Source organism: Cohnella algarum, assembly GCF_016937515.1.
In the GTDB taxonomy this organism is placed as follows: Bacteria; Bacillota; Bacilli; order Paenibacillales; family Paenibacillaceae; genus Cohnella; species Cohnella algarum.
Map to the genome: position 1 here is coordinate 4208218 of NZ_JAFHKM010000002.1, position 57671 is coordinate 4265888.

Here is a 57671-nt window from a genome sequence, read left to right on the forward strand (position 1 = left end):
TCTGGTTGCCTGGATTAACTTGCCGGAAGTTTATTCTGTTCCGGTTCCCATCTAAGCAGGGATTTTTATGTGGCAGTTTTCTCACGATTCAAGCTACTGTAATTGCTTTATTTCCGGGGGGATTCGTTCCTCGGGGATTCGATATCGGAGAGCTAGCGCAAACCGCAGAAGCATCGAAGGGTTTTCTCACCGCTTCGCTTTGTAAAACTCACGGTAAAGCTTCATCAGCGCCCGCTTCTCGATCCGGGACACGTAGCTGCGGCTAATGCCGAACTCGCGGGAGATTTCCCGCTGGGGCCGTTCATCGCCGCCGAGTCCGAACTTCCGCGGATGACCTCCTGCTCGCGCTCGTCAAGAATGTCGAGATTGCGGTAGATTTTGCTTTTTTCTATTATAAGCTGAACTTTTTCGACCACTTCGTCAGGTTCCGTTCCCAGTATATATCACGGGGTATTCGTTAGAGGCGGGCCCGCTAGGAAAAACTAAGGGGTCCGACATGCGAAAAGCAAGACAGCACATGTGTTATAATGACTATAGATTAGGTCGCTGAAGGTTCATATGATGGAAGGTGATATCCATGAAACGGACGGAAGAACTTCATAAGCTTATCAAGCTTACAGGCGATCGGGCGAAGCTTGATGCAAAAGCAAATGAGACATACATCGTTTACAAAGCAGCGAACGGTCAGATCGTAAAAGAATACAGTAACGGCGAGATCGTTTTGGTTCCAGAGCAGGAAATTCCTCATGTTTGAACCATCAGGGATCATGTATGTATTTGCAGGGAATAACGGCAGCGGTAAGAGCACGATTTGGAATCTAATTGTTGATCGGCTTGGCATCAGCGTAAATATTGATGCGGATGCCTTAGCAAGGGGAATAGATGCTGTTCATCCGGATCGTCATAGGATGTCTGCAGGGAAAGAAGCCATAAAATTGGCTAGAGACTGTATTCGAAACCATCGTGATTTTTCGGTTGAAACGACATTAGCTGGCGGCAATACCATTCGTCTTATACAGGATGCAAAGACTAACAAATTTGAAATTACGATGTTTTATATCGGTCTTGGGGATTATCGCCTGAACATCGAAAGGGTTGCGGTTCGTGTGAAGAATGGCGGTCATCATATCCCATCTGAGGATATCATACGCCGCCATAAGACCTCCATTCGTAATTTACTTTCAAACCTTCACTTAATCGACCATTTAATGGTTATTGATAACAGTCGTGCCGAAGGGGAGATCGTGTTAGAGATGAATCATAACAAAATTACATATCGTACTAAGTCAATGCCGACTTGGACCGAATCGATCGAACAAAGAATAACAATGGTCCAATAATGAGATGATGCTTATATGTAAATCGAAGTTAGTATTTCTAAATAATGAACACTCCCTTAACTGAGGCTGTGTCGCAAGCCTTTGATATGGAATGCAAAGCGATGGGGGGATTGCCGGATCACATCGTTAAGTTGCAGCGGAAATGTGCTTTTTCCGATGTTGCAGCGCAATTCAAAGTGATCCCGGAGGAGCATGTGACGGTTGTAGCGGATGCTGAGCTTGCAAGCAAGCTGAGCAAGGGACTTGCTATATCGGCAAAGGAACTGCAGAAAGGCAGTGTTAGGATAAGGCGTTCCGTTTTAAGCAGGCTTGGGTGCGGTCAAGGGGAATTGCCTGTGCTTGCAGAGAGCCAGTATGACAGATTCCTGGGTTATATAAAAAGCTTAGTTTGAATTTCACGTTAGGGTTGGCCATGAGGCCAACCCTGTTATGGTTATTTCCGGGGGATTCGTTCCTCGGGGATTCGATATCGGAGAGCTAGCGCGAACCGGCAGATGCATCAAAGGGTTTTCTCACCGCTTCGCTTTGTAAAACTCATGGTAAAGCTTCATCAGCGCCCGCTTCTCGATCCGCGACACGTAGCTGCGGCTGATGCCGAGCTCGCGGGCGATTTCCCGCTGGGTCCGTTCGTCGCCGCCGCCGTCGAGTCCGAACCTTCCGCGGATGACCTCCTGCTCGCGCTCGTCGAGAATGTCGAGATTGCGGTAGATTTTGCTTTTTTCTATTTTAAGCTGAACTTTCTCGACCACTTCGTCAGGCTCCGTTCCCAATATATCTTGCAAGGTGATTTCGTTTCCTTCTTTGTCGGTTCCGATCGGATCGTGGAGCGATACGTCTTTTCGCGTTTTTTTCAGCGAGCGCAAGTGCATCAGAATTTCGTTTTCGATGCAGCGCGCCGCGAACGTAGCGAGCTTCGTCCCTTTGTTGGGCGAAAAGGACTCGATCGCCTTGATCAATCCGATCGTGCCGATGGAAATGAGGTCTTCCAGGTCTTCTCCGGTGTTGTCGAACTTTTTGACAATGTGCGCAACGAGCCTGAGGTTGTGCTCGATGAGCAAATTCCGCGAATGGGGATCGCCTTCCGCCATGCGGCGCAGGTGCAGCGCTTCTTCTTCATCGGTCAAAGGCTGGGGAAACGCGTTGTTTTTGACGTACGAGACGAGAAGGGACAGTTGCTTCAGGAACAAGGCGATTGCCGTAAATAATCCGGGCACGGGAAAGGCCACCTCCGGCTGTCAGTCGATTTCACGCAAAGAAGCACTACTTATTGTATGTGGGTAAGTGCCCAACCGTGCCTGTACCGCCAAAATGGGATGGCTGCGGGATGCCGATCCGCCGGCCGGGTTCATCAAATTGTCACGCCGTTCATGAAATGTTCGGTTGTTCCGGACGCGCAATTCCGTTAGGGTTAGGGTAACGGGAAATTTATTTCGTCACGATGAACGGGCGGGAGGTGACCGCAAATGACAGCGGCTTCGATGATCATCGTTGCCGGCGCGGCAGTCGCCATGCTTGTGGTGCTGATCGTCGGTTACAAAGCGATTTTAAAAGCGGGAGAATAAAGCGTTATCGTGTTTCGAAAAAGCCGGTTGCTTGCGGCCCGACGCCGCTTGCGAACCGGTTTTTTTTGTCGAATTTCATAGGATTGTGAAACTTGCCTGCCATTTTTTGCGTTTCATAGAGTGATAGATTCCTTCAGGCGCGACGAGAGAGGAGCGATCGAATGAACAAAAGCGGAAAAAGCTTCCCGAACTCATTCCTGTTTTCCGTTATGCTGCTGGCCGCGGCGATCGGATCCTTCGCGGCTTTTGCCGAACCGGCCGAAGCGGGTTTCTTCGATCGGATCCAGGACATTTACGAGGCTCCGGACAAGCTGGAGGCGCTCGAATCGAAATACGAGGAAGCGACCGACGAACTTCAGCGGCAAACGGAAACCTTTCTTCAGGAAAAGACGGAGCTGCTGGAGAAAAACGACGCCATGATGATGCAGAACGAGCAATTGGCGGGCCGAAACGAAGCCCTCGCCGAACAAAACCGCGCGCTTCTTGAACGGATGCAGATTTTGGAGGAACGGCAGGAAAGGCGGGCGGAATTGACCCGAAAGCTCGCATACGGCGCGGGGGCCGTGCTCGGATTGTTTTTGCTTTACGTGCTTTCGGTCCGTTTTTGGCGGTTTCTCGCCTGGCGCCGGCAGCGGCAGATGGGAGGGGGAGCGTAACCGATGGATATTCGCGCTCCCGCCCCGCTCGGCCAAGTGAGGGTCGTCCTTGAGCCGGGAGAAGCGCTGCATGTGCTCCACCCGAAAACGATCGTGGCGTTTCAAGGCGCGCCCTTGCAGCGGGAAGATCGGGTTATGGACCTCGCGAACGCCTACCGGAAAAAGAAATGGATCCGCAGCAAGCTTCAAGGCCCTGCCGACGTGCTGCTCGGCCTCCCGCCCGGGTGCGCCTTGACGGTCGTCGATATCGAACCGGACAGCGATCTTCTGTTCGATTTCAAGCATGTCCTTTTTTATACGGACGGTCTCACGATGCGCAGCCGGATTCAAAAAATCCGAACGGCCTGGATCACGAGACAATGGGTACGGATGAAATTTTCCGGTCCGGGGAAAGTCGGCGTCGTCACGACCGGCGACCTCGCCTCGATTCCGCTGCATGCCGGCGTGCCGCTGTTCGCCGAATCCGGTTCGCTCGTCGCGTTTCCGGAGCGGGCGGACGTCCGTTTGTCCGTATACGGCAATACGCTGGCGAGCCAGCACATGAATGTGCAGTGGGAGTTGACCGGCAGCGGTCCGGCGCTCGTGCAAAGCGGAACGAAGGAGACGGGGCTTGCCGATCAATTGTCCGGCGACGGCGTCGTCAAGCGGCTGCTGCGGGAACTGCTGCCTTTCGGAAGCGTGTATATAAAATAGGAAAGCTGCGGCGATTGTTTCTTGCCGCGGCTTTTTTGATGAGAGAGAATCCAGTTGAGTCATGACTACTCATCTTAACCCGCCATGCACAACCAGCGTCACTCAGTTGAGAAAAAATTACACATCTTGCCGCCTCCGCGCGAACGTCCCCGGCCCAGTTGAGTCGTGACTGCTCATCTTAACCCGCCATGCACAACCAGCGTCACTCGGTTGAGTAAAAATTACACATCTTGCCGCTTACGCGCAAGCTCCGCCGGCCCAGTTCAGTCATGACTGCTCAACTCAACCCGCCTCACGCATGCTTGTGCTGCGAACATTTCGGTCCGCCAGGAAAAAAACGGCCCCTAACATAATTGTCGCTTTGCAGGTAAAACCTAAAACCGATCATTCCGCATGAAAGGAGAATGGCGATGGCCGGAAGCGAAGCAACGAAAGGCGGCTCGAAGTATAAGCCGCTCTCCATGACGGCGAAGGAGTATCAGGCGTTCGCCAAAAAGCGCGAGCCCGCCCGGTCCGTGTTCGGCAACTGCCTGAAGGCGTTTTTGATCGGCGGAGCGATCTGCGTGCTCGGGCAGGCGATCCAATACTTTTTCATGGCGGCCTTCGGCATGGATTCCCGGCAGGCGGCCAATCCAACAGTCGCGGTCCTTATCCTCATCTCCGTCGTGCTCACGTGTCTCGGCGTATACGACAAAATCGCCCAATGGGCAGGAGCGGGAACGGCCGTTCCCGTCACCGGCTTCGCCAACTCGATGTGCTCGGCCGCGATCGAGCACCGCAGCGAAGGGCTCGTGCTCGGCGTGGGCGCGAATATGTTCAAGCTTGCCGGATCGGTCATCGTATTCGGCGTCGTGGCCGCCTTTGTCATCGGGATCATTCACTGGCTGATCGGAACGGGGGGTAAGCATGCTCCAGGGGCAACGAACGTGGGTGTTCCCCGCGCCTCCCGTCATCGTCTCCACGGGTACCGTGGTCGGGCCCGACGAAGGGGCGGGACCGCTTGCCGCGGACTTCGACCTGGTGCACCCCGATCTCGAAATGCAGCAGCCAAGCTGGGAAAAGTCGGAACGGCTGCTGATGGAGCAAGCGGCGGATATCGCCATCCACAAGGCCAAGCTGAAAAAAGAAGACGTGCAGTTTTACGTTGGCGGCGATCTGCTGAACCAGATCATCAGCAGCTCGTTCGCGGCCCGTACGCTCGGCACCCCTTATCTCGGCGTCTTCGGTGCCTGTTCGACATCGATGGAATCGCTGGCGCTCGCCTCGCTGATCGTCTCGTCGGGCGCCGGCGACCGCGTTCTGGCCGGGACGAGCAGCCACAACTGCACCGCGGAAAAGCAATTCCGCTATCCGACGGAATACGGCTCCCAGAAGCCGCCTACGGCGCAGTACACGATTACGGGAGGAGCGGCGGCTATCGTGGCCAAGTCCGGCTCGGGACCTAGAGTCACGGCCGCGACCGTCGGCCGCATCGTCGATTTGGGCATTAAGGACCCGTTCAATATGGGAGCGGCGATGGCGCCGGCAGCCGTCGACACGATTCAGGGCCATCTGCAGGATACCGGCCGGGAACCGGGCTACTATGACCTGATCGTGACGGGAGACTTGGCCAGCGTCGGCCATCCGCTCGCGACCGAAATGCTGAAGGACAACGGGGTGCCGATGGAGCAAACCCGGTTCGCAGACTGCGGGCTGATGATTTACGATATCGCGAAGCAAAAGGTGCAAGCCGGAGGAAGCGGATGCGCTTGCTCGGGCGTCGTGACCTACGGCCACCTGCTCAAAAAAATCGGCAACGGCGAAATCAAGCGGCTGCTCGTCGTCGCGACCGGCGCGCTGCTGAGCCCGCTTTCGTTTCAACAAGGCGAATCGATTCCGTGCATCGCGCACGCCGTTTCGATCGAAGCTTGATGTGAAAATACGTGCGAAATGAAGGAGATTGTGACCGCATGCAATATGTATGGGCATTTCTGATCGGGGGCGGCATCTGCGTCATCGGGCAATTGATGTTTGACGTCCTGAAGCTGACGCCCGCCCACACGATGGCAACGCTTGTCGTGGCCGGCGCCGTCATCGACGGACTCGGCTGGTACGAGCCGCTGATCGAGTTCGCTGGCGCGGGGGCGACCGTTCCGATCACCAGCTTCGGCAATTCGCTCGTGCACGGCGCGCTTACCGAGCTTCAGCGCGACGGGTGGATCGGCGTCATTACCGGCATCTTCGAGGTGACGAGCGCGGGCATATCGGCGGCGATCATTTTTTCGTTCCTTGCGGCGCTCGTCGTCAGGCCGAAAGGGTAAGCGACGGACGATATCGACCTTGCCAGGTACCGGGGCCGGCCGCGCGAGAGCGCGGTTTGGCTTTTTTTCTATGTATCTTTGTAAGATATCAAAATTTACGACCGTCTCCATATTCCGGTATAATGAAGGGGGAATGATTACTTACGGGATTCCATAGGAGGACACGGACATGGAACAACAGACCGCGATGCAATTGTTGGATCAAATTCGGCACAACGTGGAATCTTGTATTTTCGGCAAAAAAGATGAAATCACATGGATGCTGACGGCTATCGTGGCGGGAGGCCACGTGCTGATCGAAGACGTGCCCGGCACCGGCAAGACGCAGCTGGTCAAGGCGCTGTCGCAATCGATCGGCGGATCGTTTCATCGCATCCAATGCAACCCGGATTTGCTCCCGACCGACATTACCGGCGTTTCCATATATCATCCCAAAGAGGAACAGTTCGTGTTTCGCCCGGGACCGATTATGGCCAACATGCTCCTCGCCGACGAAATCAACCGCGCGACGACGAAGACGCAATCCGCGCTGCTCGAAGCGATGGAGGAGCGGTCCGTCTCGGTGGACGGGGTCACCTACGAGCTTCCGAAGCCTTTCGTCCTGTTCGCGACGCAAAATCCGATCGAATTCGAAGGCACGTACAGCTTGCCCGAAGCCCAGCTCGACCGCTTCCTGATGAAAATTTCGCTGGGCTACCCCGACGAAGCTTCCGAACGCCGGCTCATCACGGAGCCCGGCGCCGGCCGGTCGGCCGACCGGCTCGGAGCGGTCGCCTCCGTCGACGAAATCGTCGAGATTCAGCGGCTGGCGGACCAGGTTCATCTCGACCACAGCGTCGCCGATTACTTGATCGCGCTTATCCGCACGACCCGCAGCCATCCGGCCGTGCTGCTCGGCGCGAGTCCGCGGGCCGGCGTCGCGCTGGCTTCCGCGGCGAAGGCGTACGCGTTTTTGCAGCGGCGTTCGTTCGTGCTCCCGGACGACGTCAAGGCGATGTCGCCGCTCGTGCTCGCCCACCGGCTTCATCTGCGGGCCGAAGCGCGCATGCAGGGGACGACGGAAGCCGGCGTTCTGCAGGAAGTGCTGCGGCTGCTGCCTGTGCCGGTCGGCTTGGAGCGGTGACGATGAAGCGGCTGCCGATAACCCGGTTCGGGTGGCTGAGCATAGGCCTTTATGTTTCTTCTTTTCTTTTTCTCATGTTTCAAGGCGGCAAAACGTCGCTCATGCTGTTCGTCATGTTGAACGGACTCGCCGCTTATTTGCTGCTCGGACGGTTCAGCGGCATCGGCAACGTCAAGGGAACGAGAAGGCTCGACGATCGGCACGCGGGGGCGACGCTGTTCGCGGCGGGCAACCGCATGCGCGTCAAGCTGGATATCGAAATTCCCGGCTTTTGGCCGCTTCCGTACGTGATCGTCAAGGAACGGCTCACGAGGGTGAACGGCAGCGAGAGCCAGGAGTACGAGCTCTCTTTCGTTCCGGACTACAAGCGCAAAGGGACGATTTTGTACGAAACGGCTCCGCTGCGCAGAGGCCGTTACCGCTATCAATCCACCTTGTGCTCGACGAAAGACATTTTCGGGCTGTTCGAGCATAAGGGCTCGTTCGATAACCCGCTCGAAATCAAGGTCGCGCCGCGAACGATCGCGCTGCGGGAATGGCGCATGATGCGCCGCTCCAAATCGGGCGTTTCCCAGCAGCGGGTAGCTTCGCTGTGGGCGCGCGAAACGACGCAAATCGACGGCGTCCGGGAATATATCCACGGGGACCGGATGTCCCGCGTCCACTGGAACGCCACGGCCCGGACGGGCCAATGGAAATCCAAGGAATTCGAGCGCGAAGCGCTGCCGCGTTTCGTTATCGTCCTCGATGCTCTCTCCGCCTCTTATCGGACCGCCGACAGCTTCGAGCTGGCCGTTTCCTCCGCCGCTTCGCTGCTCGATTTCGCGCTGCGCAAAGGAATGCCGGTCGGCTTTGCCACCGTCGGCGAATCGAGAAGGTGGTTCGGCGTCGAGCGCCATCCGGTCAACCGCGAAACGATCATGGAGCATCTGATCGATTTGGAGCCGGAAGGCAGCGGATCGCTCGGCGATGCGGTGTTCGAAGCGCTGGACCGGTTCGAAGCCGGCGCTCATTTCGTCGTCATCAGTTCCGGCACGGACGAGCCGCTCGCTCGCGCCCTGGAGGCGTTGAGCGCGAGGCGGCAGTCTCCGAGCCACGTGCTCGTCGGCGAGCGGAACCCGAGCGCGGACGAGCAGAAGCGATTGCAGCGCTGGCAGCAATTGTTCCGCACGAACGGGTGGGAACTGATTCCCCTTTCCCGACTGGAGGATTTGCCTAACGCATTGGAGGTGGGAACCGCGTGAGTACCGTTTTGGCAAGCGCCAACCGGCGCACGGAACCGCTCTTCTGGCACCGCCTGCTGCTGGATCGGCTGCACCGCTTGTTCGCGATCGTGATCGTGCTGCAGCTCGTCCAATGTTTCGGCGAATATTGGTGGGACGAAACGTTCGGCGTCGTGTATGCCGCCTGCGCGGCATACGCCGTTACCGAACTGCTGATTCCGCGAGCGTTCGCGGCGCGGCTCGCCATCCAGATCGTCGCGTCCTGCGCGGCCGTCGTCTGGCTTACCGATTTCGTCTGGTACGGCTGGCCCGATTCCTGGCGAAGCTGGGACGCCATCCGGATGTTTCTGGAGTGGCACGGCAAGCAATTTCATCCGTATGTCGAGCTTGCCGCCGGTTCCCTGCTCGTCGCCCATTTCATGGCTTACGTCGGCTCGAACAAGACGAGGGCGATCGTGTTCATTCTGACTTCCGTCGCCGCGCTGTCCGTCGTCGATTCCTTCATGCCGCTCGAGCTGTGGCGGAACATCGCGTGGACGGTGCTTGCCGGGCTCGGCTGGCTGTTCGTTCTGCACCTTCGCACGCTGCGCGAGCGGCATTCCGACAGCTGGAACGCGCTTGCCGAGAGACCGCTGACGCTGCTCGTTCCCGCGATCGTCGTCATCGGCATGCTGGTCGCCATCGGCATGGCGATGCCGCGGGCGCCGGCGCTGCTTGAGGACCCGTATACGATCTGGCTGCAAGCCCAGAACAAGGAAGTGCCGAGCTTTTCCGGCGAAGGCGGACTGCTGAGCCGCTCGTCCTCCTCGTCCCAAAGCGCGCTCTCCTCCACGTCCGGCTACGGCCGCGACGATACCGAGATCGGCGGCGGCTTCCGGTTCGATTATTCGCCGGTCATGGAAGTGGCGACCAGCCGGCGGTCCTACTGGCGCGGAGAAACGAAGGCCGTCTATTCGGGCAAAGGCTGGAGCGACCGCAACGGTCTCGAAACGGTTCCTGCCGCGGCGGGAATGAGCGACTTGCCCATGGATCCGGAAATTCCGGAAGGGGTCGAAACGCGTCAGGTGACGCAAACCGTGACGATGCTCCGGGAGGAGCGGACGCCGGTGCTGTTTGCGGCCGGCCCCGCCAGCTCGGTCGGCGCGGTCGATGCTTCCGGCAACGCCAGATTGAACTGGGATCCGGAGGAGTGGGAGCTCAAGTTTCAACGCCCCGCAAGAGTGGAGTCGTACACGGTCGTTTCCGAGGTGCCCGTTTTGGACGTTGCGGTCTTGAGCGCGCTGCCGACCATTCCCGAAGACGGCCGGACGTCCATCGATGTCGATCCTTACTTGCAGCTGCCCGAATCGCTGCCTTCGCGGGTGCGCGACCTCGCGGCGGAAGCGACGAGCGGCGCGACCGGCGATTACGACCGGTTGAAGAAGCTGGAGCAATATTTGCGCACGGCTTATCCGTATACGAACGAACCGGACATAAGCAAGCAGCGGAGCGAAGACATCGTCGACGCGTTCCTGTTCGAAATCCAGGAAGGGTATTGCGATTATTTCTCGACGGCGTTCGTCGTCATGGCGCGGTCGCTCGGACTGCCGGCCCGCTGGGTGAAAGGCTACACGTCCGGGTTCGATCCGAGCATGGAGGAGCAGATGCGGCTGGGCGGCTATCAGCCGGATCCGGACGGAGCGGGAACGTACACGGTTCGCAACGCGGACGCGCATTCCTGGGCCGAAGTGTACTTCGAAGGCTACGGATGGGTTTCGTTCGAGCCGACGGCGGGCTTCAGCATGCCGGTCGCGGAAGTCGAACCGACGGCGGAACTGCCCGAAGCGACGACGGAACCGGTAACGGAAACGGCAACCGAACAACCGGCCGAGCAAGCTAGCGGCCGTTCGCCGGCGCTTCCGATCGCGGCTTCGGCCGTTGCCGTCGTCCTTCTGCTCGCGGCCGCGTGGGCCTGGTTCCGCCGCCGGGCGCTCATGGATGCCTGGAGGCAGTTCCGCAACCGCGGCACGACGCCGAACCAGCGGATCGTACGCGAAACGGAGAGACTGATTCGCTTCCTTAAAAGAAAAGGCTTCAAGCACGATCCGCACGAAACGCTGCGCGAGACCGTCTCCGGTTGGAGCGGGCGGCTGCAGACGCTTGGGCCGGATTTCGAGCATGTGCTCCAGCAATTCGAGCATGCCCGCTACGCGGGAGGAACCGGGGACGAGGAGACGTACCGCCGGTTCATCGCCGCCGCGGACAAAATCCGCAAATCGTTATAAGGAGGGAGAGTTCCGGCCCGGGATTTGCGCTTTCGACGAATCGTCGCCATTCATCGGATCGCTTCCCGCGCGGGCGCTCTTCCTTTTTTGCAAGGCGGGGCGGCGTGTGGTATATTTTGTTCATCATTGTTTAGGAGACAGGGGATTAGGGTGAATGTTTCAACGCTTGCTGCCCGATCAGATCGTGGGCACCGTTTACGATATCGATTTGACCGCTCTGCATGCCCGGGGAATCCGGGGCATCATTACCGATCTGGACAATACGCTCGTCAGCGCCAAGACGCCGCTCGCGACGCCGGAATTGGCCGAATGGCTGGAGAAGGTGAAGCTTGCGGGTTTTCGCGTTGTCGTGCTTTCGAACAATAATCTGACCCGGGTGTCCGCTTTCGCCCAGCCTCTCGGCATTCCGTACGTGCCGGCGGCCCGCAAGCCCGCCCAGGCCGCATTCCGCAAAGCGCTGGACATGCTGGGACTTGCCCCCGAACAAGCGGTCGTCGTCGGAGATCAGATGATGACAGACGTGCTCGGAGGCCGCCGGATGGGGCTCCATACGATACTCGTGACCCCGATCGCGCCGGGAGAAGAAGGGTTCGGCACGCGGATCAACCGGCTGATCGAGAAAATTGCCCTGTCCCGTTTGACGAAGCAAGGACTATGGCCGAAAAAGGAGGAACGCTAAGCTTGACGGAAACGGTACGAGAACGACTCAACTGCGCCGGCTGCGGCATCGCGCTGCAATTCGACCGGCCGGACGCGCCCGGATACGTGCCGGAAGCCGCGAGAGACCGCGAGCCGGTCATCTGCCAGCGCTGCTTCCGCATCAAAAACTATAACGACGCCTCGAGCGTGGCGATCGATCAGGACGATTTTTTGCGGTTTTTGGGCGGCATCGCCGCGACGAGCAGCCTGGTCGTCCATATCGTCGACCTGTTCGACTTCGAGGGCAGCGTCATTTCCGGGCTGCAGCGGTTCGTGGGCAACAACCCGGTGCTGCTCGTCGTCAACAAAATCGACCTGCTGCCGCGGGTGACGAACTTGAACCGGCTTCGCAACTGGGTGCAAAAGCAGGCGAGCGCCAACGGCCTGAAGGTGGCGGACGTCGTGCTGTGCAGCGCTCGCCGCAATACCGGATTCGACCGCGTTGTCGATCGGATCGCGGAGCTGAGGGGCGATCGGGACGTCTATGTCGTCGGAGCGACGAACGTCGGGAAAAGCACGCTGATTAACCGCTTGATCTCGGACTACAGCGATTTGAAGCGGGAAGTGACCGTTTCCAGGTATCCCGGCACGACGCTCGACGCGATCCGGATTCCGCTCGACGACGGAAAGTCGATTATCGATACGCCGGGAATCGTATACCGGTCGCGGCTTTCGGAGCTGGTCCCCCGTGAAACGCTGCCGGCGGTCATGCCGGACAAACCGCTGAAGCCGCTGACTTACCAGCTGAACAGCCGGCAGACGATTTTTTTCGGCGGGCTTGCGCGCTTCGATTTCGTGGAAGGGGAAAGGCAGTCGTTCACTTTGTATGTTTCTTCCGCTTTGCCCGTTCACCGGACGAAAATGGAGAAGGCAGACGAATTGTACGAGGTTCATCGCGGCGACATGCTGTCGCCGCCCTCGCGCGAGCAGCTCGACAGCCTGCCGGCCTGGACGAGACACTCGCTGCGAATTCCGAAAAACGCGTCGCTCGATATTTTCGTTTCGGGATTGGGCTGGATTCAGGCCAACGGGAAAAGCGGCGCGCAAGTGGATATCTACGCGCCCAAAGGGGTCAAGGTGCTGCTTCGGGATTCGATGCTGTAACCGGCGGTGTAAAGAGAGATAGAGGAGATACGAAAGGCTATGGACAGTCATACGGTTTTGTACGGCGTGATCGGGGACCCGATCCGCCATTCGCGTTCCCCGGTCATGCTGAATCGCGCTTTCGAAGAAGCGGGAATTAACGGCGCGTACGGCGCGTTCCACGTCGAGCCGCAGCGGCTGGGCGAAGCGATCGCGGGCATTCGCGCCCTCGGCTTCCGGGGACTGAACGTGACCATTCCCCACAAGGTCGAAGTGATGGCGCACCTGGACGCCATCGACGAGAGCGCCCGGGCGATCGGGGCGGTCAATACGATCGTCAACGACAACGGCAAGCTGACCGGCTACAATACGGACGGGGTCGGCTATGTCCGCTCGTTGAAGGAGGAAGTCGAGCCGGAGCTGGCCGGCAAGCGGATCGTCGTCGTCGGCTGCGGCGGCGCGGCGCGCGGCATCGTCTGGGCGCTGACGCGGGAAATGCCGTCCGGAATCGTGCTGGCGAACCGGACGGAAGCCCGCGCACGGGAGCTGGCCGCCTCGTTCGGACCGGAGGCGGGCGTGACGACCGTGCCGTGGGAGGCGCTGCGCGAGGCGTGCGCGGAAGCGGACGTCGTCGTCAACACGACGTCCGTCGGCATGGCGCCGCATACGGAAGCGACGCCGATCGACCCGGGCTGGCTCGCGCCCGGCGCCGTCGCGAGCGATCTGATTTACAATCCGCTCACGACCTCCTTTTTGCGGGGAGCCGCCGAACGGGGCTGCCGCATTCACGGCGGGCTGGGCATGTTCGTCTACCAGGGCGCATACGCTTACGAATATTGGACGGGCCGACCGGCGCCGGTTGCGGCCATGCGGGAAGCCGTGCTGGCCTCCTTCGCGGACGAAGCGGCCCGAAGCGCCAAGTAACGCGTAACGGCGCGCATACGAGTACGATAAGACCGAACCGACCAAACGAACGAAAGCGGGTTTGAATTTATGCTTACTGGCAAGCAGAAACGTTATTTGCGCTCCGAGGCGCATCATCTCCAGCCGATTTTTCAGGTCGGCAAAGGCGGCGTCAACGATCATTTGATCCGCCATATCGAAGAAGCGCTCGAAGCGAGGGAATTGATCAAAGTCAACATTTTGAACAATAACGACGACGACCGCCACGAGGTGGCCGACGAGCTCGCGGAGCGCTCCGGCGCGGAGCTCGTGCAGGTGATCGGGAAGACGATCGTCCTGTACAAAGAATCGAAAGACAACAAGCAAATCGAACTTCCTTAAGCAGAAAAGAGTCGATCGGCGATGAAGCGAACGGGGTTGATGGGAGGTACCTTCGATCCGATTCATATCGGCCATTTGCTGGCCGCCGAGGCCGCCCGGGAGGCGGCGAGCCTCGACGAGGTGTGGTTCGTGCCCTCCTCCGTGCCTCCGCACAAGCCGCAGCCGGGAGCAAGCGGCGAGCACCGCAGGGCGATGGTGGAGCGCGCGATCGGGGGCCACCCGGCCTTTCGGATCGAGGATATGGAGCTTGCGCGCGGGGGCGTGTCCTATACGTTCGATACGGTCGCCGCGCTGCAGAAGGAACATCCGGACCGAAGCTTCTGCTGGATCGTCGGGACGGATATGATGAACGACTTGCCGAACTGGCACCGGATCGAGGAGCTGGCGGAGAGGATCTCGTTCGTTTGCCTCGGACGGCAAGGCGAGGAAAGCGAGGAGCGCAATCTGCCGGAGTACTTGCGCAAGCGGCTCATTCCGGCGTCCATGCCTCCGATCGGCATATCCTCGACGGAAATCCGCCGCCGCGTCAAAGCCGGGCGGACGATCCGCTACCAGGTGCCGGAGGCGGTGCGGGAATATTTGGAAAGGTGGCGCTTATATGAATCGTGAAGCGTTGATGGAAGCGACCCGGAGCCAAATGCCGGAACGCAGATGGCGGCACGTGCTGGGAGTCGTGTCCGCGGCGGAGGAGCTCGCCGCCAGATTCGGCGGGAACCCCGAGCAGGTATGGCTGGCCGCGCTGCTGCACGATTATTGCAAAGCTTGGCCCGCCGACCGCATGGAAAGCATCATTCGCGGGCAAAACCTTCCTCCGGAGCTGCTCGATTTCGACAAGGAGCTATGGCACGCGCATGTCGGCGCCTGGGCCGTCCGCGAGGAGCTCGGCATCGAGGACGAGGAAGTGCTGGACGCGATCCGCTACCATACGTCCGGCCGCGAGGGCATGACGCTCCTCGACAAGCTGGTGTGCCTGGCCGATTATATGGAGCCGGGAAGGGATTTTCCAGGGGTGAATAAGATTCGCGAACTCGCTCAACATAGCTTGGAAGAAGCGCTCGTGGCGGGCTTCGATTCCACGATCTCGTTCCTCCTCGAAAAGGGCAAAACCGTTTTTCCCTTGACGGTGCTCGCGCGCAACGATTTAATACGAACGATACGGAATCAAACGAAAATTTCTTAAAATCGGAGGGTGATCGATTGGTTACGGCGGATCAATTGCTTCAAACGGTAGTGGCGGCGGCCGAAGAGAAAAAAGCTCACGAGGTGCTGGCGCTCAATTTGCGCGGCATATCCCTCGTGTCGGACTTTTTCGTCATTTGCCACGGCAACTCGGATACGCAGGTTCAGGCGATTTCGACCGAAATTCGCAAGCAGGCCGAACAATTGGGCTGTACGGTGCGAATGGAAGGCTTGGATACGGCGCGGTGGGTTTTGATCGACATGGGCGACGTCGTCGCCCACGTGTTCCATCGCGACGAACGGGAGTACTATCAGCTGGAGCGGCTTTGGTCGGATGCGAAAGCCGTGACGTTCGCATGACGCTCGCCGCGGGAACGATCGCTAGACTGCGCGTGCATCGCGAAGTGTCCCCGTACGGCTGGTACGTCGGCGAGGCCGACCCGGCAAGCCCGCAAGTGCTGCTGCCGTACGGCGAAGCGGCGGGTTCGCGTCCTGCGACGGGCGACGAAGTCGAGGCGTTTCTGTTTCACGACGACAAGGGGCGGATGACGGCCACGCTGCGGAAGCCGCTGCTTACGCTCGGGGCGATGGGCCGGCTTGCGGTAGCCGACTTCCACCCGCGGCTCGGCTGGTTTTTGGAAATCGGCATCGGCCGGCAATTGCTGCTCCCGCTTAAAGAGCTTCCTCCGACGAAAGAATGGTGGCCTAAAGAAGGGGACGAGCTTCATGTCGTCATGAAGCACGACAAGGAAGGCCGGATGCTGGCGCGGCTCGCCAAAATCGAAGACTACGAGGCGAAAGCGTTCCGGGCTCCGAATTCGTGGCATCACGAGCAGAAAACCGCCTGGGTAACGGACGTGTTCCGCGACGGCGTGTTCGTTCTGGTGGACGGCGGCTTGATCGGTTTCGGCGCGCTGGGGTACATCCCTAACGGTTCGGCGCCGAGGCAGCTGCGCATCGGAGAAAAGGTGGAGGCGCGCGTCGCGAAAGTCCGGGACGACGGAAGGGTGACGTTGTCGCTCAGACCCTCCAAGGAGAAGGGGAGGGTCGAGGATGCGGACCGCATCCTCGCTTTTTTGAAGGAACGGCCGGGCGGAGCGATGCCTTATTCGGACGCGACGGAAGCGGATATTATCCAGCGCAAATTCGGCCTCAGCAAAAGCGCGTTCAAACGGGCGCTCGGCAAGCTCATGAAAGACGGGCTGATTAAGCAGGAGGGCAATTGGACGAAGCTGGCCGCGGAACAAAACGAAACCGGCAGCGGCAAAACGCCGGCAAACGACTGAAACGGGGAAACACGATATGCGTTCATACCGTCAATTCGCTTCGGTTTACGACCGATTGATGGAAGAAATGCCGTACGCCGAATGGATGAATTTTGCCAGGCGCTGCTGGGAGAAGTACGGAATGCCCGCCACGGTCGCCGATCTCGGCTGCGGGACCGGCAACATCGCGATACCGCTCGCCAAAGCGGGCTTTACCGTTTTCGGCATCGATCTTTCGGCGGATATGCTGGCGGTCGGCCGCAGCAAATGGGATTCGGCGTCCGGCGGGGATCTGATTCGCTCGCGCGAACCGGGATCGATCCGCTGGCTGCAGCAGGACATGTGCGACTGGGAGCTGCCGGAGCCGGTGGACGCGGTCATCTCCTTTTGCGACAGCCTGAATTATTTGACGGAAAAACCGGATATCGTCTCGGTTTTTCGCCGAACGTTCGCAGGCCTGGCGCCGGGCGGACTGTTTCTGTTCGACGTTCACGCTCCCCGGCAGCTTGCCCGATATGCCGAAGAGCAGCCGTTCGTGCTGGACGAGCGGGATGTCGCCTACATCTGGACGTGCGAATACGATCCGGCGCGGCAGGAAATCGAGCACGACCTGACGTTTTTCGTGCGCGAGGACGAGCAAAGCGGAGGTCAGGCGGCATACCGGCGTTTTGAGGAGTCTCACGTGCAGCGCGCGTACGAGCCGGAGTGGCTCAAGGACGAGCTCGCCGCGGCCGGGTTCGAGCTGCTTCATCTGGTCGCCGACTTTCAGTGGAGCGAGCCGAACGCGGAGTCGGAAAGGCTGTTTTTCGTCGCCCGCAAACCGAAATAAAAAGAAAATCCCCCGGCGGATTCGGAAGGGCGAGAGGCCTTATTCCGTTCCCCGGGGGATTTTTACGTGCGGCTTTCTGCCAGGCTTTCCGTTACTTGATCGGCGATGCTGTTTTTGCGAATTTCCACGCTGCGGACGCGATGGCTTTCTCTTTCGCGCACGATGAAAATGATTTCGTTCCAGATCACCTGGCCCTCGGAATCGTCTTCCGGAAGCTGGTTGTACAGCCAGCCGCCGATCGAATCGACCTCGTCGTTCTGAATGTCGGTGCCGAGCAGCTCGTTAATGTCCGACAGCAGCACTTTTCCGTCCACGATATAATGGTCTTCTCCGATTTTTTCGATCGGCTTCTTTTCGTCCGCGTCGAATTCGTCCCGGATTTCGCCGACGATTTCTTCCAATATATCCTCGATCGTGATCAGTCCCGACGTTCCGCCGTATTCGTCCAGCAAAATCGCCATATGCACTTGCTCTTGCTGCATTCTTTTGAGCAGGCTGTTGACGGGCATCACTTCGGGAACGGCCAGGATCGGCCGAATCAGGGACCGGATGTCGGTCGACGAAGGATCGGTCACATATTCGATGAACAGCTTTTTCGTATTGATGAACCCGATGACGTTGTCTTTGCTTTCGCTGACGACCGGATAACGGGTGTATTGTTCGGTGCGGATGATGCTCATGTTTTCTTCCAGCGATTTGTTCGTGTACAAGCAGACCATATCGGTGCGGGGCACCATGATTTCGCGGGCGAGCAGCTCGTCGAAGGCGAAAATGTTTTCGACGTAGCCGTACTCCGTCTTGTTGATATTGCCGCTTTCGTAGCTGTCGGACAAAATGATGCGGATTTCTTCTTCCGTGTGCGCTTCTTCATGCTCGCTTGCCGGTCTCATGCCCATCAGGCGAACGAGGAAGTTGGCCGATCCGTTCAGGACCCAAATAAACGGGTAGGCGGCTTTATGGAACCAGATGATGGGTCTTGCGACCAAAAACGAGATTTTCTCCGCGATGTTGATCGCTACCGATTTCGGAGCGAGCTCGCCAAGCACGACGTGAAGGTAGGTCATGGCGGCAAAAGCGATCAGATACGAAAACAGGCTGCTGATTTCGGGGGTCAAGCCCCACTCGTCGAACCACGGGTGCAATATCTTTTCCACGGTCGGTTCGCCCAAGGCGCCGATGCCGAGCGCGGTAATCGTAATGCCCAACTGACACGCGGACAAGTAGCCGTCCAGATTGGTCGTGACTTTTTTAACCGCAAGCGCGCCCTTGCGTCCTTCTTGAACGAGTTGGTCGACCCGGCTGGGACGAATCTTGATGATGGCAAACTCGGTAGCGACGAAAAAGGCGGTAAGGAAAATCAATACGGCAACCAAAACTAGATTGACGACCAATTCACTGCTCAGCTCCTGTTCGAATTTTTAGGAAAAGTTCTTATGAACTTATGATAAGATTTCGTGCTTTGATTCTCAAATGGCGTTTTGGGCGGTATCGGACGGTATTCGCCGATTTTGGTTCATAATGGACCATGAATTGGATGGGGGACGATCTTTTTTTGCTTTGACATTCAAATGCCGTCATTTTAAGATGAGTTCATAAGAACTTGTGAAAAGAAGGTGGCCGAAAGATGGAAACCTTTACGCTGACCCGCCGGGAAATGGCGTTGTTTCTTATGGCGCTATCGGGCACTTGCCCCAAATCCCCGCTCGTCGTGCTGCAGGATGCCTGGATACGCGCGCACCGGGAGGACATGGAACAGGGAAAATCGTTTTCCGTCCTGCTGTCCACGCTGCTGCCCCAAGCGTTCGAAAAGCTCGTCAAGGGCCAGAAGCTGACGGGGTTTTCCCTTCACGATATTGTTTCCTTGGGCAATTTGATCGAATACACGAACTTTTCCATTACCTCGATGCAAAATTGGGTGAAACGGGATTTCAAGGCTTATTTGGGAACGCCGAAGGCCGGCAAGAAATACTCTCTCAACCAAATGGTCATGCTGTTCATTATCGAGGATCTCAAATCGTCGCTCGATTTCGAATCGATCCGCAAGCTGTTCGAAATTTTGTTCGGCCGGTCGGAAACCCCCGCGCGGCCGATGATCGACCCGCTCAAGCTGTATCAGTCGTATTCCGCGTTGTTCGAGGAACTGGACGAAAACAACGACCAGCTGCTGGATGTGCCGATTCATGACGGCAGCCTGCGCAATCACGACGCGTTCATCGAACAGCGGATCATGCAGAAGACGGAGAACTTCGTGAAGTCGCTGGAGCAATTGAAGACCGAGGAACGCGAAACGGTCCGCAACGTGCTGATCATCGCGCTGATCTCCGTGCAGACCGCTTTTTTCCATTCGTTGTCCCGCCGGTATTGGAACGCCACGCTGTTTTTGCGGCATTTGCAGACGATGTAGGGCGAAGGCGCTTGACAGGATTCGCCTCAGTTGGCTATAATCATGGCATACTTTTGTGGCTGCGAAGAGGAACAGTAGCTTTATTCGCGTTATCCAGAGAGCCGGCGGCAGGTGCAAGCCGGTTGACGCAAACGGCGAACTCGCCTCGGAGCCTTCGCGCGTAATCCGATCGGAACAATCGTTGCGGCCGGCAAGCGCGGCGTTTCCTCCCCGTTACCGGAGGCAAAGTGGACGGATGCCCAAGCAGGGCGACGTCAACTAGGGTGGTACCACGGGAATCCGACTCTCGTCCCTAGCGTTTTTCGCTGGGGCGGGAGTTTTTTGCTTTGTACGGGACGGCGTTCGGGCCGCGGCGCGGGCAGCCTTCGGCGACCGCGATTCCGCGCGATCGGACGGCTCCCGGGAACATTTTTTCCACAGGACAGAGAGGGGCTATAGCGCCATGACGCAGGACCAGCAGCACACCGGCTATCGGCCGCAGCACATCGAACCCAAATGGCAGCGCTATTGGGACGAAAACAAGACGTTCCGCACGACCGAGGACAAGGACAAACCGAAATTTTACGCCCTCGACATGTTCCCGTATCCGTCCGGAGCGGGGCTTCACGTCGGTCATCCGGAAGGCTACACGGCAACCGATATCGTCAGCCGCTACAAGCGGATGAGAGGCTACAACGTCCTTCATCCGATGGGCTGGGACGCTTTCGGCCTGCCCGCCGAGCAGTACGCGTTGCAGACGGGACGCCATCCGCGCGACATTACGGTGGAGAACATCGACAACTTCCGCCGGCAAATCAAGTCCCTCGGCTTCTCGTACGATTGGGACCGCGAGTTCAGCACGACCGATCCCGATTATTACAAATGGACGCAGTGGATCTTCATCCAGCTTTACAAGAAGGGGCTTGCCTACGTCGCCGAAGTTCCGGTCAACTGGTGCCCGGCGCTCGGCACGGTCCTTGCGAACGAGGAGGTCATCAACGGCCTCAGCGAACGCGGGAATCACCCGGTCATCCGCAAGCCGATGCGCCAATGGATGCTGAAAATTACCGAATACGCCGAACGTTTGCTGGAAGATCTCGAGGAGCTGGACTGGTCCGAGAGCATCAAGGACATGCAGCGCAACTGGATCGGCAAGTCGACCGGCGCGGAAGTGACGTTCGCGGTCGAAGGCTTTGCGGACTTGGCGCTGACCGTGTTTACGACGCGTCCGGATACGCTGTTCGGGGCGACGTATTGCGTGCTTGCCCCGGAGCACGAGTTTGTCGGGACAATCACGACCGAGGCGCAGCGAGGCGCGGTCGAAGCTTATATCGAGCAGGCTTCGCGGAAGAGCGATTTGGAGCGTACCGACCTGGCGAAGGACAAGACGGGCGTGTTCACGGGCGCATACGCGGTCAACCCCGTGAACGGGGCGAAGCTTCCGGTCTGGATCGCCGATTACGTCCTGGGAGGGTACGGCACCGGAGCGATCATGGCGGTGCCGGGCCACGACGAGCGGGACTGGGAGTTCGCGAAGAAGTTCGGCCTCGACATCGTCGAAGTCGTCAGCGGCGGCAATGTGGCGGAAGCCGCGTACAGCGGGGACGGCGAGCATGTCAACTCCGGCTTTTTGAACGGATTGTCCACCCCGGACGCGATCGCCAAGATGATTTCCTGGCTGGAAGAAAACGGGCGCGGCCGGGGCAAGGTCACGTACCGGCTGCGCGATTGGCTGTTCAGCCGCCAGCGCTACTGGGGCGAGCCGATTCCGATTTTGCACTTCGAGGACGGGACGATGGAACCGGTGCCGGAAGAGGAGCTGCCTTTGCTGCTTCCGGACGTGGAGTCGATCACGCCGTCGGGAACGGGCGAGTCGCCGCTCGCCAACGTGACGGAGTGGGTCGAGGTGACCGACGCGAAAGGCCGCAAGGCCCGGCGCGAGACGAACACGATGCCGCAATGGGCGGGCAGCTGCTGGTACTACCTGCGGTTCATCGATCCGCATAACGACAAGGAAATTTGCGCTCCCGACAAGCAGAAGGAGTGGCTGCCGGTCGATCTGTACATCGGCGGGGCCGAGCATGCGGTGCTTCATTTGCTGTACGCCCGCTTCTGGCACAAGGTGCTGTACGACCTCGGCGTCGTGTCGACGAAGGAGCCGTTCCACAAGCTGGTGAACCAGGGAATGATTCTCGGCACGAACAACGAGAAGATGTCCAAATCCCGCGGCAACGTCATCAATCCCGACGACATCGTCAAGGAATACGGAGCCGACACGCTTCGCATGTACGAAATGTTCATGGGACCGCTCGAAGCGACGAAGCCTTGGAACACGAACGGCGTCGAAGGCATGTTCCGGTTCCTTGGCCGCGTTTGGCGTTTGTTCGTCGAGGACAGCGGCCAACTGAGCGCGAAAATTCAGGACGCGCCGGGAGACGAGGCTTTCCGCCGCATCTGGCACAAGACGGTCAAGAAGCTGACCGAGGATTTCGAAGCTTTGCGTTTCAACACGGGGATCAGCCAATTGATGATCTTCGTCAACGAAGCGTACAAAACCGAAACGCTGCCGAAGCAGGCGATGGAGCATTTCGTCCAATTGCTGTCGCCGCTCGCGCCGCACATCGCCGAAGAGCTGTGGCAGAAGCTCGGTCACGACGAATCGATTGCGTACGCGCCGTGGCCGGAATACGATCCGGCGCTTACGGTCGACGCGGAAATCGAAATCGTGGTGCAGGTGAACGGGAAGATCGCCGATCGCGTCTCCATTCCGTCCGATCTGGACGAAGCGGGCATGCGGGAGCTGGCGTTCGGCCTCGATAAGGTGAAAGAGCTGACAGACGGCAAAACGGTTCGCAAAGTGATCGCGGTCAAAGGCAAGCTTGTCAATATCGTAGCGAATTGACGAAGAAGGGGCGGCACCTCTCGATTGAAGAGGGCCGCCCCGTTTTATTTTCGGGAGAGACGATGCAAGCTTTGTTCGGTTCAAGTTCGGCGACTGCCGCCGCTAGGGATTGCCATGCCGCTCCTGAAGCTTGCGAAGCCGAAGCAGCGATTCCGCTTTTTCCACGTCCTCCGCGAACTTCTCGTGGGTCGTCCGCAGCACGCGCGGAAAGGCGCCCTTGGTCGCGTCGCGCAACTCGGCGAGCGCCGCCGCCGTTATGCCTCCGGGCACGGATACCCTTCGCTGCAGCTCGGCGGGCGAGCATCCGGACTTTTGCAGCATCCGGGAGGTGCCGAGCAGCATTTCGCAGGCGAGCGTGCTGGCGGTTTGCCGGTTCATCCCGGTTTCGGTCGCGGCCGCTTCGATAAATTGCTCGAGCAAAAACGCAAAAAACGCCGGCCCGCAGCTGGACAGGTCGGAAGCGACCCGGACCTCATCCTCGCGGATCTCCACCGGACGGCTGATCGCGGAGAACAAGCCGAGCAGCGAGTCGCGGTCGTCTCCGTTCAATCTTTCGCCGAACATAAAAAGAGAAGCCCCGTTTCCGACGGAATTGATCACGCTCGGAATGATTTTCGCGACCTTGGACGGAACGATTTCTTCCAAAGACGCGATCCGGATCGGACTCGTAATCGAGACGACGATCTGATCCCGCGAAAGCGCGGGAACGATGTCATCCAGCACCGTCCGGAAATCGGACGGTTTGACGCACAGAAAGACGAGCTTTGCGTCCTTCGCGCCCGAACGGTTGTCTGCGGCGACAGCGAGGCCGGGATAACGGGCAGCCAGCGCTTCCGCCTTGGAGCGCGTCCGGGTGGCTATCGTCACTTGCTCCGGCATCAAGGCCCCGGCTTCGATCAGCGCTTCCGTCAACAGACTTCCCATGCTGCCTGCCCCAATGAAGCACACGTTCATGCTTCCTTCCCTCCTCACCGACGCTGACTTCACCCCATTGTATGAGGGACGGTTTGGCCGACATGACGCAAAACGTTAAAAAAATTACAAGGAGTGAGCTTTATGCGCAATGATTTCGGCCGCGGTTCTTCCGCCGCGAGGAAAACGGCGGTTGTCGCCGCGGCGGCAGCCGTGCTGCTGCTCGGATTCGCTTTGTCGCAACCGACGAAAAACGGGGAGCTTCCGGAATGGCAGCCGGTGAACGGGGCAGTAGCGAAATCGTTGGACGTTTTGCGGAATGGCGAAGCATCGGAGCAGGGGAATCCGCCGGCCTCCCCGCTCGTTGCCGCCGCCGCGACGGAGAAGGAGCCCGGGGCGCCGGCCTCTCCGGACAATTCGTCAAGCGGGACCGATCCCGAAGCTGCCGGGTCTCAAGCGCTGTCGGAGGGGGCGGCGAGCCAGCCGGCGGATTCGGCGGAAGCGGGCGCCAGGCCGGCAGCCGCGGCGAACTCGCCGACGTCCGCAGGCGGGACGGATGTTAAGCCGTCGGAGGATTCCGCAGCCGCAGGCGAGCAAGCCGCTCCGGCGGTCGTCTCCGGACGGATGAACATTAACGCGGCGACGGCGGAGCAACTGGACGAGCTGCCGGGCATCGGCCCTTCGAAAGCGAACGCCATCGTCGAATACCGCGAGGCCAACGGCAGGTTCAAGACGGTCGAAGAACTGAAAAACGTCAAGGGAATCGGCGACAAGCTGTTCGCCGACATCCGCGATTGGGTGGCGATCGGTGCCCCCTGACCTCCGTTTGCGGGTGTCCGAATGAAAAGCACGATGGAAAATTTTCAGCGAAAGTTCCCAAACGACGGGGAATTCCTTCCCAATTGGTCGGAAATATGCGACAATAAGGGGGAAATGATCGAATGAACAATCGTTGGGAGGATTATCCATGAGCGAAGAACGGAAATTGTCGTTGGAAACGCTTGCTATTCATGCCGGACAGCAGTTGGACCCGACTACTTTATCGAGAGCGGTCCCCATTTACCAAACGTCTTCATACGGTTTTCGAGATACCGATCATGCGGCGGACCTGTTCGCGCTGAAACAGTTCGGCAACATCTACACCCGAATCATGAATCCGACCTCCGACGTGTTCGAACAGCGCATGGCCGCGCTGGAAGGCGGAGCGTGAGCGCTGGCCGTCGGTTCCGGACAAGCCGCCATCACCTACTCGATCTTCAACCTTGCGGGCGCGGGCGACGAGATCGTTTCGGCCTCGAGCCTTTACGGCGGTACATACAACCTGTTTTCGACGACGCTGCCGAAGCTGGGCATCAACGTCAAGTTCGTCGACCCTTCCGACCCGGAAAATTTCCGGTCCGCGATCACACCGAACACGAAGGCGCTGTACGCGGAAACGATCGGCAATCCGAGAGGCGACGTGCTGGACATCGCCGCCGTCGCGAAAATCGCGCACGACAACGGCATTCCGCTCATTATCGATAATACGTTCGCCACTCCGTACCTGTGCCGGCCGATCGATTTCGGAGCGGATATCGTCGTCCACTCGGCAACGAAGTTTATCGGGGGCCATGGGACGTCGATCGGGGGCGTCGTCGTCGACGGGGGCAAGTTCGACTGGAAAGCTTCGGGCAAATTCCCCGGCCTGACGCAGCCGGACCCGAGCTATCACGGAGTCGTCTATACGGATGCGGTCGGCCCGATCGCGTATATTATTAAAATGCGCGTGCAGCTTTTGCGGGACATGGGAGCCGCGCTCGCGCCGTTCAACTCGTTCCTGTTTTTGCAAGGGCTGGAGACGCTGCATCTTCGCATGGAGCGCCACAGCAGCAACGCGCTGGCCGTCGCCCGGTTTTTGGAGAAGCATCCGGCGGTCAAGTCGGTGAATTACGCCGGACTGCCGGAGCATCCGTCGCACGGGCTGGCGCAAACCTATTTGCCCAAAGGCCAGGGCGCCATCCTGACCTTCGAGATCGAAGGCGGCGTCGAAGCCGGCAAAAAGGTCATCAACTCGGTCAAACTGTTTTCCCATCTCGCGAACGTCGGCGATTCCAAATCGCTTATTATCCATCCGGCCAGCACGACGCATCAGCAGCTTTCCGAGCAGGAGCAGGCGGCCGCCGGCGTTCAGCCGGGGATGATTCGCCTGTCGGTCGGGACGGAAGGCATCGACGATATTTTGTACGATCTGGATCAGGCTTTGAAGGCAAGTCAGGAATAAAGCATAATTAGACGTTTCCGGCACGCCGCTCCGGCGCCGGACGGGAGGAGTCAGTTCGCCATGGCGACATCCGTGCGCAAAGATTGGGACACTTATTTTATGGATATCGCGTTCATGGTTTCGACCCGGTCGCGCTGTCCGCGGCGGCATGTCGGCGCCGTATTGGTGCAGGGAAAAAAATTGCTCGGCACCGCCTACAACGGGGCGCCGATGGGAGTGCCGGATTGCTCGGAAGCGGGCTGCATGATCGTGGAGGAGTTCGAGCCCGCCCCGGGAGGCGGAACGGAATCGATGGTCAAAAAGCAGCGCTGCATCCGGACGATCCACGCCGAACAAAATTTGCTGCTGTTCACCGACCGCATTGACCGCGAAGGGTCGACGGTGTACGTGACCGATCAGCCGTGCTGGACGTGCGCGAATATGCTCGCCAACAGCGGCATCAAGGAGATCGTGTACCGCCGGCCGTACGCGAAGGATCATGACAAGGTTTCCGCCCTGATGGCGCGGAAGGGCCTCGTGTTTCGGCGGATCGAGGAGTATACGCCGCCTCCGGACACCGAAGTCCAGGATGAAGCGAATTGAATAGCGAATCGTCAGAGCGACAAGGAAGAACCTTTCGCGCCCGCGGGCGTCGGAGGTTCTTTTTTTGCGTTCCTGCAAGAAGGTTTGAAGCAAGCCGAGGTTAGGCCAGGCCAAGTCGAAAAAGGAGGAGGAACGGAAATGGCGAAGAGGCCGCTTGTCGCTTTTGCGGGGTGCTGGGCGGCGGGAAATGCCTCCCTGTCGCTGTGGGCCGGCTGGCCGGCGTTTGCGGCGGTCGCGGGAATGCTGATGCTGCTCCTCGCCTATGCCTGCATCTCGCGAATGCCTTGGCGCATCGCGCTCGCGCTCGCTCTCGCCGTCGCGCTGTCCGCGGGCGAGCGGGCATGGTTCGAATCACGGAACGTTACCGTCCTGGACGAGCTGCTTGGCGAGCCGGACGGCCGGCTAGCGGTCGCGGCCGGAAAGCTGATTTCTCCCCCCGATATCGACGGAGATGTCGTCACGTTCCGAATGGCGGTCTCCCGGATTGCGGGTCGGACCGTCGAGCCGAAGGAGAAGCTGCTCGTTCGGGTTAGGCTTTCCGCCGAATCGGAAATCGGGACCGCGGGAACGTGGAAGCGCGGGGACGGCGTCCGCGTCGAAGGGGAGCTGGAGCTGCCCGGGACGGCGACCAACTTCGGCGGCTTCGATTACCGCGCGTATTTGAAACGCGAGCGCGTTCATTGGGTGCTGTCCGCCGACGGCGCCGGCGCCGTCGAGCGGTCGGGCGAGCGCGTGTCCTGGCCGGATGCCGCGTTGCGCTGGATCGACGAACGGCGGGCGGGTATCGGCAAGCTGATGGACGAGCTGTACGGCGAGGCGGATGCCGGCTACATGAAAGGGCTCGTCGCCGGCATTCGGGAAGATCTCGATCCGGAGCAGTTCGACGTCTTCGCCAAGCTCGGGCTGACGCACGTGCTTGCCATCTCCGGCCTTCACGTCGGCGTCGTCGTTTTTTTGCTGCTCCGCCTCGGCGCGTTGTTTCGGCTGAGCCGCGAACGGTCGCTGGACGCGACGATCGCGGCAATGCCGGTCTACATGCTGCTGACGGGAGCTTCTCCTTCTGCCGTAAGAGCGTGTCTGATGGCGATGCTGGCGCTTTTTTTGGCGCGAAAAAACCGGCTCAAGGACGGACTCCACCTTTTGGCAGCATCCGCCCTGGCCATGCTGATCGTGAATCCGATCATGATCGAAAACGTCAGCTTCCAGCTTTCGTTTATCGTGACGTTGGGACTGATCGCGCTGGTGCCGCTCGTGTCCGCATGCCTCCCTGTCCGGAACAAATCGCTTCGCGGCGCGCTGGCGGTCGCGATAACGGCGCAAGCTTGCTCGCTGCCGGTCTCGATCTTTTATTTTCACCAGTTTCACTTGCTGTCGTTATTGTCCAACCTCGTGCTCGTACCGTTCATCAGCTTTATCGTGATGCCGCTCGGCATGGCGTCGGTCGTACTCGGAGCGGCGTGGCAGCCCGTCGGGGCTTACGCGGCCTGGGCCGCTTCCTGGTGCAACCGGCTCACCTTTGCCGCGACGGGGCGACTGCAGGCGATCGACGGCATGCAGACGTACTGGCCCCAGCCTTCGCTGCTTTGGGTTGCGGCGGGCTACGTTTTGCTGGGCGCGAGCGCCGCGCTGCTCAAGGCGGGGCTGACCCGGCGGCGGGAGAACGAAGCGTCGGCGCGGCGTCGGGCCGAGCGGCTGAGGCGGGAGGCGGACATGCGGTTCGACGCGGAGCGCAGGGCAAGCCTCGTTGCGGCTTACGCCGGTTCTTTGCAAAGCGAGGGGAACGATACGAAACCGCTGTTCGGCGGGGAGGCGGAACCGTCGGCGGAATGGCCGAAACCGGGGCTGACGGGGAATGCGGGAATCGTCCGGTTCGGGGCGCTGATTGCGCTTGTCCTGTGGGCCGGGTGGCTTATATGGGGCCTGCAGCCCGCATGGCTGAACCGCGACGGCTCGGTGGCGTTTCTCGATGTCGGGCAGGGCGACGGCATTTTGATCCGCACCGGAAAAGGCCGGCATATTCTGGTGGATGCGGGAGGAACCGTAACGTTTCGCAAGGAGGACGAGGCGTGGCGGGAACGCCGCGATCCGTACGAAGTGGGACGGAAAACGGTCGTGCCGCTGCTCAAGGCGCGCGGCGTTCGGGAGTTGGATGCGCTGGTGCTGACGCACCTGGACCAGGATCATATCGGCGGGGCGGCGGCCGTGCTCGGCGCGTTTCCGGTGCGCTCGGTTTTGTTCAACGGAACGCTCAAGCCGGCGGCGGAAGCGCTTCGCGTATTCGAGCTGGCGCTTCGGTCGGGAGCGAACGTCTATGCGGTCCGCGAAGGCATGACGTGGGAGATCGACGAGACGGCGCAAATCGAGGTGCTGTATCCGGCGGAGGAAACCGCGCGCCCGGACAACGCGATTCCCGTCGCGGAAGAGCAAAACGACCGAAGCGTCGTGCTGCTGCTGAATATGTACGGACGTCGGTTTTTGCTTCCGGGCGATTTGGAAAAGCAAGGGGAAGCCGCCGTCGTTAACCGGCTTGCGGAACGGGGAGCCGGGCCGGAGACGGCCGCCGTCGACGTGCTGAAAGCGGGCCACCACGGGAGCAAAACGTCGACGACGGCGATTTGGCTCATGCGCTGGAGTCCCGGAGAGGTCGTCATATCGGCCGGCCGCAACAATTTTTACGGGCATCCGCACCCGTCCGTTCTCGAACGGTTGAAGCGGATGAATATTCCGTATGCCAGAACCGACCTGAACGGCGAAATCCAGTACAGGGTATCGCCCGACGGACGGCTCGCCAAACGCATGAAGCTGGGAAGCTCTTCCGATTCGTAGCCTTTTTGCGAAAAATTTTCCGTAACCGATTGCCGGACAGACAAACGATAAGTTTTTTGCTAGACTGTGAATGTTGGCGTCTTCGGCCTCCCGAAATCCGCGACGGATAAAATTCCCTGCGGAGCGGGACATGCGGGATGCAACCTTTTAACGAAAGATCGCGTCAATGGAAGTGCAGGGGAGGAGGATCTTCTGTGGTGGAGCTTAGCCTGATCAAAGCTGCGCAAGCCGGCGATCGCGACGCCCTTGTCGCGCTGCTCCGCGAGATCGAAAATCAAGTTTACCGAACGGCCTATTACTTATTGAATAACGAGCAGGACGCTTTGGACGCTTCGCAGGAGGCGCTTATCCGCATTTATAGCAAAATCGGTTCCTACGAGGAGAAAGCCCAGTTCCGCACATGGGTTCAGCGCATCGTGACGAACATCTGCATCGACAAGTTCCGTCGCAGCCGCCCTTCCGTATCCATCGACGAGCACGAGCTGGTTTTTCACGCTACCGACGACGTGGAAGGGGAAGTGATGGCGCATTACGCGGCCGAGGACATCCGCGAGGCGATCGGCAAGCTGCCCGAGCATCATCGGACGGTCGTCGTTTTGCGGTATTTGCAGGATTTTTCGTACAACGAAATTGCGGATTCGTTGAATTTGCCGCTTAATACGGTCAAGTCTTATTTGTTTAGAGCCCGGCAACAGCTGCAAGTGCTGCTGCATGATTATCGGAAAGGTGGTGTCCGGGGATGAATTGCGAAGAGGTGATGGAACTCATGCAGCGTTCGCTTGACGGAGATCTGAGCCTGCAGGAACAAACGCGCATGACGGATCATATTCGAGCATGCCCGGAATGCGCGGTTTTGCTCGAGCGCCTCGTCCGCCTGTCGAACAACCTGGCCGACCTGCCCCGAGTAGAGCCCCGTTTCAGCCTGGTGGACGCCATTTTGCCGAAGCTGGACCAAATCGATGCCGAACGGGAAGCCGCTCGCGCGGAAGGGAAGGACAACGGTTCCTCCGAAGCCGACGCGATTCCCGCAGCCGGCGCCGAAGCCGAAGCCGAGACCGAAGCTGAACTCGAAGCCGAAGCCGAAGCGGAAGCCGAACGCGCCAAGCCCGCGGCCCGCCCTTCGCGGCCGTGGAAGCGCCGGCTGGGGGCGATCGCGGCGGCGGCTGCCGTCGTCGCGGCGGTTATCCTCTCCGATCCATCCTCCTGGTTATCCCGGTCGGAGATGGACCGCGCCGCATCCGACGCGAGCGAAAGCTTCAGCTTGAAAATGATGAAGCAGGAAGCCCCCGCGGCCGAAAATTCGGCTTCGGCGGACGAGGCGGCTCCCGAAGCCCGGGGCTTCGCCGTCGAACCCGATGCGAATTCCGGCATCGGGCAGGAAAGCGCGGCGGTTCCGCCGCTGACGGAATCGAACGGCGCGGGCGAGCAGGGGCAAGCGCAAGCGGGCGACTCCGGCGGAGCGCCGGCTTCGGAAGCCCCGGAATCCGGGGGATCGGCTCCGGGGGCGCCCGCCCGCGGGAACTCGGAAACCGAAGCGCCGACGTTAGGGGGGCCGGTTCCCGCAGCCCCGCCGACCGAAGGAGCGGCCCCCGGCTTCTCCGCGGCCGAGAAGCCCGTTGCCGGCGAACCGGAAGCGGAGACGCCGGCAGACGGCGGCGGCACGGGGGAAGCTTCGGGGATGAACGTGCCGGAAGATTCGGCCCCTTCCTTGACGAGCGCTTCGATCCCGTCGCCGGACGGTTCGCGCTACGCGCTGGTGGAGAGCGAGAGGTTGAAGGTTTACGCCGCCGACGGCGCGCTCCTGTTCGAGAGCGGATTGACGGGGAGCTTTTCCGACGTGCGTTGGAGCGAAGACGGCGCCGAGCTGTATTACGCGTTCGCGGAAAGCGACGGGAAAGCGACGAGCTATGCGTGGAGCGCGGAAAAGGGAGAGCAAGCGGCGCCGTAAACGGGCGCACCTTTCGGCCGCAAACTGCGTATAGTGTATCGAACGGCGAAAGCCGACAGAAGGACGAAGGTCGCGGTCGTTCGCGCGCGGTACCATGGACCGGGCCGGCGGACGTTGACATAGATGTCCTACGACAAAGGGATCGCGCCTTGACTGGGCGCGGTCTCTTTGTTGTTTTTTTGCCGAACTGCACGTATAATTTTTCAGATAAGCGACGAAGGAGGTCGTCCGATATATCGGCTCGGCCGGAATTCGCGAACGGAAAGGAGTTCGTTATGGAATCCAGTCAAGCTTTCCGCGAGCTGCGCGACGGCAAAATCCGCCCGCTATACGTTTGCTACGGCACCGAAGCGTATCGCATGAACGAATTCGCGGAGCAGTTGGCGGGCAAACTGATCGAACCGGAACACCGCGACATGGCGATCGTCCGCTTCAGCACGTCGGAGGTTTCAATCGACCAAATCGTCGACGAAGCCGAAACGCTTCCGTTTCTCGTGCCTTATAAGCTGGTGTTCGTGCGCGACAGCGTCGTGTTCGCTTCGGCGGGCAAGGAATCCGCCAAAATCGAGCACCGAACCGAACGGCTCCTGGACTATATGCGAACGCCGTCGGAAACGACGATACTCGTCTTCCTCGTCCCTCACGAAAAGCTGGACGAACGCAAAAAACTGACCAAAACCGCCAAGCAAGCCGACAACGTCGTTCGTTTCGCGCAGCTGTCGGCGGACGATTTGATGCAATGGATCGCCCGCAGGGCGGAAAGGCAAGGACGGCGCTTCGAAACGTCCGCGCTGGATGAGCTGCTGCGCCGAATCGGGACGGATATGGGATCGCTCGCCGCGGAAACGGACAAGCTGTGCCTGCATGCCGGCGATCGGGGACGGTAACCGCCGCGTCGGTCGCGGAGCTTGTGCCGGCCAGCATCGAACAAAGCGTGTTCAAGCTGACGGAGGAGATCGCTGCGCTGCGCACGGACAAGGCGCTCGCGCTTTATTACGATTTGCTCAAGCAGCGGGAAGAGCCGATCAAGCTGACGGCGCTGCTCGTCAGGCAATTCCGCAACATGCTGTTCATCAAGGAGCTGGCGAAGCAAGGCTATACGCCGCAGCAAATGGCCGGCCAGCTCGGGCTGCACCCGTATGCGGTGAAGGTGACGAGCGAGCATATCCGCGGCTTCAGCACCGAGCGGCTGACGGCGCTGCTGAGCCGGCTTGCCGAGCTCGACTACGAGATGAAGACGGGACAAGTGGAAAAAACGCTCGGCCTGGAATTGTTCCTGATGGAAGCGGGAACGCCGACAGGCTGACGGACAGGCCTGGACCCCGGCAAACGAAAAAAGCCGTTCGATGCGTCGAAACGCAAAGATCGGCTTTTTGGCGCTGCTTATGTCAGAAACAAGCTTACGCTTGTTGGGACAGAGCGTTCAACTTTTTGGCCAGGCGGGATTTTTTGCGGGCAGCCGCATTTTTATGGATGAGGCCTTTGGTTACCGCTTTGTCCAGCTTCTTCTGAGCCAATTGAAGGGCTTCTTTAGCAACGTTCACATCGGTTCCGACAACCGCTTGGTCAGCCTGTTTGACGGCCGTACGGAGGGCGGATTTTTGGGAAGCGTTACGCAGACGGCGCTTCTCGCTCGTCTTGGTCCGTTTGATGGCGGATTTGATATTCGGCATTCATTTCACCTCCCACTGCAAAACAAGAAGTATTTCTCCACACAACTTGTAACATTCTATCATGCAGGGGGGCAAAACGCAAGCAAATCCCGGGCGCGCCTTAAGCGAACGGAATTCAAACGAACGAAAGGGGCAACGCCAACGTGGGCGATCGAGATTTGGACTTAAGCGCATACGGAGTAAGAACCGATCTGGCATTGGAAGCCAGGGAAGCGGCGCAGACCGACGAGAACGGCAGCATCCCCGGCGTGACGAGCGAGACGAACAAGGAAAACGGAATTACCGTCACGCGAATGCATATTCAAAACGAGGAAGGCGCGAACCGTATCGGCAAAATGGTCGGCCATTACGTCACGTTGGAGGTGCCGGAACTGCGTCGCGGGGATTCGGATTTGCAGGATAAAGTGGCGACGGCGTTCGCCCGCGAATTCGAAACGTTTTTGCAGCGGATCGGAGTCGGAGCTTCCGCCAGCATTTTGATCGTCGGGCTCGGCAACTGGAACGTGACGCCGGATGCCCTCGGTCCGCTCGTCGTCGAAAACACGATGGTCACCCGGCAATTTTTCGAGCTGATGCCCGACCAGGTCAGTCCGGGCTATCGCGCCGTGAGCGCGGTCGCTCCGGGGGTGCTCGGCACGACAGGCATCGAGTCGAGCGATATCGTGCAAGGCATCGTGAACCAATCCAAGCCCGATGTCGTCATCGCCATCGACGCGCTGGCCGCCCGTTCGCTGGACCGGGTCAATACGACGATCCAGATCGCGGATACGGGCATCCACCCCGGCTCCGGCATCGGCAACAAGCGCAAAGGGCTCACCCGCGACATCCTCGGCGTGCCGTGCATCGCGATCGGCGTGCCGACGGTCGTCTACGCCTCCACGATCGTCAACAATACGATGGACATGGTAATCGAGCACATGAAAAAACATACCGACAATACCGCGCCGCTGTTCGGCGTCTTCGGCTCGATGGCCGAGCAGGAGCGGCTGCAGCTCGTCAAGGAGGTGCTCGATCCGGTCGGGCACAATTTGCTTGTAACGCCGAAGGAAATCGACCAGTTCATGGAGGATATCGCCAACATTATCGCGAGCGGGCTGAACGCCGCGCTTCACGAAGCGGTGGATACCGACAACGTCGCGGCTTATACGCATTAAACGAATGAGAGGCGAAAAAAACGAAACGAAAGCTAACCGTCGTTAGGTGTCGCCTGCGATCGGTTAGCTTGTTTTTTATTGTTGTTAGCATAACAAAATCAGATTATAATCAATCGCAACGGCTACATTCCTCCCGAAAAAGGGGGTGACAAAGTGAGCAGAAGGGGGTTTCGCCTGCCGTCTTTCCTGCGTTGGCCCGCTCAACGAATGGAAGGAAAGCTGCTGATCGTCTTTTTGTTTTTGATCATCCTGCCGATCGGAATCCTCAGCTACGTGTCCGCCCTCCGTTATTCCGATTCTATCGAGCGCAATACGGCAGCCTATGTCACTCAAATGACCGACAAAACCATGGGCAAGTTGGACGACTACATTGCCGACATGAGAAAGATTTCCATCATTCCTTCTTATCTGGACGCCATCCAGGCCGGTTTGAAAATGTCCAACCAATACTACGAAGGGCGCGCGCTGCCCGAAGAAAACGTTCCGAGCCTGCTGCCCGGAGACCAGCAAAGAACGATCGATATCCAGCGAAAAATCGGCAGCAGCATTTATTTTTTGAACAATATCAAGCAGGGAACGAATACGGTTTACCTGTTCGACCGGTTCGGGAACGTTTATTACGCCGTCAAAAGCTCGGGAATCCGCTCGGATTTGCGAACCGTTTACCCGAAATGGCGGGAAATGGCGGCCGAAGCGCACGGCGCTCCCGTTCTCGTCAGCACCCAGGAGGTCGGGGAGTGGGCGAGCGGCAAACGGTACGTCTTTACCGTCGTCCGGCAAATCATCGATCCTTCGACGTACGAGCCGCTCGGGATGATCGCGGTCGACGCGAACATCGGCGTCATCGAAAGCATCGTCCGGGACATGGACGACACGACATCGGGAACGACGCTCATCGTCGACGACGGCGGGAAGGTCATTTACGACAGCGGCCGCCAATATTTGGGCCAAACGTGGCCGGAGAACGATCTTTTGAGGCAAACGGCCGGGCCGGAGGGAAGCTTCCGCGCCGCTAGCGGCGGGGAGCGGGTTTTGACGATTTACAAGCGATCGGAGGTGACCGGCTGGAAGGCGCTCGTCGCCATTCCGGAGCGAACGCTGACGGCGGAAGCTCGGCTTATCCGCAACCAGACGCTCGTGTTCGCCACGCTCATCGTCGGGTTCGCGCTGCTGATCTCGCTCGTATCCGCTTTCGCCCTGACGCGGCCGCTTCGTTCCCTCGTGCGTCTGATGAAAAAAGTGCAAAAAGGCAATCTCGACGTCGTATTTCCCGTCGTCCGAAGAGATGAAATCGGCTTGGTTGGCAGCGCTTTCAATCGGATGATCGACCGGGTGAAGCTGCTCATTGCCGATATTTACGCGATGGAGCAACGGAAAAAGGAGGCGGAGCTGCAATCGCTGCAGCAGCAAATCAACCCGCATTTTATTTACAATACGCTGGAATCGATCCGGATGACGGCCGTTTTGCACGACGACGACGAAGTGGGGGATATGGCCCAACTGCTCGGCAAGCTGCTCAGGTACAGCATCCATGCAGGCAAGGAGACCGTTCCGCTCGCAAGGGAATGGGAGCATTTGCGAATGTACGTCAAGCTGCTGAACTACCGGTATTCGGATCGCTTCGCGCTGGAGCTGCCGGAGGCGGAGGAACCGATTCAGGTGATGAAGCTGCTGTTTCAGCCGATCGTGGAAAATGCCGTTTATCACGGGCTGGACGAATCGAAGCCGCATTTGCGCATTCGCATCGAAAGCCGGGTCGAAGGGGCCGACCGGCTGTTCGCCGTAGCCGATGACGGGGGCGGAATGGAGCCGGATACGCTGCTGCGGCTCCGGTCGAGCCTGAACCGGCCGCCCGGGGAGTGGGACGGCAGGGGGATCGGGCTGCGCAACGTGCACGAACGGCTGAAGCTGCGATACGGGGAAGCATACGGCCTTGCGGTCGACAGCGAACCCGGCCGCGGAACGGTCGTAACGGTTCGCCTGCCCGCGGGCTGAACCGCGAATTTCATCCGAAAAAAGGAGGACGAACGATGCTGAAGGTTGCCGTTGTCGACGACGAGGAACGAATCCGGCTCGGACTAGCCAAGCTGATCGAGAAGACGGACGAATTTTGCCGGGTGGTCGGATGCTACGCGAGCGGGCAGGATTTGCTCGACCGGCTGCACGGGGAGGAAGCCGACCTGGTGATCACCGATATCAAAATGCCGCAAATGGACGGCCTTCAATTGATCGGCGAGCTTCGCCGCAGGCGGCCGGAAATCAAGCTGGCGGTCGTCAGCGGGTTCAGCGACTTCAGCTTTGCGAAGCGGGCAATCCGGCTCAACGTGCAGGATTATTTGCTCAAGCCGGTCGACCGGGAGGAACTCGAACAGCTGCTGATCCGGGTCAGAGCCGAGGTCGAAGGACGGCGGGAACGCGGCGATCCGGCCGATTCCGAGCTCCTCCGGCGGGAATCCGACAACAGCGCGGTCGAAGCGGTCAAAGCGTTTATCCGCGAGCACTACCGGGAGGAGCTGGAGCTTTCGAAGCTGGCGGAGACGGTGTATTTGACGCCGAGCTACTTGAGCAAGCTGTTTCGGCACGTAACCGGGGAAACGATCACCGATTACTGGATCGGCGTGAGAATCGGGAGGGCGAAGGATTTGCTGCGCGAACGCCGCGAGCTCAAAACGTACGAGGTCGGAGAACGGGTCGGATACGCCGATCCGGCCTACTTCAACAAAGTGTTCAAGAGGACGGCCGGCATGACGCCGAAAGAGTATCGGGAGCGGGCCGGACTTGCGCGCAGCGCCGAAACAATGCCCAATAAAAGACAATAAAAACAAACGGGCTCCCTTATATTCCCGCTTCAATCCTTTTATAATCTCGTATGAAAGCGGTGCCACGAAGGCAGATCGGCGAGGAGAGGATAAAGGAGGGGGCAAAAAACGTGTTTCGGATGAGCTACAAAAAGCAGCGAATCGCCATCTTGTTCGGATTTTTAACCGTTCCCGTGCTTTTGTGCTTGACGTTTTCGTTTTATCCGGCGTTTTCGATGCTGGCGTACAGCTTCACCGATTGGAGCGGCGTCGGCTGGGACATGAAATGGGTGGGCTTTGCCAACTACGCCGAAATTTTCTCGCGCCCGGACATTTTCGGAACGTTCAAAAACAACGCTTATTATTTCGTCGGAGGACTCGTTCAGACGGCGGTCGCGCTCTATTTTGCCGTCATTTTGAGCGGCCGTCTCAAGGGGCGGAACTTTTTTCGCGCGAGTCTGTTTCTGCCTTACGTCCTGCACGGCACGGCGATCGTCATCATGTTCCGGGCGCTGTACCATGCCGAATACGGATCGTTGAACCTGCTGCTCGGCGAAGTCGGCTTGGCCGGCTGGCAGCGAATGTGGCTCGGGGACCCGGCGCTCGTCAACGTATCGCTCGCCTTCATTTCCGTCTGGAAGTACATGGGGCTGAATATGGTCATTTTTATCGGGGCGCTGCAATCGATCCCGCACGACTATTACGAAGCCGCGAAAATCGATGGGGCGTCGTCCTGGCAAACGTTCCGTTTCGTCACGTTCCCGTCCATCCGGCGCGTCGTCGAGCTGATGATGATTTTGACGCTGACCGGCGCGCTCGAAGCGTTCGAAATTCCGTACATCATGATGCTCGGCGCCAACGATACGTCCACCTTCGTCATTTCCACGCTCGATATGGCGTTCAAGTTTCAAAAGGCGGGGCTGGCCTCCGCGATGGCGATCGTGCTGCTGATCATGGTCGTCCTCGTGATCGCGGCGCAGCGGAAATTGTTGTTCCGGGAGGAGAAATAGGATGGTTCGCACCCCCGCATGGATACGGGCGCTTCAATACGCGACGCTGATCGTCGGCCTGTTTATCGTCTTTTTTCCGATTTATTCGGTATTCGTCGGTTCGTTCAAAACGCAGGTCGAATATTACCAGTCCGGCCTCCGGCTGCCCGAAAGCTTCCTGAACTTCGATAACTTCGCGAAGGTGTACGAGGTCGGCAAGCTCGGGCTCGGCTTTAAAAACATTTTGATCATCCTGGTCGTCGCCGTCGCCGGAAACGTGCTGCTCGGCACGATGACGGCTTACGCGCTCGGCCGTTTCGAATTCAAGCTGCGCAAGCCGATCATGGGCATGTATTTGATCGCGCAGATCATCCCGGCCATTACGACCCAGGTGGCGACGTTCAGCGTCATCCAGGCGCTGGGCGCCTACAACCGCCTGTCCGCTCCCATCTTGCTGTATATCGGCGCGGATGTGCTGCAAATCGTCATTTATCTCCAGTACATCAACAGCATCCCGAAGGATTTGGACGAAAGCGCGATGATCGAAGGAGCCTCTTTGTTTCGCATTTACCGCTCGATCATTTTTCCGCTGCTCGGTCCCGCGACCGCGACGCTCGTCATCCTCAAAACGATTCAAATCTACAACGACTTTTATACGCCCTATTTGTATATGCCCAGCCAGAAGCTTCGCGTCGTCTCGACGGCGATCTATTCGTTCGTCGGCCCGAACGCCGCGCAAATCAACGTGATTTCCGCCGGCATTCTCCTGATTTTTATCCCGACGGTAGTCGTCTTCCTGTTCATGCAGCGGTATATTTTCTCCGGGGTGACCAGCGGCGCGGTCAAATGACGATGTCCCGTTTCGCGAACGTTCGGTCTATGTTATGATAACGAAAAATTTGGCAATTCGGCGAAAATCGACCGAGCGAAAGCAGGGATCAGGTGTCCAGCAAAGTCACGATGCAGCAAATTGCCGAACGGCTCGGCTTGTCCAAGTTCGCCGTGTCCAAGGCGCTGTCCGGGAAGTCCGGCGTCAGCGCGGATACGCGCGCCAAAATTATCGAGACGGCGACGCAGCTCGGCTATTTCGCGCAAAATCGAACGAGCCGGGCGCGCGGGCGTTCGGCGGCGGGCGGAGAACGGAAGGGAGAGACGGTCGTCGTGCTCATCCCGAACGTGCGGTATCAAACCCGGGGGTCGCGATATTGGGGGAAAATTATCGACGGCATCGACTTCGCTCTCGAAAAACGGAAATTAGGCATGATGCTGGCGACGGAGCAGGGCGAGGGTTCGCTGGCGCGGCTGATCAATCCGGAGGGCGTGCTCGGGCTGATCGGCGTCGGGCTGATTTCGGGCCAGCAGCTGCTGGAAGTCCGGAGCCTGCGCATCCCGTTCGTCCTCGTCGACCACGAAGATCCGCTCGTTCCGGCCGACGCGCTGTTCGCGAACAACGGCGAAGGCATGCGGCGGATCGTCGACTATTTGATCGGCGAAGGGCACCTCCGGCTGCAGTTTGTCGGAAACATCCGGTATTCGCGCAGCTTTGGCGAGCGGTGGCTCGGGTTTCGTTCGGCGCTCGAGGAGCGGGAAATCGGCGGCTTCCAGGAGCCGGAATTGCTTGCGCTCGCGGGCGAGAACCGGTCCGAGCTGACGGAAGCGCTGGAGCCGATCCTTCGCCGCATGCTCGGCGAAGGGACGCTGCCGACGGCGCTCGTTTGCGCCAACGATTCGCTCGCCATTTGCGCCATGACCGCGCTGATGAAGCTCGGCGCGAGCGTGCCCGCGGACTGCTCGGTGACGGGGTTCGACAACATCGAGGACGCCGCGCTCGCGCGGCCGCCGCTGACGACCGTTCACGTGGACAAGGAAGGGCTCGGCCGGCGGGCGGTGGAAGCGCTGCTGCGGCGGATCGAACGTCCGGGAGAACCGCGGGAGCGGATTTTGCTGACGGGAGACGTCGTGCTGCGGCAGTCGGCAACCGCCCGAACGGGGCGAAACCGCGCCGGCGCATTTAGCATAACCGACGACAATAAAAACAAATGCATTGCCTTTTATCCCCTCCCATTTTCTCTATAATGAGTAAATGTAAGCGATGCCATCTCGTTAAATGGAATCCAATGGAACTCAAATCGATTGTTGGGGGGAACAAACGTGAAAAAAGTTTCGCCGGTCATCCTGATGGTCATGCTCGCCGCCGCCTTGCTTGCCGCCTGCAGCGGAGGCGACAACGGCAACAACGGTTCGTCGCCGTCCGCCTCGCCGTCTCCTTCGGCTTCGGAATCCGCTTCCGCGTCGCCGAGCGCCAGCTCGGAGCCGTCAGCTTCCGCGTTGACGGGGAAAATCAAAGTGCTGTCGCACCGGACCGATCTCGTGAACGACGGCACGATGGACAAATACGCGGCCAAATTCAAGGAAAAATACCCCGGCGCCGAAATCGAGTTCGAGGCGCTCACCAACTACGCGACCGACATTAAAGTAAGGATTACGACCGGCGAAGCCGGCGACGTCAACATGCTGGACGGGGGAATGGCGACGAGCGAGCTTCCCAACTATTACGAGCCGCTGCCGGATTCCATGTTCGAGGACGTTTATTTTCCCGATATCCGTTCCCACGAGGGCAAGCGCTACGGCATCACGACCGGCGTGAACACGCAGGGAATCGTCTATAACAAGACCGCGTTCGCCAAGGCCGGCGTCGACAAAGTGCCGACGACGCTCGACGAGCTGTACGACGCGGCCGCGAAGCTGAAAGAGGCGGGCATCATTCCGCTGTACATGAACTTCGGCGCCCAGTGGCCGATGACGAACTGGGGAGAAAATTCCTACGCCTACGTCGCCGGCGACGCGAAATGGACCGACACGCTTATCGCCCAGGAGGCTCCGTTCACGGTGGACGGACCGTGGGGCAAGCTGATCCAGATCGCCAGAACGTTCGTCGAAAACGAGTGGGTGGAGAAAGATTTGTCCACAAACAATTGGGAGATGTCCAAAGGCGAGATTGCTTCCGGCAAGGCCGCGATGTATTTTCTCGGCAACTGGGTCATTCCGCAGGTCATCGGCGCGGGGGCGAAGTCCGAAGATATCGGCTTCTTTCCGCTCCCGTACGACAACGGCGGCACGTACAACGTTCCGCTCGGCGGGGACTATTTTATCGGCGTAAGCGAGGACAGCAAAAACAAGGAGCTGGCCATCGCCTGGGTCGAGTTCTTCGTCAAGGAATCCGGCTACGTGGAAGATTCCGGCTTCATGCCGATCGTCAAAAGCCAGGAGCCGAAAGTGCCGCAAATGGCCGAGTTCGCTTCGTTTAACCCGAACTATATCGAAAGCGAATTCACCGACCCGCGGTACAACGAAATCGCGAACAAGGCCGAAATCGCGCTCGGCACCGGCAGCGTGGATCAGGAGCTGGTGATGGCGAAGGATTTGCAAAAAGCGTTCGACGACTTGAACCAAAAGTGGGCGAAGGCGAAAAAAGAGCTGGGGTACTGATCGCCGATCGAAAATTGATGAGCCGGGACCAAAACGGGACGGGGCTGCCCTGCGGCGCCTCGTCCTTCTTTATCCGCGAAAGATCCGGACAAGCTCGCGGGGGCACGGGTACGCCGCTCGGGCTGTACCGAATATTTGTCCGGCGACATCTCGATCGTCGATGTGCCTGAGTCCGCACTCAGTTGAGTAAAAATTACCCATCTCGATCATCTATACGCCTGGAACGCACTCCAGTTGAGTAAAAATTGCCCATTTCGACCGTCGATGCACCTGAATCGCACTCAGTTGAGTAAAAATTACCCATCTCGCCCGGCCATGCGCAAACAGCCTCGCGCAGGCCGAGGACATAAGGACATGCGGCCGGGTTTTTCGGAAAGCTTGGCAACGTTCTAGCCCGATTCGGAAATGCAGCTTCGGCTCCCTCATGCTTTGTCGTTTTAAAGCTCCATGCGAGTCCAATACGGCTCAAACCCGAATTTCCTCCAAAAGCGGACCCCGCGCGCGTTCGCATTCAGGACGTCAACGCACACCTTTGCGCCTTCGGGAAACGAAAAACGGATCAAATGCGCTAGCGCGCCGGTGCCGTATCCTTTGCGACGATGCTCTCTTCTTATATAAAACTGCCGAAGGTAAACGAACTTTTCGTCCGGCTCGAAATCGTCCTCTCCGAGTCGAAATACCGCGTAGCCGATAACTTGTTCGTCGTTCAAAAGGATCTCGATTTCCCATTCTCCCCGCAGCCAGCTCCTCATCCGTTTTTCCCGACAGGTTCTTCCCGGCTTTTTTCGCTCTCCGAGCGCAATAATCCTTCCGTCGCTTCAAGCATTGCGCCCTCTCGCTCTATCAACCTCCGAAGCTTCCGGGTTCTATCATTTTCGTTTCTCTCATATACTTGACCATCAACGCAAAAAGAGAGAATCGCCCGCGAGACAGGGGGGCTGGGAGGAAGAAGATGAAACGGAACGCATTCGCGCCGCAAGGCCCGAGGATGAAATATCGGTTCAGGAGGATGCTGGTGACCGGCAAAGCCTACCTGACGCTAAGCCTGGTTTCGATGATCGTCGTGCTTATGCTCGGTCTCGGGGGCATTCTGCAAAACGTGCTGGCGACGTCGCCCGTGCAAACGATGAAGGGATTCGCTTCTTCGGTATCGGCCTCCTTCTTTTCTTCGCTTCTCGGAATGGAGCTGCCGCATATGGATAAGCAAAGGGAGTCTTCCGGCGTCCCGGTTTCCCGGCTGGCCGCCTTCCTCGTTCGCTGGATGACCGAGCTGAACCCGAACGACCCGAAAAGCCTGCTCGCGTTGGAAATGCCCGGAGTCAACCGCGACAGCGCCGTCCTGCTGCGGCCCGGATCGGGCGGGGGAGCGGAAGCGCCCGAAGATCACGGTCCGGGACATAACCTGCCGCCGGATGCCGAAGGAGGGGAAGCGGGCACGCCCCCGGACGGAAATGGCGGAGCGGCCGAACCTCCGGACGGTCAGCCCGAACCGACCGAGACGCCGGCCCCCGGGACGGAAGGACAACCGGATCCGGAACAAGGGACCGGCGGCCGCAAAGTGGCGTTCATCTATCATTCTCACAATCAGGAATCGTGGTTTCCGGAACTGAAGGAAGGGACGAAGGATCCGAACTCGAAAACGGTCAACATTACGCTCGTCGGCAAACGGATGGCCGAGCAGCTGGAAAAGCTCGGCATCGGCGCCGTTTATTCCGACGAGGATTATTCGGAAACCGTCCAAAACTACAACTGGAATTATTCCTATAAGTATTCGCATCAAACGGTCAAAGACGCCCTGGCGGAAAACAAGGAGCTCGAATACTTTTTCGATATTCACCGGGACTCCCAGAGACGCAGCAAGACGACGGTGACGATCGACGGCGTTTCGTACGCGCAGGTGTATTTCATCATCGGCCACCGCAACCCGAACTGGGAGCAGAACGAGGCGTTCGCCAATTCGATTCATCAGCTGCTGGAGGAAAAATACCCGGGCCTCTCCCGCGGCATTTGGGGGAAGACGGCGGCCACGGGCAACGGGGAGTACAATCAATCCATTTCGCCGGACAGCGTCCTGATCGAAATCGGCGGCGTCGACAACACGCTCGCGGAATGCTACCGGACGGCCGACGCCCTCGCCAAGGCGATCGCCGAAATATACTGGGACGAACGGAACGCGGTCAAGGCGGACGCTTCGGCCGCCTCCGGCGGATCGTCTGCGAAAGGGGACGGAAAATGAAAAGGGACATTTGGAAGCTTTCGATCGTCGCCGCGCTCCTCGTGCTCGCGATGATGTACGGCATGGAATTGGCTTCGAGCGGGATATCGAACGTATACGGGCCGCTGGAGGGGGAGGAGATCCGGTCGGGAGGAGCGGGCGAGACGGTTCCGGATCCCGAAACGGCGCCGGAGGAAGCGCGGGAACGAGCGGAGCGAACGGAAGAGGGGACGCCTGCCGGACAGAGGTATGCGGACGAGCCGCCCGGCATCGCGTACGATTCGGAAGCCGAGCCGACGATTCCGCGCAACGACAGCGAGCCCGTCGTCGACCGGCTGGCCGGAAAAACGGCGGAAACGCTTCAGCAGCTTTCCAAAAGCGGGATCCGGTTCATCGTTTCTTTGTTCGATCAAGCGACGGAATAACGGAGGGTAAGACAAAAGACCCGAAATGAACAAAAAATGTAATGGCGGTTACAGAACATATACTTGGGGTGTGGTAGCATTTGGTTGTCGGATAGGTCATTCGACATGAATTGAAGGATTTGAGGAGTGGGCTTTATGCGATTGGTTACGGTGTTCGAGCTTAAGGAAGGGGATAGTCTGGCCCAAAGTTTGTGCGATCGGGATGGACGCCTTATGCTTCAGCAGGGCGTTAAACTGACGGATCGTTTAATAGAGGGAATCAAAAAAAGAGGGATCTCGCAGCTGTACGTTCAAGGCTCTCCCGAAAGCGAGCCGAAGGAACCGAAGGAACCGAAGGTGCCGCCGAAGCCGGCGGCGTCCAAGCGGCAGCTGCGAATCGCGACCGAAGAACTGCTGGGCAGCATTTTCCAGGCAGTGCAAAACGACAAACCGATTCCGGTCGCCTCGCTGATGGCCTGGGCCAAGCATGCGACCGTCTCGGTCATGAGCGACGGCGAGATGGCGATGCACTACGGGGATTTTCATGCCGAACCGTCGTGTCTTTCCCGTCACAGCGTGAACGTTTGTTTTTTGGCGATGCTGACGGCCAAGGCGCTCGGCTATAAGGAACTGCAACTGCGGGATGTCGCCATCGGAAGCCTGCTGCACGATATCGGGCTTGTTCGGCCGAACGGCCAGGGAGACCTGTACATCAAGCATCCCGTGCTCGGCCATGAACGGCTGCGCAAAATTCCGGAAATTCCTTCGGCTTCCCTGAAGATGGTGCTCCAGCACCACGAGCAAATCGACGGACGCGGGTTTCCGTACGGGATCGGCGGAGAGGAATTCGAAGAGGCGGCGCAAATCGTCGGCATTTGCAGCGAATTCGACTACTTCGTCCATGACCGGCTCGTCCATCGGCAGCCGGGCGAAGAGATCGAGTACGTGATGGCCAAAGTCGATTCCGCCTTCGATCACCGGATTGTCCGGGCATTCCTGAAGGCTTACCAGCCTTATCCGGTAGGCACCGCCGTAAGGCTGACGGGCGGACTGAAAGGAACCGTCTGCGAGCAAAACCGCGGACACTCGTACCGGCCGGTCGTCAAGCTGCAGCAGTTCGGAACCCGATTGAACTTGATGGAATATACCACCTTTATGATTGAGGAAGTGTTGGATGCACAGTCAGAAGTCGTCTAATCCAAGCATCAAACGCGCCGTGTCGGTCGCGCGGCTCCGATCCGTCTTTCCTTTTTTCAAGGAAATCGCGCCGGAGGCGCTGGAGCCGGTCGCGTCCCGCATCGTCGAAAAAAGCTACCCCAAAGGCAGCCTCATTTTTTTGGAGGGCAGCTTCGGAGAAGAAATTTATTTTATCCTGTCGGGAAGCGTCAGCGTCTTTACGTTGAACAAAACGAAAAAAGTCGTGTTGAGCACGCTCGGCGAAGGCGACTATTTCGGCGAAATGGCGCTGATCAATCCGGAAGCGGGCCGCTCCACGGCCGCGGAAGCGCTGACGGCCGTTCGCGTCTATACGTTGAAGAAGCAGGATTTTCTGACCTTGTTCGGGCAAGATCGGAATTTGCTTCAGCATCTGCTGGTTTGCACGATGGACCGGCTGAGCAAAGCAAACCGGCAAATTTACGATTTGACGTTTCTCAGCGTGAGGGCGCGCATCATGAAAAGATTGCTCGCTTTGGGCAGGCAGGCTTCCCTTCCGGACGGACGGGCGCCGGTTCCGGTCCGGATTACGCATCAGCAATTGGCCGACATGGTCGGGGCCGTTCGCGAGACGGTATCGAAAATCGTGCACGAGCTGCAGGAAGAGGGACTGATTGCCCTGCGGCACCGCATGATCTATTTGAACGATCCGGCGCTGCTGGAAGCCAGGCTCGAAGAGGAGCTGTAAGGGGGAACTGGACCCGCTGCGAAGCTCTTTTCGCATTCGCTTGTTGACATGAATCCATTTTCGTCATATTATAGAAGAAATTCGTTTCAAGGGGAAATTTTCATGCGGGTCGAGGTTCTTAACTGATCAATTGGATATCCCGTTTATCGCGGCACAAGCCGAAGCAGGCCGAATGAGTTCGGTTTATTTCGTTTGCCGCAGGCGGGTTCAATGACCAGTCAAGAACCGGCGAAGTCCGCCCCTGCCGAAACGGCATGATCGGAACTTGGAGACCGCGCTCTTACGGGCGCGGTTTTTTGCGTTCGCGCGCAGGCATTCGTCTGCGCGCAAACGGGTTCCGATCCCTTCAGCAGGCTGCGAGCTTTTGCCTATTGGCAACGGCTGCGGCCTGTTTTTTTGTACCCAAAATCCTTTATGGAGGTTATGAGACATGAATCCGAATTCGTTCGAAAAACTTGAATATCCGAAAGCGATCCAGCAGCTGACGTCCTATGCGCAAACGTATCCGGGAAGAAAGCTCGCGGAGCAATTGCGTCCGATGACCGATATCGGGGTCATAAAGGTTCGCCTCGCGGAAACAAGCGAAGCGCGCGCCCTTATCGAGAAAGGATCGAACGTGCCGCTCCCGTCGCTGGAAGGAATGGAGGAAGCGATGGGGCTTCTCGGAACGGGGTATATTTTTTCGGAACGCCAGCTTGAACACGTGGCGAAGTTCATTCGAAGCTGCGGCCAGCTCCGCCGCTTCATGGAATCCAAAACGGCCGTCGCCCCGACCGTCGCGGCTTATGCCGCATCCTTGCACGACCTGCAGGAGCTGAGGTCCGCGATCGAAGGCAGCATCGACCGGGGACGCATCGTCGACGAGGCGAGCCCGGGGCTTGCCGGCACGCGAAAAAAAATCCGCATGGCCGACGAGAAGCTGCGCAAGCGTCTGGAAAGCCTGCTGTCCAGACATGGATCTATCCTGCAGGAACGGCTGATCGGGCAGCGGAACGGGCGTTACGTGCTCCCGGTCAAAAAGGAATACCGCAAGCGGGTTCCGGGCATTGCGCTTGACGAATCCGCCAGCGGGCAAACCGTGTTCGTCGAACCGGCGGAAGCGGCCGGGCTGCAGGCGGAGCTGGCGTCGCTGCGCGCGGACGAAAGCAGGGAAGAGCTGCAGGTGCTGGCCGGCCTGACCGAGACGGCCGAAAGGTACGCCCATGAGCTGTCGGTGAACGTGGAAGCGGTCGGCTATTACGACTTTTTGTTCGCGAAAGCGAAATGGGCGCTCGCCGTCGACGGCCGGAACGTGGAGTTGAACGAAACGGGAAAAATCGAGCTGCGGGGAGCCCGGCATCCGTTTCTGGCCGGCAAGGCCGTTCCGCTGAACGTGGCGGTAGGCGGGGAGTACCGCTCGCTGCTTATCACCGGGCCGAATACCGGAGGCAAAACGGTCGCGCTCAAAACGATCGGCCTGCTGACGCTGATGGCCCAGTCCGGCCTGCTCGTTCCCGCCGAAGCCGGCAGCGAGCTCGCCGTCTTTCGGTCCGTCGCCGCCGACATCGGCGACGGCCAAAGCCTGGATCGTTCGCTCAGCACCTTTTCGTCCCATTTGACGAACGTCATCGGCATTTTGGCCGAAGCGGGCCCGGATTCGCTCGTCCTGCTCGACGAGCTCGCGACCGGAACCGATCCGGGCGAAGGCGTCGGCCTTTCGATCGCCGTGCTGGAGGAGCTTCATCGGCGGGGGGCCGTTGTCGCCGCCACGACGCATTTCAACGAAATCAAGGAATACGCGCGCGCCGCCCCGGGCTTCCGCAACGCCCGGATGGCGTTCGACGAGGAGACGCTGCGGCCGCTGTACCGGCTCGAGATGGGCGAGGCGGGCAACAGCTACGCGTTCGTCATCGCGCGCAAGCTCGGCATCGGCGAGGACATCATCGGCCGCGCCCGGGCGATCGCGAAAAGCCTGAAGCGGGGCGGCGCGCATGCCGCGATCCCCGGCGCCGCGCCGCCCCCGGCGGCTCCGCCGGCGACCGCGCGAGCGAACGGGCGGCGGTCGGACAGGAAGCCGAGACGGGGAACGAGCCGTCCGGCTTCGCCGAGCGCAACGAAAGCGGCCGAAGCCGACGAGCCGCATGCCGGCGATGCTGCAGCCGACCGCCCGCTGCAGGCGGGCGACGCCGTCTGGATTCCAAGCATGCGGACGAGCGGCATCGTGTACCGGCTGCCCGACGAACGCGGCAATCTGATCGTCCAGGTCCGCAAGGAGAAAATCAAAATCAACCGGAAGCGGGTGAACCTATATATAGAAGGAAAGCATTTGTATCCGGAGAATTACGATATGGACATCGTGTTCGAGACCGTCGAAAACCGGAAAAAGCGCAAAGCGATGAGCAAGCGCCATGTCGAAGGCGTCCGGATCGAGAAGCCGCCCGAGGACGGCTGAGCGGGAGCGGGCGATCCGGGACTCCCGGGAACCGCTCATTGCCGCCCCGGACTTCCCTTGCTATAATTAACGGGATAGGCATATGAGGTAAACGCCGGTGGAGGTTCTGATGGCAGACATTCGATCCAAACAAAGCCATATTCGAAATTTTTGCATCATCGCGCATATCGACCATGGGAAGTCGACGCTGGCCGACCGAATTTTGGAATATACCGGCGCGCTGTCTTCGCGCGAAATGCAGGACCAGGTGCTCGACTCGATGGATCTGGAACGGGAGCGGGGCATTACGATCAAGCTGCAGGCCGTGCGGCTGGAATACAAGGCGGACGACGGAGAGACGTATACGCTGCACTTGATCGATACCCCCGGACACGTCGATTTCACATATGAAGTGTCGCGCAGCCTGGCCGCTTGCGAAGGGGCGCTGCTCATCGTCGACGCGGCGCAAGGCATCGAAGCGCAAACGCTCGCCAACGTCTATTTGGCGCTGGACAACAACCTGGAAATCCTGCCGGTCATCAACAAGATCGACCTTCCGAGCGCGGAGCCCGAGCGGGTCCGGCAGGAAGTGGAGGACGTCATCGGCCTCGACGCGAGCGAGGCGGTGCTGGCCTCCGCCAAAAACGGGATCGGCATCAAGGAAATTCTGGAGCAGGTCGTGCAGAAGGTTCCCGCGCCGAGCGGCGACCCGGACGCGCCGCTCAAGGCGCTCATTTTCGACTCGTACTACGATGCGTACAAGGGCGTTATCTGCTATATTCGCGTTATCGACGGCACGATCCGCGCGGGCACGCCGATCCGGTTCATGGCGACGGGCGCGACGTTCGACGTCGTCGAAGTCGGGACGTTCAAGCCGCGCGCGACGATCGTGGACGAATTGGGTCCCGGCGACGTCGGCTTCATTACGGCCTCGATCAAGAACGTGAAGGACACCCGCGTCGGCGATACGATCACCGACGCGAAAAACCCGACGAAGGAGCAACTGCCGGGCTACCGCAAAATCAACCCGATGGTGTACTGCGGCTTGTATCCGATCGATTCCTCGGACTACAACGATTTGCGCGACGCGCTGGAGAAGCTCGTGCTGAACGACGCCTCGCTGCAGTTCGAGCCGGAGACGTCGCAGGCGCTCGGCTTCGGCTTCCGCTGCGGCTTCCTCGGCATGCTGCACATGGAAATCATCCAGGAGCGGATCGAGCGGGAATTCAACATTCCGCTCATTACGACGGCGCCGAGCGTTATTTACAAAGTGACGCTGACGAACGGCCAGCAACTGGAAATTTCCAACCCGTCGGAATATCCGGAGGCGGGCAAGCTCGAGTTCGTCGAGGAGCCGTACGTCAAAGCTTCCGTCATCGTGCCGAAAGATTTCGTCGGCGCCATCATGGAGCTGTGCCAGGGCAAGCGCGGCGAATTCATCGACATGCAATATCTCGACGCCAACCGCGTCACGCTGAAATACGAAATTCCGCTCGCGGAAATCGTCTACGATTTCTTCGACCAATTGAAATCGAGCACGAAGGGCTACGCCTCGTTCGATTACGAGCTGTCGGGCTACCGCCAGTCGAAGCTGGTGAAGATGGACATCCTGCTGAACGGCGAACAGGTCGACGCCCTGTCGTTCATCGTGCACAAGGATCGCGCCTACCAGCGCGGGCGCGTCATTTGCGAGAAGCTGAAGGAGCTCATCCCGAGACAAATGTTCGAGGTCCCAATCCAGGCGGCCGTAGGCCAGAAGATCATCTCCCGGGAGACGATCAAGGCCATGCGCAAAAACGTTCTCGCCAAATGCTACGGCGGCGACATTTCCCGGAAGCGGAAGCTGCTCGAAAAGCAAAAAGAGGGCAAAAAGCGGATGAAGCAGGTCGGCAACGTCGAAGTGCCGCAGGAAGCGTTCATGGCCGTCCTGAAAATCGACGAAAATTAAAGCAGGAACAAGTTGGGAAGGGCGCGGCTTCAAGTCCGCGCTTTTCCCGTTCCCGGAAGAAAAGGAGGCGAAGATCGTGACCCTCGCGCCCAACGGCAACGCGCAAGGCGAAGCGTCCGTGCCCTTGCACGCGTGGACCCCGCGCGCGCTTTATATCCACATTCCCTTTTGCACGAACAAATGCTTTTATTGCGATTTCAACTCGTACGTCGTCGACGGCCAGCCGGTGGACGCCTATTTGGACGCCCTGGAAAAGGAAATGGAGCAAACGGCCCGGCTGCTGCCTCCCGAGACGGTCCGGACCGTCTTCGTGGGCGGCGGCACCCCGACCGTTCTGGATCCGCGGCAGATGGCGCGGTTTCTTCAGGCGGTGGCCCGGCATTTTCCGATTGCCGCGGACGCCGAGTTTACGATGGAAGCGAATCCGGGCACGACCGATCCCGCCAAGCTGGAGGCGATGCTGGCGGGCGGCGTGAACCGGATCAGCTTCGGCGCCCAGTCGTTCGACGACAAGCTGCTCGCCGCGATCGGCCGGATTCACGAGGCGCGCGATGTCGTGAACAGCATTGCGAACGCCCGCCGCGCCGGATTTTCCAATCTGTCGATCGACCTGATGTTCGGGCTGCCTAACCAAACGCTCGAGCAGCTTGCCGACAGCGTATCCCGGGCGCTCGAGCTCGATCTGCCGCACTACTCGCTGTACAGCCTGAAAGTGGAGGAAAACACGCTGTTCCACCGGCTGTACGAGTGGGGCGAGCTGCCGCTTCCGGAAGAGGACGTCGAGGTGGCGATGTACGCCCACCTTCGCGAACGTCTCGGCGCGGCCGGCTACGACCATTACGAAATCAGCAACTTCGCGCGTCCCGGCTTCGAGAGCAAGCATAACTCCGTTTATTGGCGGAACGAGCCGTATTACGGGCTCGGCGCCGGAGCGCACGGCTACGCGCGCGGCATCCGCCATATGAACATCAAAGGCGTGCAGCCATATATCGAAGCGGCCGCGAGGGCGCTGCCGCGCCTGACGACCGACCCGGTGTCGGTGCGGGAGGCGATGGAGGATTTCATGATGGTCGGACTGCGTCTTCGGCAGGGCGTGCGGAGGGCGGATTTCGCCGCCCAATTCGGCGGGACCGAGCCGGAGGACGTGTTCGGCGAGGTGCTGACGAAGCTGCAAAGCCAAGGGTTGCTGGAGCCGTTCGGCGAAGGCGAGGCCGCCGGCTATCGTCTGACCGAGCGCGGCGTGCCGCTGGGCAACGAGGTGTTCGGGGCGTTTCTGTGACGGGAGTCTTTTTCGACGAATAGCCGTGAATAAAAATAGCGGATGATGCGCAAATCTCTCTTGAGAATTCATTCGCTTTGTTGTATATTTATTCACATCACCTATTTTGGAAGCCGAAAAGAAGGGATTCCCGTGAACATGATCATCACCTGCCGCAAGGCGTCGCCGGGCGACGTCGACGCGCTGTTCGAACTGATCCAAGGATACGCCGAGAAAGGCATTATGCTGCCCCGTTCCAGGGAGGCGCTGCATCGCCATATCGATTCGTTCGTCGTTGCCGAAGAGGGCGGACGGCTGATCGGCTGCGGCTCCTTGTTCCGGCTCGGCGCCGACTTGGTGGAAATCCGTTCGCTGGGAATGGCCGAAGGCTACAAGGGCCAGGGGCTCGGAACGAAAATCGTGAACGCCCTGCTCGACGAAGCGCGGAAGCTGAACGTGCCGAAGGTTATGGCGCTTACGTACGCGGTCGACTTTTTCGTGAAAAACGGCTTTTCCGTCGTCGACAAAGAAATTTTCCCGGAAAAGGTATGGACCGACTGCGTTCATTGCAGCAAGCGCGATCGCTGCGACGAAACGGCAGTCGTAAAACTTCTTTTTTGACCGTACGGCCTTTCGAATAGACTCGTCATTATGCCAAATCGTGCCGGTTCATTCTTGACAACGGCGGCAGCGGTTTGGTATTTTTGATATAGTGTTTAGCACTCATTCGTTAAGAGTGCTAACGAACCGGACCGAAGGAGGAATGCCGGATGTTGACCGAACGTCAAAGGATGATTTTATCGGCCATTGTCGACGACTATATCCGATCTGCGGAACCGGTCGGTTCCCGAAGCATCTCCAAGAGGGGCGACGTCAGCTTCAGTCCGGCGACGATCCGCAACGAGATGGCCGATTTGGAAGAGCTCGGCTTTCTGGAGCAGCCGCATACGTCGGCCGGCCGCGTCCCTTCGGTCAAAGGTTATCGCTATTATGTCGATCATCTGATTCCGTTCGCCGGCGTCAGCGACGAGGATGTCGTCAAGCTGCACAGCTTTTTCGCGGAGAAAATGAACCATTGGGAAGGCGTCATCAACCAGGCGGCGACGATCGTGTCGCAACTGACCAACTATACGTCCATCGTGCTCGGGCCGGAAATGTTCAGCACGACGCTGAAGCACTTCCAGCTGGTGCCGCTTAACGACAGTTCCGCCGTGGCGATTATCGTCACGAGCACGGGGCACGTCGAGCATAAGACCGTCACGATTCCGGAAGGCATCCAGATGGGCGACATTCAGAAAATCGTCAATTTGCTCAACGACAAGCTGACGGGGGTCCCGTTCGTCCGGATCAAGTCGGTGCTTCACACCGAGGTGGCCCGCGAGCTGAGGCGGTTCGTCGACCGGTGCGAGCAAATTCTCGATATGCTGGGCAAGACGCTGTCCGACGAAACGGAGCCGCACGTCTTTTTAAGCGGGGCGACCAATATTTTGACGCAGCCCGAATTCAAGGACGTCGGCAAGGTGAAAGGCATTTTGGATACGCTCGAGGAGACGTCGAAGCTGATGCAGCTTTTCCATGCGCTTCCCGAGGGCATTCAGGTACGCATCGGCACGGAGAATGCGGTGGAGGAGATCAATTCCTGCAGCCTGATCACGGCGACGATTTCCCTGGACGGGCAATCGCTGGGAACGATCGGCATTCTCGGACCGACCCGGATGGAATACGGCAAAGTCATTCATCTTCTCGAATTTTTGTCCAACGACGTAACCAAACTGTGGAGCCGCTGGTATAAATGAGAAGAGTATACGCGCCGCTGCCGGGAGGCAGGGTAAGGAGGTGATGGGTGCGTGAGCAGTCAAGAGATGAAGGAGTCCGAAAAGATGGAGCAGCAACGCGAGGAAGCGGCCGAAGCCGCAATGGAAACGGAAGCCGCTACGGAAGCGGGGACGCAGCAACCCGAACAGGCGGAAGCGGACCGGACTGCCGAGCCCGAAGCCGCGGAAACCGCCGCGAACGAAGAGGATTCGCGAATCCAGGAGCTGCAGCGGCAGGCGGATGACAACTATCAGCGTTTTTTGCGGGCGCAAGCGGATTTCGACAATTTCCGCCGTCGCACGTTGAAAGAAAAAGAGGAGCTGTCCAAGTACGCATCGGCGAAGCTGATCGGCGAACTGCTGCCGGTCGTGGACAATTTCCAGCGCGCATTGAAAGCCGGAGGAGAGGCGACGGACGACGGCGCTTTATCCAAAGGAATCGAAATGATATACCGCCAGCTCAGCCAAGTGCTGGAGAACGAAGGCCTTAAAGCGATGGAACCGGTCGGCCAGCCGTTCGATCCGGAAGTCCATCAGGCGATCATGCAGGTCGAATCCGAAGAATACGGCGAAGGAATCGTCGTCGAGGTCGTTCAGACGGGCTATATGCTGAAGGACAAAGTGCTTCGCCCGGCCATGGTCAAGGTCAGCCAATAAACATACTTAGAACAATAGCAAATCCGCAGGACGATGTGAGGAGGAAGATTTGACATGAGCAAAGTAATCGGGATCGACCTGGGGACGACAAACTCCTGCGTCGCGGTTATGGAAGGCGGCGAAGCCGTCGTCATTCCCAATCCGGAAGGCAACCGCACGACCCCGTCGGTCGTCGGCTTCAAAAAAGACGGCGAGCGCACGATCGGCGAAACCGCGAAGCGCCAAGCCATTACGAACCCCGACCGCACGGTCATTTCGATCAAGCGCCATATGGGCACCAACTATAAAGTAAAAATCGAAGACAAGGAATATACGCCGCAAGAAATTTCGGCGATGATCCTGCAGAAGCTCAAAGCCGACGCGGAAGCGTATTTGGGGCAGCCGGTCACGCAAGCGGTCATTACCGTTCCGGCCTACTTCAACGACAGCCAGCGCCAGGCAACGAAGGACGCGGGCGCGATCGCAGGCCTCGAAGTGCTCCGGATCGTGAACGAACCGACGGCGGCCGCGCTCGCATACGGCCTGGAGAAGCAAGAAGACCAGACGATTCTCGTCTTCGACCTCGGCGGCGGCACGTTCGACGTCAGCATTCTCGAACTCGGCTCCGGCTTCTTCGAAGTCAAGGCGACGAGCGGGGACAACCATCTCGGCGGCGACGATTTCGACCAGGCGATCATGGAATGGCTCAGCGCCGAATTCAAAAAAGAGCACGGCGTCGATCTGCTGAAAGACCGCGCGGCCGTGCAGCGGCTGAAAGACGCGGCGGAAAAAGCGAAAAAGGAACTGTCCGGCGTGCTGAGCACGACGATTTCGCTGCCGTTCATCACGATGGTCGACGGCGTTCCGCAGCACTTGGAGCTTAACCTGACCCGCGCCAAATTCGACGAATTGACCGAATCGCTCGTCGAGCGCACGATGGCTCCGACGCGCCAGGCGCTTGCGGATTCGGGCCTCAGCGCTTCCGAGATCGACAAGGTCGTTCTCGTCGGCGGTTCCTCGCGGATTCCGGCCGTCCAGGAAGCGATCAAGAAATTGACCGGGAAGGAACCGCACAAAGGCGTCAACCCGGACGAAGTCGTCGCCCTGGGCGCCGCCGTGCAAGCGGGCGTTCTGACCGGCGACGTGAAGGACGTCGTTCTCCTCGACGTGACGCCGCTGTCGCTCGGCATCGAAACGGCGGGCGGCGTCATGACGAAGATGATCGACCGCAACACGACGATCCCGACGGAAAAATCGCAGGTGTTCTCGACGTACGCGGACAACCAGACGCAGGTCGAAATTCACGTCCTGCAGGGCGAACGCGCGATGGCCCGCGACAACAAGACGCTCGGCCGCTTCATCCTGAGCGACATTCCGCCGGCGCCGCGCGGCATCCCGCAAATCGAGGTCAAATTCGATATCGACGCCAACGGCATCGTCAACGTATCGGCTCTCGACAAAGGCACGGGCAAAAGCCAAAAAATCACGATCACGTCCTCGAGCGGCCTGAGCAAGGAAGAAATCGACCGGATGCAGAAGGAAGCCGAGCTTCACGCCGAGGAAGACGCGAAGCGCCGCGAGCTGATCGAAACGAAAAACAACGCCGACCAGCTCGTGTACACGGTGGAGAAGACGATCAAGGATCTCGGCGAGAAAGCCGATCCGGGCGAAGTCGAGAAAGCGGACGCCGCCAAAGAAAAATTGAAAAAAGCGCTTGAAGGCGAAAATCTCGACGAGATCAAAGCGGCGACCGACGAGCTGACGCAAATCGTGCAGCAGCTGTCCGTCAAGCTCTACGAGCAGGCGGCCGCGGACGCGCAAGCCTCGCAAGGCGCGGCGGGAGCGGCTGCCGACGGCGGCCCCGCCAAAAAAGACAACGTCGTCGACGCGGATTACGAAGTCGTGGACGAAGACAAGAAATAAGCACAACCAAAACGAAAGCCTGATCGAAGTCAAAGCTCGTTTCCGTTGCCGGACCGGCGACCGAAACGGCTTTGACTTTCCTCATGAGGAGGCGGAGCAGTGGCAGAGAAACGAGACTATTACGAAGTGCTGGGGGTCGACCGGAACGCTTCGGCCGAAGATATCAAAAAAGCCTATCGGAAACTCGCTCGCCAGTACCATCCCGACGTCAACAAGGCGCCCGATGCCGAAGCGAAATTCAAGGAGGTCAAGGAAGCGAGCGACGTTTTGAGCGATCCTCAGAAGCGCGCGCGCTACGACCAGTACGGTCATCAGGATCCGATGGCGGGCTTCGGCGGCGGAGCTGGCGGGGCCGGCGATTTCGCGGGCGGCTTCGGCGACATTTTCGATATGTTTTTCGGCGGCGGCGGCCGGCGCGATCCGAACGCTCCTCAGCGCGGGAACGATTTGCAATATACGATGACCCTTACGTTCAAGGAAGCGGTTTTCGGCAAGGAAACGGATTTGACCATTCCCCGCACCGAAACTTGCGACACGTGCCACGGCAGCGGCGCGAAGCCCGGCTCGAAAGTGGACACCTGTTCCTCCTGCCGGGGCACCGGCCAGGAAGAAGTCGTGCAGAATACGCCGTTCGGGCGCATCGTCAACCGCAGGGTATGTTCCGCTTGCGGCGGGCGCGGCAAGACGATCCGCGAGCGCTGCGGGACTTGCGGCGGCAGCGGCCAAGTGAAACGCCAGCGGAAAATCCACGTCAAAATTCCGGCAGGCGTCGACGACGGCGCCCAGCTTCGCGTCAGCGGCGAAGGGGAAGCCGGCGTGCGCGGAGGGCCCCCGGGCGATCTTTACCTCGTTCTTCGGGTGAAGGAGCACGAGTTTTTCGAACGCGAAGGAGACGACATCTATTGCGAAGTGCCGCTTACGTTCGTGCAGGCGGCGCTCGGCGACGAGATCGAAGTTCCGACGTTGACGGAAAAGGTCAAGCTCAAAATTCCGGCCGGAACCCAGACGGGCACGTATTTCCGGCTCAAGGGAAAGGGCGTGCCGAAGCTTCGCGGCTACGGGCAAGGCGACCAGCACGTCAAGGTGACGATCGTGACGCCGACCAACCTGTCCGACGCCCAGAAGGATCTGCTGCGCGATTTTGCCGCCAAGAGCGGGGAATCGACGCAGGAGCAGCACCCCTCGAACATTTTCGAACGCATGAAAAAAGCGATTTTAGGCGACTGATCGCCCGTTCCCCGGCCTCCTGCCCGCCGTTTGCGCGGAAGGGGGCTCTTTGCCGTGCATAGCCGCGAAAGCGACCGCGCATGCTACTTAACTGAGGCAAACTACAAATCAAAGGATGGATCGACGATGAGCTTACGCGATTTCTTTAACCAGAAGCCGTTTCGTTCGAATCCGCCCGCCAAGCTTCCGGTTGCTTCGGCCGAGGACGTGGAGTTTTCCCAGGAGCTGGCGGACGAAGACGATCTGGAAGCGCAGCAAAGAGCCGAGGAAGCGGATCGCCGCGCGGCCTTGTATAAAGGGGAATAAGCGCGATGGACATGGTATCGATGGCCGCCAGTTTTCCGTCGCAGGATCAGGCGGAGCGGGCGGTCCGCAAACTGGCGGCTCTTCGCGCCGACCGGTTCCGAATGGAACGGCTCGGCGGAGAAGCGGGTTCGCTTCCCGGGGATCAAGGAATCGAAGCTTCCGGCGAGCTCGGAGAAGCCGATTCCGCAGAGGCGTTCAGCCTGTCCGTGCA

The 57671-nt window shown here is 59.2% G+C and carries 52 protein-coding genes, 5 pseudogenes and 1 other annotated feature (2 of these 58 only partly in view); of the genes and pseudogenes, 51 read left to right on the forward strand and 6 right to left on the reverse strand.

The features are described 5' to 3' along the window. Window positions 1–52, forward strand: a pseudogene (locus tag JW799_RS30265) (Fic family protein); its annotated part reaches 463 nt to the left of the window's first position; the annotation flags it as partial. Between the two features lie 134 nt (window positions 53–186). Here the strand turns inward: JW799_RS30265 and JW799_RS18820 are convergent. After that, window positions 187–440, reverse strand: a pseudogene (locus JW799_RS18820) (sigma factor-like helix-turn-helix DNA-binding protein); the annotation flags it as partial. A 137-nt stretch (window positions 441–577) separates the two neighbouring features. On the opposite strand from JW799_RS18820, the gene JW799_RS18825 reads away from it, so the two are divergent. The 3 genes from JW799_RS18825 to JW799_RS18835 all read left to right on the forward strand — a co-directional run bounded on the left by JW799_RS18825 (window position 578) and on the right by JW799_RS18835 (window position 1732). Beyond that, on the forward strand, window positions 578–754 hold the full coding sequence (locus JW799_RS18825; protein ID WP_176220916.1) for a hypothetical protein: 177 nt from the start codon (window positions 578–580) through the stop codon (window positions 752–754). Beyond that, complete coding sequence (locus JW799_RS18830; RefSeq protein WP_080840598.1) at window positions 747–1340, forward strand: ATPase; 594 nt, start codon at window positions 747–749, stop codon at window positions 1338–1340. Before JW799_RS18825 ends, JW799_RS18830 begins: the two co-directional genes overlap by 8 nt. An 86-nt stretch (window positions 1341–1426) precedes the next feature. After that, on the forward strand, window positions 1427–1732 hold the full coding sequence (locus JW799_RS18835; RefSeq protein WP_139787331.1) for a hypothetical protein: 306 nt from the start codon (window positions 1427–1429) through the stop codon (window positions 1730–1732). A 120-nt stretch (window positions 1733–1852) separates the two neighbouring features. Here the strand turns inward: JW799_RS18835 and sigK are convergent, their stop codons facing one another. Then, window positions 1853–2554, reverse strand: a complete 702-nt coding sequence (gene sigK / locus JW799_RS18840; RefSeq protein ID WP_080840596.1) for an RNA polymerase sporulation sigma factor SigK — start codon at window positions 2552–2554, stop codon at window positions 1853–1855. 509 nt (window positions 2555–3063) lie between these two features. Between sigK and JW799_RS18845 the strand changes: the two genes are divergently transcribed. The 17 genes and pseudogenes from JW799_RS18845 (at window position 3064) to JW799_RS18925 (ending at window position 17500) form a co-directional block, all read left to right on the forward strand. Next, window positions 3064–3558 (forward strand): hypothetical protein, encoded by a 495-nt coding sequence (locus JW799_RS18845; protein WP_205431142.1) that lies wholly within the window; start codon window positions 3064–3066, stop codon window positions 3556–3558. A 3-nt stretch (window positions 3559–3561) separates the two neighbouring features. After that, window positions 3562–4251, forward strand: a complete 690-nt coding sequence (locus JW799_RS18850; protein ID WP_205431144.1) for an AIM24 family protein — start codon at window positions 3562–3564, stop codon at window positions 4249–4251. Window positions 4252–4661: 410 nt separating this feature from the next. Continuing rightward, window positions 4662–5159 (forward strand): annotated as a pseudogene (gene spoVAC / locus JW799_RS18855) (stage V sporulation protein AC); the annotation flags it as partial. Further along, window positions 5158–6162 carry a stage V sporulation protein AD gene (spoVAD, locus tag JW799_RS18860; protein ID WP_080840592.1) on the forward strand — a complete coding sequence of 335 codons (1005 nt, stop codon included), beginning with the start codon at window positions 5158–5160 and terminating at the stop codon, window positions 6160–6162. The pseudogene spoVAC and the gene spoVAD, both read left to right, overlap by 2 nt. A gap of 38 nt (window positions 6163–6200) precedes the next feature. Next, window positions 6201–6551: a stage V sporulation protein AE gene (gene spoVAE, locus JW799_RS18865; RefSeq protein WP_080840591.1), complete on the forward strand. Its 351-nt coding sequence runs from the start codon at window positions 6201–6203 to the stop codon at window positions 6549–6551. A 169-nt stretch (window positions 6552–6720) separates the two neighbouring features. Next, the gene (locus JW799_RS18870; RefSeq protein ID WP_080840590.1) at window positions 6721–7674 is read left to right on the forward strand and encodes an AAA family ATPase; all 954 of its coding nucleotides are present in this window, start codon (window positions 6721–6723) and stop codon (window positions 7672–7674) included. 2 nt (window positions 7675–7676) lie between these two features. Further along, window positions 7677–8918: a DUF58 domain-containing protein gene (locus JW799_RS18875; RefSeq protein ID WP_205431147.1), complete on the forward strand. Its 1242-nt coding sequence runs from the start codon at window positions 7677–7679 to the stop codon at window positions 8916–8918. After that, window positions 8915–11161 (forward strand): transglutaminase domain-containing protein, encoded by a 2247-nt coding sequence (locus tag JW799_RS29715; RefSeq protein ID WP_205431150.1) that lies wholly within the window; start codon window positions 8915–8917, stop codon window positions 11159–11161. The genes JW799_RS18875 and JW799_RS29715 overlap by 4 nt, the downstream gene beginning before the upstream one ends. Window positions 11162–11315: 154 nt before the next feature. Then, entirely contained in the window at window positions 11316–11840 is a 525-nt protein-coding gene (locus JW799_RS18885; RefSeq protein ID WP_080840587.1) for a YqeG family HAD IIIA-type phosphatase, read from the forward strand. Next, the gene (gene yqeH / locus JW799_RS18890) at window positions 11816–12964 is read left to right on the forward strand and encodes a ribosome biogenesis GTPase YqeH (RefSeq protein ID WP_205431152.1); all 1149 of its coding nucleotides are present in this window, start codon (window positions 11816–11818) and stop codon (window positions 12962–12964) included. Before JW799_RS18885 ends, yqeH begins: the two co-directional genes overlap by 25 nt. Window positions 12965–13003: 39 nt before the next feature. Next, window positions 13004–13867 (forward strand): shikimate dehydrogenase, encoded by an 864-nt coding sequence (locus JW799_RS18895; protein ID WP_205431155.1) that lies wholly within the window; start codon window positions 13004–13006, stop codon window positions 13865–13867. Window positions 13868–13936: 69 nt separating this feature from the next. Beyond that, window positions 13937–14227 (forward strand): ribosome assembly RNA-binding protein YhbY, encoded by a 291-nt coding sequence (gene yhbY / locus JW799_RS18900; RefSeq protein WP_080840584.1) that lies wholly within the window; start codon window positions 13937–13939, stop codon window positions 14225–14227. 21 nt (window positions 14228–14248) lie between these two features. Further along, a complete protein-coding gene (gene nadD, locus JW799_RS18905; RefSeq protein ID WP_080840583.1) occupies window positions 14249–14836 on the forward strand; it encodes a nicotinate-nucleotide adenylyltransferase in 588 nt (195 codons plus the stop codon). Then, window positions 14826–15407 carry a bis(5'-nucleosyl)-tetraphosphatase (symmetrical) YqeK gene (yqeK, locus tag JW799_RS18910; protein WP_205431160.1) on the forward strand — a complete coding sequence of 194 codons (582 nt, stop codon included), beginning with the start codon at window positions 14826–14828 and terminating at the stop codon, window positions 15405–15407. Before nadD ends, yqeK begins: the two co-directional genes overlap by 11 nt. A gap of 17 nt (window positions 15408–15424) precedes the next feature. Next, on the forward strand, window positions 15425–15766 hold the full coding sequence (gene rsfS, locus JW799_RS18915; protein ID WP_080840581.1) for a ribosome silencing factor: 342 nt from the start codon (window positions 15425–15427) through the stop codon (window positions 15764–15766). Beyond that, window positions 15763–16692 carry a S1-like domain-containing RNA-binding protein gene (locus JW799_RS18920; RefSeq protein WP_205431162.1) on the forward strand — a complete coding sequence of 310 codons (930 nt, stop codon included), beginning with the start codon at window positions 15763–15765 and terminating at the stop codon, window positions 16690–16692. The genes rsfS and JW799_RS18920 overlap by 4 nt, the downstream gene beginning before the upstream one ends. 16 nt (window positions 16693–16708) lie before the next feature. Continuing rightward, the gene (locus JW799_RS18925) at window positions 16709–17500 is read left to right on the forward strand and encodes a class I SAM-dependent DNA methyltransferase (RefSeq protein ID WP_080840579.1); all 792 of its coding nucleotides are present in this window, start codon (window positions 16709–16711) and stop codon (window positions 17498–17500) included. A gap of 62 nt (window positions 17501–17562) precedes the next feature. Here the strand turns inward: JW799_RS18925 and JW799_RS18930 are convergent, their stop codons facing one another. Next, complete coding sequence (locus JW799_RS18930) at window positions 17563–18891, reverse strand: hemolysin family protein (RefSeq protein WP_080840578.1); 1329 nt, start codon at window positions 18889–18891, stop codon at window positions 17563–17565. A 233-nt stretch (window positions 18892–19124) separates the two neighbouring features. On the opposite strand from JW799_RS18930, the gene JW799_RS18935 reads away from it, so the two are divergent. Next, on the forward strand, window positions 19125–19904 hold the full coding sequence (locus JW799_RS18935; protein ID WP_205431165.1) for a DUF1836 domain-containing protein: 780 nt from the start codon (window positions 19125–19127) through the stop codon (window positions 19902–19904). Between the two features lie 52 nt (window positions 19905–19956). Then, window positions 19957–20201 (forward strand) — a binding site (T-box leader). A 145-nt stretch (window positions 20202–20346) separates the two neighbouring features. After that, window positions 20347–22785, forward strand: coding sequence for a leucine--tRNA ligase (gene leuS / locus JW799_RS18940; protein WP_205431172.1), 2439 nt, complete (start codon window positions 20347–20349; stop codon window positions 22783–22785). Window positions 22786–22887: 102 nt separating this feature from the next. Here the strand turns inward: leuS and comER are convergent, their stop codons facing one another. Beyond that, window positions 22888–23739, reverse strand: a complete 852-nt coding sequence (gene comER, locus JW799_RS18945; protein ID WP_205431173.1) for a late competence protein ComER — start codon at window positions 23737–23739, stop codon at window positions 22888–22890. 102 nt (window positions 23740–23841) lie between these two features. On the opposite strand from comER, the gene JW799_RS18950 reads away from it, so the two are divergent. From JW799_RS18950 to holA, 7 genes and pseudogenes are all read left to right on the forward strand, one after another. Further along, window positions 23842–24516: a ComEA family DNA-binding protein gene (locus JW799_RS18950; protein ID WP_205431174.1), complete on the forward strand. Its 675-nt coding sequence runs from the start codon at window positions 23842–23844 to the stop codon at window positions 24514–24516. A 148-nt stretch (window positions 24517–24664) separates the two neighbouring features. Next, window positions 24665–25957: pseudogene (locus tag JW799_RS18955) on the forward strand (homocysteine synthase). Window positions 25958–26017: 60 nt separating this feature from the next. Continuing rightward, window positions 26018–26539: a deoxycytidylate deaminase gene (locus JW799_RS18960; protein ID WP_080840572.1), complete on the forward strand. Its 522-nt coding sequence runs from the start codon at window positions 26018–26020 to the stop codon at window positions 26537–26539. Between the two features lie 138 nt (window positions 26540–26677). Continuing rightward, window positions 26678–29365 (forward strand): ComEC/Rec2 family competence protein, encoded by a 2688-nt coding sequence (locus tag JW799_RS18965; protein ID WP_205431175.1) that lies wholly within the window; start codon window positions 26678–26680, stop codon window positions 29363–29365. 194 nt (window positions 29366–29559) lie between these two features. Continuing rightward, on the forward strand, window positions 29560–30108 hold the full coding sequence (locus tag JW799_RS18970) for an RNA polymerase sigma factor (RefSeq protein ID WP_080840570.1): 549 nt from the start codon (window positions 29560–29562) through the stop codon (window positions 30106–30108). Then, window positions 30105–31313, forward strand: a complete 1209-nt coding sequence (locus JW799_RS18975; protein WP_205431177.1) for an anti-sigma factor family protein — start codon at window positions 30105–30107, stop codon at window positions 31311–31313. Before JW799_RS18970 ends, JW799_RS18975 begins: the two co-directional genes overlap by 4 nt. Before the next feature lie 359 nt (window positions 31314–31672). Beyond that, window positions 31673–32619, forward strand: a pseudogene (gene holA / locus JW799_RS30270) (DNA polymerase III subunit delta). A gap of 94 nt (window positions 32620–32713) precedes the next feature. On the opposite strand, the gene rpsT reads toward holA, so the two are convergent. Further along, on the reverse strand, window positions 32714–32986 hold the full coding sequence (gene rpsT, locus JW799_RS18985) for a 30S ribosomal protein S20 (protein WP_080840567.1): 273 nt from the start codon (window positions 32984–32986) through the stop codon (window positions 32714–32716). A gap of 143 nt (window positions 32987–33129) precedes the next feature. On the opposite strand from rpsT, the gene gpr reads away from it, so the two are divergent. The 7 genes from gpr (at window position 33130) to JW799_RS19020 (ending at window position 41416) form a co-directional block, all read left to right on the forward strand. Continuing rightward, window positions 33130–34140 carry a GPR endopeptidase gene (gpr, locus tag JW799_RS18990; RefSeq protein WP_205431179.1) on the forward strand — a complete coding sequence of 337 codons (1011 nt, stop codon included), beginning with the start codon at window positions 33130–33132 and terminating at the stop codon, window positions 34138–34140. Between the two features lie 153 nt (window positions 34141–34293). Further along, complete coding sequence (locus JW799_RS18995) at window positions 34294–36135, forward strand: cache domain-containing sensor histidine kinase (protein WP_338026297.1); 1842 nt, start codon at window positions 34294–34296, stop codon at window positions 36133–36135. A 35-nt stretch (window positions 36136–36170) separates the two neighbouring features. Then, window positions 36171–36959 carry a response regulator gene (locus JW799_RS19000; RefSeq protein ID WP_080840564.1) on the forward strand — a complete coding sequence of 263 codons (789 nt, stop codon included), beginning with the start codon at window positions 36171–36173 and terminating at the stop codon, window positions 36957–36959. 110 nt (window positions 36960–37069) lie between these two features. Continuing rightward, a complete protein-coding gene (locus JW799_RS19005; protein ID WP_080840563.1) occupies window positions 37070–37948 on the forward strand; it encodes a carbohydrate ABC transporter permease in 879 nt (292 codons plus the stop codon). Window position 37949: 1 nt separating this feature from the next. Then, window positions 37950–38777, forward strand: a complete 828-nt coding sequence (locus tag JW799_RS19010) for a carbohydrate ABC transporter permease (protein ID WP_080840562.1) — start codon at window positions 37950–37952, stop codon at window positions 38775–38777. Between the two features lie 92 nt (window positions 38778–38869). Next, complete coding sequence (locus tag JW799_RS19015; RefSeq protein WP_080840561.1) at window positions 38870–40003, forward strand: LacI family DNA-binding transcriptional regulator; 1134 nt, start codon at window positions 38870–38872, stop codon at window positions 40001–40003. Window positions 40004–40078: 75 nt separating this feature from the next. Beyond that, on the forward strand, window positions 40079–41416 hold the full coding sequence (locus tag JW799_RS19020) for an ABC transporter substrate-binding protein (protein ID WP_245809833.1): 1338 nt from the start codon (window positions 40079–40081) through the stop codon (window positions 41414–41416). Window positions 41417–41853: 437 nt separating this feature from the next. Here JW799_RS19020 and JW799_RS19025 read toward each other — a convergent pair whose 3' ends face one another. Then, the gene (locus JW799_RS19025) at window positions 41854–42168 is read right to left on the reverse strand and encodes a GNAT family N-acetyltransferase (protein WP_205431181.1); all 315 of its coding nucleotides are present in this window, start codon (window positions 42166–42168) and stop codon (window positions 41854–41856) included. A 200-nt stretch (window positions 42169–42368) separates the two neighbouring features. Between JW799_RS19025 and spoIIP the strand changes: the two genes are divergently transcribed. The 14 genes from spoIIP to JW799_RS19095 form a co-directional block, all read left to right on the forward strand. Beyond that, window positions 42369–43652, forward strand: coding sequence for a stage II sporulation protein P (spoIIP, locus tag JW799_RS19030; protein WP_205431183.1), 1284 nt, complete (start codon window positions 42369–42371; stop codon window positions 43650–43652). Beyond that, complete coding sequence (locus JW799_RS19035) at window positions 43649–44056, forward strand: hypothetical protein (protein ID WP_205431186.1); 408 nt, start codon at window positions 43649–43651, stop codon at window positions 44054–44056. The genes spoIIP and JW799_RS19035 overlap by 4 nt, the downstream gene beginning before the upstream one ends. A gap of 135 nt (window positions 44057–44191) precedes the next feature. After that, a complete protein-coding gene (locus JW799_RS19040; RefSeq protein ID WP_080840557.1) occupies window positions 44192–45232 on the forward strand; it encodes an HD-GYP domain-containing protein in 1041 nt (346 codons plus the stop codon). After that, complete coding sequence (locus JW799_RS19045) at window positions 45210–45938, forward strand: Crp/Fnr family transcriptional regulator (protein WP_080840556.1); 729 nt, start codon at window positions 45210–45212, stop codon at window positions 45936–45938. Before JW799_RS19040 ends, JW799_RS19045 begins: the two co-directional genes overlap by 23 nt. A gap of 430 nt (window positions 45939–46368) precedes the next feature. After that, entirely contained in the window at window positions 46369–48369 is a 2001-nt protein-coding gene (locus JW799_RS19050; protein ID WP_205431188.1) for an endonuclease MutS2, read from the forward strand. Between the two features lie 109 nt (window positions 48370–48478). Further along, complete coding sequence (gene lepA, locus JW799_RS19055) at window positions 48479–50296, forward strand: translation elongation factor 4 (RefSeq protein WP_080840554.1); 1818 nt, start codon at window positions 48479–48481, stop codon at window positions 50294–50296. 124 nt (window positions 50297–50420) lie between these two features. Beyond that, window positions 50421–51575 carry a radical SAM family heme chaperone HemW gene (gene hemW / locus JW799_RS19060; RefSeq protein ID WP_240353748.1) on the forward strand — a complete coding sequence of 385 codons (1155 nt, stop codon included), beginning with the start codon at window positions 50421–50423 and terminating at the stop codon, window positions 51573–51575. A gap of 138 nt (window positions 51576–51713) precedes the next feature. After that, window positions 51714–52175, forward strand: a complete 462-nt coding sequence (locus tag JW799_RS19065) for an N-acetyltransferase (protein WP_080841054.1) — start codon at window positions 51714–51716, stop codon at window positions 52173–52175. Window positions 52176–52324: 149 nt separating this feature from the next. Continuing rightward, the gene (gene hrcA, locus JW799_RS19070; protein WP_080840552.1) at window positions 52325–53350 is read left to right on the forward strand and encodes a heat-inducible transcriptional repressor HrcA; all 1026 of its coding nucleotides are present in this window, start codon (window positions 52325–52327) and stop codon (window positions 53348–53350) included. Window positions 53351–53416: 66 nt separating this feature from the next. Further along, on the forward strand, window positions 53417–54025 hold the full coding sequence (gene grpE, locus JW799_RS19075; protein WP_080840551.1) for a nucleotide exchange factor GrpE: 609 nt from the start codon (window positions 53417–53419) through the stop codon (window positions 54023–54025). Window positions 54026–54079: 54 nt separating this feature from the next. Continuing rightward, entirely contained in the window at window positions 54080–55927 is a 1848-nt protein-coding gene (gene dnaK, locus JW799_RS19080) for a molecular chaperone DnaK (RefSeq protein WP_080840550.1), read from the forward strand. A 99-nt stretch (window positions 55928–56026) separates the two neighbouring features. After that, window positions 56027–57154, forward strand: a complete 1128-nt coding sequence (gene dnaJ / locus JW799_RS19085; RefSeq protein WP_080840549.1) for a molecular chaperone DnaJ — start codon at window positions 56027–56029, stop codon at window positions 57152–57154. 126 nt (window positions 57155–57280) lie between these two features. Beyond that, entirely contained in the window at window positions 57281–57460 is a 180-nt protein-coding gene (locus JW799_RS19090; RefSeq protein WP_080840548.1) for a YfhD family protein, read from the forward strand. A gap of 5 nt (window positions 57461–57465) precedes the next feature. Beyond that, window positions 57466–57671, forward strand: the 5' portion of a protein-coding gene (locus tag JW799_RS19095) for a hypothetical protein (RefSeq protein WP_080840547.1). The gene runs 79 nt beyond the window's last position; the window shows 206 of its 285 coding nt (coding positions 1–206); its start codon is at window positions 57466–57468; its stop codon lies off the right edge, out of view.

Bases quoted from the DNA above. Each gene is read 5' to 3' on its own strand.
- JW799_RS19010 (WP_080840562.1), top strand. From the start codon at position 37,950: ATGGTTCGCACCCCCGCATGGATACGGGCGCTTCAATACGCGACGCTG.
- hrcA (WP_080840552.1), top strand. From the start codon at position 52,325: ATGTTGACCGAACGTCAAAGGATGATTTTATCGGCCATTGTCGACGAC.
- JW799_RS18835 (WP_139787331.1), top strand. From the start codon at position 1,427: ATGGAATGCAAAGCGATGGGGGGATTGCCGGATCACATCGTTAAGTTG.
- JW799_RS18870 (WP_080840590.1), top strand. From the start codon at position 6,721: ATGGAACAACAGACCGCGATGCAATTGTTGGATCAAATTCGGCACAAC.
- JW799_RS19040 (WP_080840557.1), top strand. From the start codon at position 44,192: ATGCGATTGGTTACGGTGTTCGAGCTTAAGGAAGGGGATAGTCTGGCC.
- JW799_RS19000 (WP_080840564.1), top strand. From the start codon at position 36,171: ATGCTGAAGGTTGCCGTTGTCGACGACGAGGAACGAATCCGGCTCGGA.
- JW799_RS18935 (WP_205431165.1), top strand. From the start codon at position 19,125: ATGGAAACCTTTACGCTGACCCGCCGGGAAATGGCGTTGTTTCTTATG.
- dnaK (WP_080840550.1), top strand. From the start codon at position 54,080: ATGAGCAAAGTAATCGGGATCGACCTGGGGACGACAAACTCCTGCGTC.
- spoIIP (WP_205431183.1), top strand. From the start codon at position 42,369: ATGAAACGGAACGCATTCGCGCCGCAAGGCCCGAGGATGAAATATCGG.
- JW799_RS19050 (WP_205431188.1), top strand. From the start codon at position 46,369: ATGAATCCGAATTCGTTCGAAAAACTTGAATATCCGAAAGCGATCCAG.
- JW799_RS19090 (WP_080840548.1), top strand. From the start codon at position 57,281: ATGAGCTTACGCGATTTCTTTAACCAGAAGCCGTTTCGTTCGAATCCG.
- JW799_RS18825 (WP_176220916.1), top strand. From the start codon at position 578: ATGAAACGGACGGAAGAACTTCATAAGCTTATCAAGCTTACAGGCGAT.
- JW799_RS18960 (WP_080840572.1), top strand. From the start codon at position 26,018: ATGGCGACATCCGTGCGCAAAGATTGGGACACTTATTTTATGGATATC.
- JW799_RS19045 (WP_080840556.1), top strand. From the start codon at position 45,210: ATGCACAGTCAGAAGTCGTCTAATCCAAGCATCAAACGCGCCGTGTCG.
- spoVAD (WP_080840592.1), top strand. From the start codon at position 5,158: ATGCTCCAGGGGCAACGAACGTGGGTGTTCCCCGCGCCTCCCGTCATC.
- JW799_RS18895 (WP_205431155.1), top strand. From the start codon at position 13,004: ATGGACAGTCATACGGTTTTGTACGGCGTGATCGGGGACCCGATCCGC.
- JW799_RS18845 (WP_205431142.1), top strand. From the start codon at position 3,064: ATGAACAAAAGCGGAAAAAGCTTCCCGAACTCATTCCTGTTTTCCGTT.
- comER (WP_205431173.1), bottom strand. From the start codon at position 23,739: ATGAACGTGTGCTTCATTGGGGCAGGCAGCATGGGAAGTCTGTTGACG.
- JW799_RS18885 (WP_080840587.1), top strand. From the start codon at position 11,316: ATGTTTCAACGCTTGCTGCCCGATCAGATCGTGGGCACCGTTTACGAT.
- yhbY (WP_080840584.1), top strand. From the start codon at position 13,937: ATGCTTACTGGCAAGCAGAAACGTTATTTGCGCTCCGAGGCGCATCAT.
- JW799_RS18850 (WP_205431144.1), top strand. From the start codon at position 3,562: ATGGATATTCGCGCTCCCGCCCCGCTCGGCCAAGTGAGGGTCGTCCTT.
- yqeH (WP_205431152.1), top strand. From the start codon at position 11,816: ATGGCCGAAAAAGGAGGAACGCTAAGCTTGACGGAAACGGTACGAGAA.
- JW799_RS18925 (WP_080840579.1), top strand. From the start codon at position 16,709: ATGCGTTCATACCGTCAATTCGCTTCGGTTTACGACCGATTGATGGAA.
- JW799_RS19065 (WP_080841054.1), top strand. From the start codon at position 51,714: ATGATCATCACCTGCCGCAAGGCGTCGCCGGGCGACGTCGACGCGCTG.
- grpE (WP_080840551.1), top strand. From the start codon at position 53,417: ATGAAGGAGTCCGAAAAGATGGAGCAGCAACGCGAGGAAGCGGCCGAA.
- JW799_RS18975 (WP_205431177.1), top strand. From the start codon at position 30,105: ATGAATTGCGAAGAGGTGATGGAACTCATGCAGCGTTCGCTTGACGGA.
- JW799_RS18830 (WP_080840598.1), top strand. From the start codon at position 747: ATGTTTGAACCATCAGGGATCATGTATGTATTTGCAGGGAATAACGGC.
- rpsT (WP_080840567.1), bottom strand. From the start codon at position 32,986: ATGCCGAATATCAAATCCGCCATCAAACGGACCAAGACGAGCGAGAAG.
- JW799_RS18950 (WP_205431174.1), top strand. From the start codon at position 23,842: ATGCGCAATGATTTCGGCCGCGGTTCTTCCGCCGCGAGGAAAACGGCG.
- lepA (WP_080840554.1), top strand. From the start codon at position 48,479: ATGGCAGACATTCGATCCAAACAAAGCCATATTCGAAATTTTTGCATC.
- JW799_RS18920 (WP_205431162.1), top strand. From the start codon at position 15,763: ATGACGCTCGCCGCGGGAACGATCGCTAGACTGCGCGTGCATCGCGAA.
- nadD (WP_080840583.1), top strand. From the start codon at position 14,249: ATGAAGCGAACGGGGTTGATGGGAGGTACCTTCGATCCGATTCATATC.
- JW799_RS18875 (WP_205431147.1), top strand. From the start codon at position 7,677: ATGAAGCGGCTGCCGATAACCCGGTTCGGGTGGCTGAGCATAGGCCTT.
- JW799_RS19025 (WP_205431181.1), bottom strand. From the start codon at position 42,168: ATGAGGAGCTGGCTGCGGGGAGAATGGGAAATCGAGATCCTTTTGAAC.
- JW799_RS19035 (WP_205431186.1), top strand. From the start codon at position 43,649: ATGAAAAGGGACATTTGGAAGCTTTCGATCGTCGCCGCGCTCCTCGTG.
- yqeK (WP_205431160.1), top strand. From the start codon at position 14,826: ATGAATCGTGAAGCGTTGATGGAAGCGACCCGGAGCCAAATGCCGGAA.
- spoVAE (WP_080840591.1), top strand. From the start codon at position 6,201: ATGCAATATGTATGGGCATTTCTGATCGGGGGCGGCATCTGCGTCATC.
- leuS (WP_205431172.1), top strand. From the start codon at position 20,347: ATGACGCAGGACCAGCAGCACACCGGCTATCGGCCGCAGCACATCGAA.
- JW799_RS18965 (WP_205431175.1), top strand. From the start codon at position 26,678: ATGGCGAAGAGGCCGCTTGTCGCTTTTGCGGGGTGCTGGGCGGCGGGA.